Origin of the sequence: Pseudomonas sp. TH07, from assembly GCF_016651285.1 — a bacterium.
Classification (GTDB): Bacteria; Pseudomonadota; Gammaproteobacteria; order Pseudomonadales; family Pseudomonadaceae; genus Aquipseudomonas.
In genome coordinates, this window is the sequence record NZ_JAEKED010000001.1 from 1,140,370 (window position 1) to 1,195,489 (window position 55,120).

Annotated in this window: 57 protein-coding genes (2 of these 57 running past the window's edge); 34 read left to right on the plus strand and 23 right to left on the minus strand. The window is 63.6% G+C overall.

From position 1 onward, the window contains the following. A protein-coding gene (locus JFU57_RS05435; RefSeq protein ID WP_201128399.1) for an NADAR family protein crosses the window boundary here: on the plus strand, position 1 shows a 1-nt sliver of it. 572 nt of this gene lie to the left of the window's left edge; a 1-nt sliver of its 573-nt coding sequence is all that appears in the window; the start codon falls outside the window, past its left edge; its stop codon straddles the left edge of the window (only 1 of its three bases is visible, at position 1). 6 nt (positions 2 to 7) lie between these two features. Here the strand turns inward: JFU57_RS05435 and JFU57_RS05440 are convergent, their stop codons facing one another. The 6 genes from JFU57_RS05440 to pilG form a co-directional block, all read right to left on the minus strand. Further along, entirely contained in the window at positions 8 to 475 is a 468-nt protein-coding gene (locus tag JFU57_RS05440; protein ID WP_078473544.1) for a chemotaxis protein CheW, read from the minus strand. After that, on the minus strand, positions 468 to 6,389 hold the full coding sequence (locus tag JFU57_RS05445; RefSeq protein ID WP_201128401.1) for an Hpt domain-containing protein: 5,922 nt from the start codon (positions 6,387 to 6,389) through the stop codon (positions 468 to 470). The genes JFU57_RS05440 and JFU57_RS05445 overlap by 8 nt, the downstream gene beginning before the upstream one ends. A gap of 29 nt (positions 6,390 to 6,418) precedes the next feature. Then, entirely contained in the window at positions 6,419 to 8,482 is a 2,064-nt protein-coding gene (locus JFU57_RS05450) for a methyl-accepting chemotaxis protein (protein WP_078473542.1), read from the minus strand. Between the two features lie 85 nt (positions 8,483 to 8,567). Continuing rightward, positions 8,568 to 9,107, minus strand: a complete 540-nt coding sequence (locus JFU57_RS05455; RefSeq protein WP_201128402.1) for a chemotaxis protein CheW — start codon at positions 9,105 to 9,107, stop codon at positions 8,568 to 8,570. 11 nt (positions 9,108 to 9,118) lie between these two features. After that, entirely contained in the window at positions 9,119 to 9,484 is a 366-nt protein-coding gene (pilH, locus tag JFU57_RS05460) for a twitching motility response regulator PilH (protein ID WP_020295795.1), read from the minus strand. A gap of 43 nt (positions 9,485 to 9,527) precedes the next feature. After that, positions 9,528 to 9,935 carry a twitching motility response regulator PilG gene (gene pilG / locus JFU57_RS05465; protein WP_020295796.1) on the minus strand — a complete coding sequence of 136 codons (408 nt, stop codon included), beginning with the start codon at positions 9,933 to 9,935 and terminating at the stop codon, positions 9,528 to 9,530. Positions 9,936 to 10,173: 238 nt separating this feature from the next. Between pilG and gshB the strand changes: the two genes are divergently transcribed. From gshB to JFU57_RS05500, 7 genes are all read left to right on the plus strand, one after another. Beyond that, on the plus strand, positions 10,174 to 11,145 hold the full coding sequence (gene gshB / locus JFU57_RS05470; RefSeq protein ID WP_078473540.1) for a glutathione synthase: 972 nt from the start codon (positions 10,174 to 10,176) through the stop codon (positions 11,143 to 11,145). A gap of 127 nt (positions 11,146 to 11,272) precedes the next feature. Continuing rightward, positions 11,273 to 12,184, plus strand: a complete 912-nt coding sequence (locus JFU57_RS05475; RefSeq protein ID WP_078473539.1) for an energy transducer TonB — start codon at positions 11,273 to 11,275, stop codon at positions 12,182 to 12,184. 140 nt (positions 12,185 to 12,324) lie between these two features. Then, positions 12,325 to 12,894, plus strand: coding sequence for a YqgE/AlgH family protein (locus JFU57_RS05480; protein WP_020295799.1), 570 nt, complete (start codon positions 12,325 to 12,327; stop codon positions 12,892 to 12,894). Continuing rightward, on the plus strand, positions 12,894 to 13,331 hold the full coding sequence (ruvX, locus tag JFU57_RS05485) for a Holliday junction resolvase RuvX (RefSeq protein WP_020295800.1): 438 nt from the start codon (positions 12,894 to 12,896) through the stop codon (positions 13,329 to 13,331). The genes JFU57_RS05480 and ruvX overlap by 1 nt, the downstream gene beginning before the upstream one ends. Before the next feature lie 119 nt (positions 13,332 to 13,450). Continuing rightward, entirely contained in the window at positions 13,451 to 13,957 is a 507-nt protein-coding gene (pyrR, locus tag JFU57_RS05490; protein ID WP_201128404.1) for a bifunctional pyr operon transcriptional regulator/uracil phosphoribosyltransferase PyrR, read from the plus strand. Between the two features lie 26 nt (positions 13,958 to 13,983). Continuing rightward, positions 13,984 to 14,988, plus strand: a complete 1,005-nt coding sequence (locus JFU57_RS05495) for an aspartate carbamoyltransferase catalytic subunit (RefSeq protein ID WP_020295802.1) — start codon at positions 13,984 to 13,986, stop codon at positions 14,986 to 14,988. Next, positions 14,985 to 16,256: a dihydroorotase gene (locus tag JFU57_RS05500; RefSeq protein WP_201128406.1), complete on the plus strand. Its 1,272-nt coding sequence runs from the start codon at positions 14,985 to 14,987 to the stop codon at positions 16,254 to 16,256. The genes JFU57_RS05495 and JFU57_RS05500 overlap by 4 nt, the downstream gene beginning before the upstream one ends. Positions 16,257 to 16,363: 107 nt before the next feature. Here the strand turns inward: JFU57_RS05500 and JFU57_RS05505 are convergent, their stop codons facing one another. Continuing rightward, positions 16,364 to 16,783, minus strand: a complete 420-nt coding sequence (locus tag JFU57_RS05505) for an NINE protein (RefSeq protein WP_078473536.1) — start codon at positions 16,781 to 16,783, stop codon at positions 16,364 to 16,366. A gap of 250 nt (positions 16,784 to 17,033) precedes the next feature. Here JFU57_RS05505 and JFU57_RS05510 point away from each other — a divergent pair, with 250 nt between their 5' ends. Beyond that, entirely contained in the window at positions 17,034 to 17,657 is a 624-nt protein-coding gene (locus tag JFU57_RS05510; RefSeq protein ID WP_078473535.1) for a C40 family peptidase, read from the plus strand. Positions 17,658 to 17,774: 117 nt separating this feature from the next. On the opposite strand, the gene JFU57_RS05515 is transcribed toward JFU57_RS05510, so the two are convergent. Continuing rightward, positions 17,775 to 18,809, minus strand: a complete 1,035-nt coding sequence (locus JFU57_RS05515) for a type IV pilus twitching motility protein PilT (protein ID WP_201128408.1) — start codon at positions 18,807 to 18,809, stop codon at positions 17,775 to 17,777. Positions 18,810 to 18,866: 57 nt separating this feature from the next. Between JFU57_RS05515 and JFU57_RS05520 the strand changes: the two genes are divergently transcribed. The 11 genes from JFU57_RS05520 (at position 18,867) to JFU57_RS05570 (ending at position 26,525) form a co-directional block, all read left to right on the plus strand. Further along, positions 18,867 to 19,565: a YggS family pyridoxal phosphate-dependent enzyme gene (locus JFU57_RS05520; RefSeq protein WP_201128410.1), complete on the plus strand. Its 699-nt coding sequence runs from the start codon at positions 18,867 to 18,869 to the stop codon at positions 19,563 to 19,565. A 33-nt stretch (positions 19,566 to 19,598) separates the two neighbouring features. Continuing rightward, positions 19,599 to 20,417: a pyrroline-5-carboxylate reductase gene (gene proC, locus JFU57_RS05525; RefSeq protein WP_201128412.1), complete on the plus strand. Its 819-nt coding sequence runs from the start codon at positions 19,599 to 19,601 to the stop codon at positions 20,415 to 20,417. A gap of 11 nt (positions 20,418 to 20,428) precedes the next feature. Further along, positions 20,429 to 21,019 carry a YggT family protein gene (locus JFU57_RS05530; protein ID WP_078473531.1) on the plus strand — a complete coding sequence of 197 codons (591 nt, stop codon included), beginning with the start codon at positions 20,429 to 20,431 and terminating at the stop codon, positions 21,017 to 21,019. A gap of 4 nt (positions 21,020 to 21,023) precedes the next feature. Beyond that, entirely contained in the window at positions 21,024 to 21,317 is a 294-nt protein-coding gene (locus JFU57_RS05535; protein ID WP_078473530.1) for a DUF167 domain-containing protein, read from the plus strand. Positions 21,318 to 21,576: 259 nt separating this feature from the next. After that, positions 21,577 to 22,719: a homoserine O-succinyltransferase MetX gene (gene metX, locus JFU57_RS05540; protein WP_078473529.1), complete on the plus strand. Its 1,143-nt coding sequence runs from the start codon at positions 21,577 to 21,579 to the stop codon at positions 22,717 to 22,719. Positions 22,720 to 22,744: 25 nt separating this feature from the next. Further along, positions 22,745 to 23,365, plus strand: a complete 621-nt coding sequence (metW, locus tag JFU57_RS05545; protein WP_078473528.1) for a methionine biosynthesis protein MetW — start codon at positions 22,745 to 22,747, stop codon at positions 23,363 to 23,365. 26 nt (positions 23,366 to 23,391) lie between these two features. After that, complete coding sequence (locus JFU57_RS05550) at positions 23,392 to 23,826, plus strand: DUF4426 domain-containing protein (RefSeq protein ID WP_020295813.1); 435 nt, start codon at positions 23,392 to 23,394, stop codon at positions 23,824 to 23,826. Then, positions 23,823 to 24,419 carry an RdgB/HAM1 family non-canonical purine NTP pyrophosphatase gene (gene rdgB, locus JFU57_RS05555; RefSeq protein ID WP_201132081.1) on the plus strand — a complete coding sequence of 199 codons (597 nt, stop codon included), beginning with the start codon at positions 23,823 to 23,825 and terminating at the stop codon, positions 24,417 to 24,419. The genes JFU57_RS05550 and rdgB overlap by 4 nt, the downstream gene beginning before the upstream one ends. Continuing rightward, positions 24,416 to 25,618, plus strand: a complete 1,203-nt coding sequence (gene hemW, locus JFU57_RS05560) for a radical SAM family heme chaperone HemW (RefSeq protein WP_020295815.1) — start codon at positions 24,416 to 24,418, stop codon at positions 25,616 to 25,618. Before rdgB ends, hemW begins: the two co-directional genes overlap by 4 nt. A gap of 9 nt (positions 25,619 to 25,627) precedes the next feature. Then, positions 25,628 to 25,951 (plus strand): DUF3392 domain-containing protein, encoded by a 324-nt coding sequence (locus JFU57_RS05565; protein ID WP_020295816.1) that lies wholly within the window; start codon positions 25,628 to 25,630, stop codon positions 25,949 to 25,951. A gap of 25 nt (positions 25,952 to 25,976) precedes the next feature. Then, a complete protein-coding gene (locus tag JFU57_RS05570) occupies positions 25,977 to 26,525 on the plus strand; it encodes an RNA 2'-phosphotransferase (RefSeq protein WP_201128413.1) in 549 nt (182 codons plus the stop codon). Positions 26,526 to 26,571: 46 nt separating this feature from the next. Here JFU57_RS05570 and trmB read toward each other — a convergent pair whose 3' ends face one another. The 4 genes from trmB to JFU57_RS05590 form a co-directional block, all read right to left on the minus strand. Next, positions 26,572 to 27,297 (minus strand): tRNA (guanosine(46)-N7)-methyltransferase TrmB, encoded by a 726-nt coding sequence (trmB, locus tag JFU57_RS05575; protein WP_201128414.1) that lies wholly within the window; start codon positions 27,295 to 27,297, stop codon positions 26,572 to 26,574. A 9-nt stretch (positions 27,298 to 27,306) separates the two neighbouring features. Further along, positions 27,307 to 28,101, minus strand: coding sequence for a thiazole synthase (locus JFU57_RS05580; RefSeq protein ID WP_078473523.1), 795 nt, complete (start codon positions 28,099 to 28,101; stop codon positions 27,307 to 27,309). Positions 28,102 to 28,166: 65 nt separating this feature from the next. Next, complete coding sequence (gene thiS / locus JFU57_RS05585; RefSeq protein ID WP_020295820.1) at positions 28,167 to 28,367, minus strand: sulfur carrier protein ThiS; 201 nt, start codon at positions 28,365 to 28,367, stop codon at positions 28,167 to 28,169. A 71-nt stretch (positions 28,368 to 28,438) separates the two neighbouring features. Continuing rightward, positions 28,439 to 28,819, minus strand: coding sequence for a DUF423 domain-containing protein (locus tag JFU57_RS05590; protein WP_201128415.1), 381 nt, complete (start codon positions 28,817 to 28,819; stop codon positions 28,439 to 28,441). A gap of 74 nt (positions 28,820 to 28,893) precedes the next feature. On the opposite strand from JFU57_RS05590, the gene mtgA reads away from it, so the two are divergent. Next, positions 28,894 to 29,616, plus strand: coding sequence for a monofunctional biosynthetic peptidoglycan transglycosylase (gene mtgA, locus JFU57_RS05595; RefSeq protein ID WP_201128416.1), 723 nt, complete (start codon positions 28,894 to 28,896; stop codon positions 29,614 to 29,616). Positions 29,617 to 29,697: 81 nt separating this feature from the next. Here mtgA and rpoH read toward each other — a convergent pair whose 3' ends face one another. The 4 genes from rpoH to ftsY form a co-directional block, all read right to left on the minus strand. Beyond that, positions 29,698 to 30,552, minus strand: a complete 855-nt coding sequence (gene rpoH / locus JFU57_RS05600; RefSeq protein ID WP_020295823.1) for an RNA polymerase sigma factor RpoH — start codon at positions 30,550 to 30,552, stop codon at positions 29,698 to 29,700. A 113-nt stretch (positions 30,553 to 30,665) separates the two neighbouring features. Beyond that, positions 30,666 to 31,688: a permease-like cell division protein FtsX gene (ftsX, locus tag JFU57_RS05605; RefSeq protein ID WP_201128417.1), complete on the minus strand. Its 1,023-nt coding sequence runs from the start codon at positions 31,686 to 31,688 to the stop codon at positions 30,666 to 30,668. Continuing rightward, entirely contained in the window at positions 31,685 to 32,356 is a 672-nt protein-coding gene (gene ftsE / locus JFU57_RS05610; protein ID WP_020295825.1) for a cell division ATP-binding protein FtsE, read from the minus strand. Before ftsE ends, ftsX begins: the two co-directional genes overlap by 4 nt. Then, positions 32,353 to 33,894 (minus strand): signal recognition particle-docking protein FtsY, encoded by a 1,542-nt coding sequence (gene ftsY / locus JFU57_RS05615; RefSeq protein WP_201128418.1) that lies wholly within the window; start codon positions 33,892 to 33,894, stop codon positions 32,353 to 32,355. Before ftsY ends, ftsE begins: the two co-directional genes overlap by 4 nt. Here ftsY and JFU57_RS05620 point away from each other — a divergent pair. The 6 genes from JFU57_RS05620 (at position 33,893) to JFU57_RS05645 (ending at position 39,590) form a co-directional block, all read left to right on the plus strand. Next, positions 33,893 to 34,087, plus strand: coding sequence for a hypothetical protein (locus JFU57_RS05620; RefSeq protein ID WP_078473520.1), 195 nt, complete (start codon positions 33,893 to 33,895; stop codon positions 34,085 to 34,087). The genes ftsY and JFU57_RS05620 overlap by 2 nt on opposite strands. A gap of 151 nt (positions 34,088 to 34,238) precedes the next feature. Continuing rightward, positions 34,239 to 35,594 (plus strand): M16 family metallopeptidase, encoded by a 1,356-nt coding sequence (locus JFU57_RS05625; protein ID WP_078473519.1) that lies wholly within the window; start codon positions 34,239 to 34,241, stop codon positions 35,592 to 35,594. Continuing rightward, positions 35,587 to 37,077, plus strand: coding sequence for a M16 family metallopeptidase (locus JFU57_RS05630; protein ID WP_078473518.1), 1,491 nt, complete (start codon positions 35,587 to 35,589; stop codon positions 37,075 to 37,077). Before JFU57_RS05625 ends, JFU57_RS05630 begins: the two co-directional genes overlap by 8 nt. Continuing rightward, entirely contained in the window at positions 37,077 to 37,697 is a 621-nt protein-coding gene (gene rsmD, locus JFU57_RS05635) for a 16S rRNA (guanine(966)-N(2))-methyltransferase RsmD (protein WP_078473517.1), read from the plus strand. Before JFU57_RS05630 ends, rsmD begins: the two co-directional genes overlap by 1 nt. A gap of 58 nt (positions 37,698 to 37,755) precedes the next feature. Then, positions 37,756 to 38,754, plus strand: coding sequence for a hydrolase (locus JFU57_RS05640; RefSeq protein ID WP_201128420.1), 999 nt, complete (start codon positions 37,756 to 37,758; stop codon positions 38,752 to 38,754). Positions 38,755 to 38,756: 2 nt separating this feature from the next. Continuing rightward, positions 38,757 to 39,590: an AraC family transcriptional regulator gene (locus JFU57_RS05645; protein ID WP_201128422.1), complete on the plus strand. Its 834-nt coding sequence runs from the start codon at positions 38,757 to 38,759 to the stop codon at positions 39,588 to 39,590. 41 nt (positions 39,591 to 39,631) lie between these two features. Here the strand turns inward: JFU57_RS05645 and JFU57_RS05650 are convergent, their stop codons facing one another. Further along, the gene (locus tag JFU57_RS05650; protein ID WP_201128424.1) at positions 39,632 to 40,486 is read right to left on the minus strand and encodes a sulfurtransferase; all 855 of its coding nucleotides are present in this window, start codon (positions 40,484 to 40,486) and stop codon (positions 39,632 to 39,634) included. Positions 40,487 to 40,520: 34 nt separating this feature from the next. After that, positions 40,521 to 41,192 carry a TetR/AcrR family transcriptional regulator gene (locus JFU57_RS05655; RefSeq protein WP_020295834.1) on the minus strand — a complete coding sequence of 224 codons (672 nt, stop codon included), beginning with the start codon at positions 41,190 to 41,192 and terminating at the stop codon, positions 40,521 to 40,523. A 146-nt stretch (positions 41,193 to 41,338) separates the two neighbouring features. On the opposite strand from JFU57_RS05655, the gene JFU57_RS05660 reads away from it, so the two are divergent. The 5 genes from JFU57_RS05660 to JFU57_RS05680 all read left to right on the plus strand — a co-directional run bounded on the left by JFU57_RS05660 (position 41,339) and on the right by JFU57_RS05680 (position 45,950). Continuing rightward, positions 41,339 to 42,769 (plus strand): coniferyl aldehyde dehydrogenase, encoded by a 1,431-nt coding sequence (locus JFU57_RS05660; RefSeq protein WP_201128425.1) that lies wholly within the window; start codon positions 41,339 to 41,341, stop codon positions 42,767 to 42,769. Between the two features lie 27 nt (positions 42,770 to 42,796). Further along, entirely contained in the window at positions 42,797 to 43,342 is a 546-nt protein-coding gene (locus tag JFU57_RS05665) for a twin-arginine translocation pathway signal protein (protein ID WP_201128426.1), read from the plus strand. A gap of 58 nt (positions 43,343 to 43,400) precedes the next feature. Continuing rightward, a complete protein-coding gene (locus tag JFU57_RS05670; RefSeq protein WP_078473512.1) occupies positions 43,401 to 44,996 on the plus strand; it encodes a GMC family oxidoreductase in 1,596 nt (531 codons plus the stop codon). Positions 44,997 to 45,111: 115 nt separating this feature from the next. Further along, positions 45,112 to 45,591, plus strand: coding sequence for a pantetheine-phosphate adenylyltransferase (coaD, locus tag JFU57_RS05675; RefSeq protein ID WP_008019993.1), 480 nt, complete (start codon positions 45,112 to 45,114; stop codon positions 45,589 to 45,591). Positions 45,592 to 45,698: 107 nt separating this feature from the next. Continuing rightward, entirely contained in the window at positions 45,699 to 45,950 is a 252-nt protein-coding gene (locus JFU57_RS05680; RefSeq protein ID WP_020295838.1) for a YfhL family 4Fe-4S dicluster ferredoxin, read from the plus strand. 139 nt (positions 45,951 to 46,089) lie between these two features. Here the strand turns inward: JFU57_RS05680 and mutM are convergent, their stop codons facing one another. Next, on the minus strand, positions 46,090 to 46,902 hold the full coding sequence (mutM, locus tag JFU57_RS05685) for a bifunctional DNA-formamidopyrimidine glycosylase/DNA-(apurinic or apyrimidinic site) lyase (RefSeq protein WP_020295839.1): 813 nt from the start codon (positions 46,900 to 46,902) through the stop codon (positions 46,090 to 46,092). A gap of 33 nt (positions 46,903 to 46,935) precedes the next feature. After that, positions 46,936 to 47,748 (minus strand): HDOD domain-containing protein, encoded by an 813-nt coding sequence (locus tag JFU57_RS05690; protein WP_178103000.1) that lies wholly within the window; start codon positions 47,746 to 47,748, stop codon positions 46,936 to 46,938. Between the two features lie 215 nt (positions 47,749 to 47,963). On the opposite strand from JFU57_RS05690, the gene JFU57_RS05695 reads away from it, so the two are divergent. Beyond that, positions 47,964 to 49,160 (plus strand): class I SAM-dependent rRNA methyltransferase, encoded by a 1,197-nt coding sequence (locus JFU57_RS05695; protein ID WP_020295841.1) that lies wholly within the window; start codon positions 47,964 to 47,966, stop codon positions 49,158 to 49,160. Positions 49,161 to 49,394: 234 nt separating this feature from the next. On the opposite strand, the gene JFU57_RS05700 is transcribed toward JFU57_RS05695, so the two are convergent. Together JFU57_RS05700 and JFU57_RS05705 are read right to left on the minus strand one after the other, a co-directional pair. Then, the gene (locus JFU57_RS05700; RefSeq protein WP_201128427.1) at positions 49,395 to 51,074 is read right to left on the minus strand and encodes a DUF4153 domain-containing protein; all 1,680 of its coding nucleotides are present in this window, start codon (positions 51,072 to 51,074) and stop codon (positions 49,395 to 49,397) included. Between the two features lie 29 nt (positions 51,075 to 51,103). Then, complete coding sequence (locus JFU57_RS05705; protein ID WP_201128428.1) at positions 51,104 to 51,682, minus strand: hypothetical protein; 579 nt, start codon at positions 51,680 to 51,682, stop codon at positions 51,104 to 51,106. Between the two features lie 298 nt (positions 51,683 to 51,980). Here JFU57_RS05705 and ilvD point away from each other — a divergent pair, with 298 nt between their 5' ends. Beyond that, the gene (gene ilvD, locus JFU57_RS05710) at positions 51,981 to 53,822 is read left to right on the plus strand and encodes a dihydroxy-acid dehydratase (RefSeq protein WP_020295844.1); all 1,842 of its coding nucleotides are present in this window, start codon (positions 51,981 to 51,983) and stop codon (positions 53,820 to 53,822) included. Positions 53,823 to 53,913: 91 nt separating this feature from the next. Here the strand turns inward: ilvD and JFU57_RS05715 are convergent, their stop codons facing one another. Continuing rightward, on the minus strand, positions 53,914 to 55,120 hold the 3' portion of the coding sequence (locus tag JFU57_RS05715) for an SGNH/GDSL hydrolase family protein (protein WP_078473508.1). Its footprint extends 20 nt past the window's final position; the window shows 1,207 of its 1,227 coding nt (coding positions 21–1,227); its start codon lies beyond the right edge, outside the window; it ends in the stop codon at positions 53,914 to 53,916.

A 55,120-nucleotide genomic window follows, 5' to 3' on the forward strand; every position in this document is an offset into this window, starting at 1 on the left:
AGCAGGCTCAGCCCTCGCCCGGCACCAGCCCCGACGCCACCAGCAAGGCTTCGAGCCCCAGCAGGTCGGGGACCTTGGCCACTTGTTCGGCCACTTGTACCGCGGCTTTTTCCAGGGCGCACAAGGGCACATCGACGTAGCTCAATTGGCTGTCGAGTTTGTGCGAGCGCGGGATGCCCTGGACCAGCAAGGCGATGAACGCCAGGTTCGGCCGCCCGCCCAGGGCGTTGAGCACGACGATCCGCGCCCGGTCGCCAATCACGGTCTTGCCGCCACAGGCCGATTCGAAGCTGAGCAGCGGGATCTGCCGGTCGCGCCAGCTCACCAGGCCCAGGTACCAGGGCGGCGAATCCAGGTCGAACGAGCCGGGCTGGTAATCGATCAGTTCGGCGATCGCGACATTGGGCAGGACCAGGGTCCGGTCGGCCAGGGGCAACAGCAGCCCGGTCAGGTTGCTGGCGCGGTGATCAAGCATGGGGTTTGCTCCACAGGGCGATGCTTTCGAGCAATACCGACTCTTGGTAGGGCTTGCCCAGGTAGTCGTTGACGCCGATGGCCATGGCCCGGTCGCGGTGCTTCTGCCCGGTGCGCGAAGTGATCATGATGATCGGCAGGTGCTGCAGGCGCGGATCGCTGCGCACCTGCATCGCCACTTCAAAGCCGTCCATGCGCGGCATTTCGATGTCCAGCAGCATCAGGTCCGGCAGGTGCTCGTCGAGCAGGAGCATGGCGTCCACCCCATCCTTGGCGGTCAGCACGTTCATGCCGTGACGCTCCAGCAGGCGGCTGGTGACCTTGCGCACCGTGACCGAATCGTCCACCACCATGACCAGCATCGGCCGTTGCGGCTCGGCCTCTACCGGCCCTTCCTCGTTGCCCGCCACCTGCTGGCGCGGCAACCAGCTCTGCTGGACGCGGATATGGGCCAGCAAATCGAGAATCAGCACCACCCGGCCATCGCCGAGGATGGTCGCGCCCGACAGCCCCTGTACCGCCGAGAACTGCGGGCCAAGGCTCTTGACCACGATCTCCCGGCTACCGGCCATGGCATCGACCTGCACCGCGATCCGGTGCTCGTTGTAATGCACCAGCAGCACCGGCAGCGGCAGGCTCTGGCCCAGCAGTTTCGGGCGGCCGACGGTGTGCAGCAGTTCGCCGAGGTAGCACAGGTCGTAGCGCTGACCGGCGTATTCATAACGCGGCGGATCGAGCTGGTAATAGCTGTCGAGCTCCACCGGCAGTACGCGGACGATGCCTTCGATGGTGTTCAGCGGGATCGCGTATTGCTCGTCGGCACACTGCACCATCAGTGCCCGATTGACCGACACGGTAAACGGCAGGCGAATCCGAAAGTGCACGCCCTGCCCCGGGATCGAGTCGATGCTCATGGTGCCGCCCAACTGCCGCACCTCTTCATGCACCACGTCCATGCCCACGCCGCGCCCGGAAATCTGGGTGATTTTTTCCGCCGTGGAGAACCCCGGCTGCATGATGAATTGCAGCACGTCGCGGTCGCTGATTTCGAGGTTCGGGTCCAGCAGCCCGCGCTTGATCGCCTTGCTGCGCACCGCCTCCAGCGGCACCCCGGCCCCGTCGTCACGCATGTCGAAAACGATGTCGCCACCTTCGTGTGCCAGGTCCAGGGTGATCCGGCCCTGGGCCGGCTTGCCCACCGCCAACCGCGCCTCGGCCGATTCCAGGCCATGGTCGACGGCGTTGCGCAGCATGTGTTCCAGGGGCGCCACCATGCGCTCCAGCACGTTGCGGTCCATCTCGCCCTCGGCATTGCCGACGACGAACTCGACCTCCTTGCCCAGTTCGCTGGCGACCTGGCGCACGATGCGCTTGAGGCGCGGCACCATGCGTTCGAACGGCACCATGCGCGTGCGCATCAAGCCTTCCTGCAATTCGGTGTTGATTCGCCCCTGCTGCTGCAGCAGGTTGTGTGCGTCGTGATTGCGGCGGTCGAGGGTTTCCTTGAGGTCGAGCAGGTCGGAGGCCGACTCGAACAAGGCCCGCGACAGCTGCTGCAACTGGGAATGGCGGTCCATTTCCAGCGGGTCGAATTCTTCATAGCCCAGGCGCTCGGCCTCCACCTGCTGGCGGCTGAGGATGCGGCCCTGGGTTTCGGTGTCGAGCCGGCGTAGTTGGTCGCGCATGCGCTCGATGGTGGTTTCCATCTCGCTCAGGGCCACCCGCGCATCGTTGACCTGCTGTTCGATACGCCCGCGAAAGATCGAGGTTTCCCCGGCCAGGTTGACCAGGTCATCCAGCAGCTCAGCCGACACCTTGACCATGTCCCCGGCCGGAGCCTCGACCACCGGCACAGGCGTCTCAGGCTTGCTCGGCGGCGGCAGGCTGAGCAGCGCTGGCGGCGGGCTGGGCTCGACAGAAGGATGGGTAAACGCCCGGATCGCTTCGATCAGGCTGTCGGCGGGCTTGATCGGCTGCCCCGCGCGGGCCGCATCGAGCATCTGCGCCAGCCGGTCGTGGCTGCTTTGCAGCAGGCTGAACAACGCAGGGGTGGCGTGCAGCAGCCCGGAGGACAGGCCTTCGAAGAGAAACTCCAACTCGTGGGCCAGGTCGCCGATCGGGGCGATTTCCACCATCCGCGCCCCACCCTTGAGGGTGTGCAGGTCACGCAGCAGGGTTTCCACCTCCTGCCGCCCCTGGGGCTCGGCCTGCCAGCGGACCAGCGCCGCAGCAGAGCTGTCGATGATGTCGAAACCTTCCTCGAGGAAGATCTCCAGCAGCTCCGGGTCATGGGCGGCCGAATCACTGTCGGCCAATGGCTCCACGACCTCGGGGGCGACACTCGCCCGCTGGCGGAAACGGCTGATGGCCTCGATCAGTTCCTGCGGTTCATCCAACGGCTGTTGTCGCTGCAACTGCTCCAGCAGCACTGCCAGTTGATCGTGGCTGTGCTGCAACAGCTGCGCCAGCTCCGAGCTGTGCTGGTAACGGCGGTCCACCAGGCCCTGGTACAGGTTTTCCAGCTCATGGGCCAGGTCGCCCACCGGCCCGACGGCGGCCATGCGTGCGCCACCCTTGAGGGTGTGCAGGTCGCGCTGCAAGGACAACAGCGGCGCGCCGTTGTCCGGGTCGGACAACCAACGTTGCAGGGCCTGGCCCGCACTTTCCAGGATATCGACTGCCTCTTCGAGGAAGATCGCGACAATTTCATCGTCCTGCTCCGGCAAGTCCGCAGCCTGCCCCAGCTCGGCGGTGGCAGCCCCCAGTTCACTGATGCTCAGGGTGCGGCTGCCGTCGCTGCGGATCAGCCCGGTGGCCGTCGGGTCCAGGCCTTCCTCGAGCAACTCGCGCAAGGCCCTGACCCGCGCCGGTTGCGGGCTGACCACCTGCCCGGCGGCCAGCTCGTCGAGCATATTGATCAGCGCTTCATGGGCGCTTTCGGCCTCGTGGAAGAAGCGCTCGCTGACCGCCAGGCTGCTTTCCTCCACCGCCCCATACAGGTCGAGCAAGGCTTCGCACAACTCATCCATCGGTTGCAGATCGGCCAGGTGCGCGCCCTCGCCCAGGGTCGTCAGCTCATCCAGCAGCGCGCTCAGTTCCTGACGCGCGCCGGGGTGCTGCTGCCAGCGGCGCAACAGGTTTTCGGCGTCCAGCAGGATGTCCATGCCCTGGGCCAGGAAGTTGTTGATCAGTTGCGGGTCGCGCTTGATGCGCAGCCCGCTGGCAGGGGAATTGAGGAGTTTTTCCAGGCGCTCGCCCAGCAGGGCCTGGGTGCGGTCGATCAATGCCCGTGCCCCGTTGATGGGCGCCTGGGGGTCGTTGCCCAACTGCTTCAGGCCACGGCGAAACAGGCCCTCGGCCTCCAGCAGCAGCTCGACTTCATCCAGGTCGAGGGCGATCAGGTGCGCGCGATACTCCCGGGCCAACTGGTCAAGAGGCGCCGCCAGCTCGGCAATCGGCAAGACCCCGGCCATCGAGGCACTGCCCTTCAGGGTGTGCAGGGCCCGTTGCAACTCGTCGCTGGCCTGCAACGGCAGGTGCTCGGCGGCGTGGTCGAGAAAGCGATTGATGCTGTCGAGGTGGGTTTGCGCTTCATTGCGGAAAATCTCCAGCAACTGCGGATCGAGAGCACCGCTCGCCGTGTGCTCCACCGGCTCGGCGTCATCGCCCTTGGCCAGGGCATGGGCACGGGCCGCCAGTTGGTCGACATCGTCACGCTGACGCTGGGCCTGGGCGGCGAATTCGGCGATCAGCTCCGGCAGCAGCTGCACCACCTCGCCCAGCAGTTGCCAGACCTGGGGCCCGGGCTCGACGCTGCGCTCCAGCACCCGGTTGAGCAGGTTCTCGACGGTCCAGGCCAGTTCCCCCAGGACCAGCGCACGCACCATGCGCCCACTGCCCTTGAGGGTATGGAAGGCGCGGCGCAGCTCACTCAGCGCGGCCTTGCTCGCGGGATCGGCCGACCAGCGCGGCAAGTACTCGCGCAGCACCTCCAGCACCTCGTCGGTTTCCTCGAGGAACACTTCCCGCAGCTCATCGTCCACCGGTGCTTCGTCCCGCGGCGGCGGCAGCAGGCTGCCCGGGGTGTTGAGCGCCGGCGGGTTGAGGGCCGACACCGGGCTGGCCAGCACATCAGCCAGGGACTGCACCACCTGCGGGTCGTCGAGTTCCTGCAGGTCCTGCATCACCAGGGCTTCGCCGGGGCTGAGCACATCGTCGAGAAGCGGCACCTGTTCGACCGGCACATAACCCAGCGCGGCCAAGCCCTGCTCGGCCACATCGAGGATTTTCTCTCCGGGGGCCTCGGGGTCTTCGCTCAGGCGCTCAAGGTAATACTCGATGCTGGTGATCACGTCGGCCAGGCTGTCCAGTTGCTGCCACTCGGGGCGGACCGGGTCGGGCAGCAGGTGTTCACGGATAAAGCTGTTGCAGGCTTCGAGCAGGCTCGCGGCGCGGCTCAGGGGAATCATCGCCAGCGCCCCGCGCACCTGGGTCAGCAGCTCGGGCAAGGGCAACAGGTGCTCGCGGTCCCAATCGGCGTCGATGTATTCGACGATCAGGTCCTTGGCCTGTTGCAGACACAGCCGCGCTTCCTTGATCACCAACTGGTGGATCTGGGTCAGGTCGGTGGTGGGCAGGCGGCTTTCTTCGCGGCTTTCAGGCTCCACGGTGCCGACCATGCCGGCCAGGGTCGCCTCGACATACAGCAAGGCGCCGGCCACATCCATCAGCACCGCGTCATTGGGTTCGCGCTGGCCCTGGGCCAGGCTCTGGACCACCGCCAACTGGTCGATGATCACCTTGCGCGGCTGGCCAAAACCCAGCACCGCGAGGGTGTCGGCGATCTGCCGCAACGGCGCCAGCAGGCTGTCCAGGTCATCGGCGTGCTGCCGGTCGCTACGCACGAACAGATCCAGGCGCTCCTTGACCCGTACCAGCTCCTCGCACAGCGCGGCCAGGACCGAGCGCATGGCGTCGCGGTCGGGGCCCGCCATGCGTGCGCGCTCCTCGTCGACCAGAGCGCTGTCGGGCAGCGCGTCGTCCAGGGCGTAGCGTTCTTTCATGATCTGCATCTGCGGGGTGGGATGACGGGCCTTGGCGATGTAAAACAGCAGGCTCTTGAGCAATTCGTCCGGCGCCGGCTGGTTGACCCCGGCGATGCCTTCCTCGAACAGGCGCTTGAGCTGGCGGTCGACATCCTTGAGCAGGCTGCGCACCGCCGGGCTGTTGGCCACCACCTCATGGCGCATGCCGTCCACCAGGGCCAGGGAAATCTGCCACAACGGCCCCAGCGGCGCGTTCTGGCACAAGGCTTCAAGGCGCTCGAACACGCGGGTCATATAGGACAGGCTGTTTTCCACATCCTGTTCCCGCAGCAGGTCCACCAGCGCGGTTTGCAGCATATGCCGCAGTTTGCGCAACAAGACCTGCCATTGCCCCGGATCCAGCTCGGCCAGGGCCGCCGCGTCGAGCGGCGCGAGGCTGGGCAGCAGGGGGCTGAACAGGCTGGTTTCCGAGAGCAGGCTCTCGCCACGGGCACTGCGCAGGTCGTTGAGCAGCGGCAACACCACCAGCGGCAGGTCGCGCCGCGCACTTTGCACCCGGTCCAGGTATTGCGGCAGTTGAGTGATGGCCTGCAACAACAGGCGGATGGCTTCGTCACGCTGGGACACACGGTGCTGCTGCAAGGCCAGGGCCAGTTGCTCCATCTCTTCGGCCAGCAGCGCCGCGCCATAGAACTCGACCATCTGCAGGCTGCCATGGACCTGATGGATGCCCTCCAGGCACTGGCCGATGGCGTCGGCCGCCAACGGCTCATCGAGCAGATGCTCCAGCGCCTGATAGGCCTGCTTCAGGGTCTCGGCAATTTCGCCCTTGACCCATTCGAGGGCCACATAGTCGTGCCGATCAACCATAACCACTCCAGTCAAAGTCTTCGTCTGCCTTAGCGTTTGTCACCCGGGGCGAGTTCCCGAGAGGCCGGCAAGGTGAAGCCGGACACCGAACGCCGCAGTTGGCTGGCCATTTTCGCCAGGTTGCCAATGCTTTCAGCCGTCGCGGTGGAACCGGACGAAGTTTGTGAGGTGATCTGCTGGATCACGTTCATGGTCAGGGAAATCTGCCCGGCCGATGAGGTCTGCTGCTGCGCCGCATTGGAAATGCTCTGGATCAGCGCCGCCAGGGTCTTGGACACGCCTTCGATTTCTTCCAGGGCCACCCCGGCGTCCTGGGCCAGGCGCGCACCGCGCACCACTTCGGAGGTGGTCTGCTCCATGGAGATTACCGCCTCGTTGGTGTCGGTCTGGATCGCCCGCACCAGGGTCTCGATCTGCCGCGTGGCCGCCGAAGAGCGCTCGGCCAGACGCTGCACCTCATCGGCCACCACTGCAAAACCGCGCCCGGCGTCCCCGGCCATGGAGGCCTGGATCGCCGCGTTCAGGGCGAGGATGTTGGTCTGGTCAGCGATGTCGTCGATCAGACTGACAATGTCGCCGATCTCCTGGGAAGACTCACCCAGACGCTTGATGCGCTTGGCGGTGTCCTGGATCTGCTCGCGGATGTTGTCCATGCCGTGGATGGTGTTGTGCACCACCTCATTGCCCTTGTTGGCGATCTCCACCGAACGCTCGGCCACCGCCGACGACTCGGCAGCGTTGGCCGAGACCTGGTCGATGGACTGGGCCATGTCGTTGATCGCGGTGGAGGCTTCGGAAATCTGCTGCGCCTGATGCTCCGAGGCTTCGGCCAGTTGCATGGCGGTGGCCTGGGTTTCCTGCACGGCACCGGCCACCTGGCCGGCGGTGAGGTTGATGGTGGCCACCAGGTCGCGCAGTTGGTCGACGGAATAGTTGATCGAATCGGCGATGGTTCCGGTGAAGTCTTCGGTGACTGAGGCCGTCACCGTCAGGTCGCCGTCGGCCAGGTCTTCGATTTCATCCAGCAGGCGCATGATCGCGTTCTGGTTGCGCTCGTTCTTTTCAGCGGTCTCGCGCAGTTGGCGATTGGTCTCGCGCACCATCACCAGGCCGATCAGGATGATCGACATCAGCGCCAGCAACCCCAGGACATAACCACCAATGGTGTCCAGGGAGCGGCCACCGGCCAGGTTCTCGAAACCGTTGGCCAGGCGCGAGGCTTCATCGAGCAGGGTTTGCGAAAGGCTGAAGATATTGCTCGCGGACTCGCGAACCTGGAACAGCTCGGGAGAGGTTTCGAGGATTTCATCCACCGAGCCCGAGACGAACTCGAACAGCTCGGAGATCTCGGCCAGCCGGGCGCGGGCATCACGGTCTTCGACCTGGCTGATCTTCAGCGCCGGATTGCCCTGCAACATGCCGTTCAGCACCTGGCCAAAGCGTGCCGCATCGCGCCCGAAGGCATCGGCGGCCTGGACCGCATTCTCATCCCCGGCGAGCACGGTGTTCACCGCGCCCAGGATCCGTTCCGCCAGCAGCGACTGACGCTGGGCCACGGCCACCTGGGCCGCCGGCGCGCCACGCTGGAGGAGGATTTCGACCACCTTCTCGTACTCCACCTGCAGTTGCGGCACGGTTTCGGCGAGGGTCGCGGCCACTTGATGCAAGGACAGCACGGTCTGTTCGCTGGCAAGAATGGCGTCGGTGTTCTTCAGCAGTTTTTCCCAGTCCTGCTGCACGGCGTGCATTTCATCGCGCACGGCCAGCGGCGCGCCGGGCAGGCCGGTGGCCGGGTCGCCTTTTTTCAGGTAACCCCAGCGCTGGGCAAAATCGTTGCGCGCATCACTCAGCAGCTTGAACGCGGCAGCCTTGCCGGCGGCGGCTTCGGTGGCGTTCTTGGCAATGCGCTGGGACAGCACCCGCAGCTCGCCGGCGTGGCCGATGTACTGCTTGTCGTAGGTGGCCTGGGTGTTGAGGTAAGCGAAGTTGGCGAACAGCAGCATGATGAAAATGATCAGCGCGATAAACAGCACGATGATCTGCGAGCGGCTGCGCGAACCTTCCACGGGCTTGGCGGTTTTGGCTTTTATCATCGATCAGGCCTGTGGCGAGCGAGCATGCCCGCGTTGTAAGTGCACAGCGCTCATGACGGGCCCCGCGGCGGCGATGCCTGGCGGTTCACAGCGCTACATCCATAAATCCCGAGGAACCGGCCAGGGCAAAGGGGCTGAACACCTGCCACACCTGGTCGCGTTCGAAACGGCCTTGCAGGTAGGGCGCGATCGCCCCCTGGGCCGGCTCGGTCACGCTGGCTTGCAGGCTGTCCTGGGCAAAATGCTGCATGCCGACGACTTCATCCACCATCAGCCCGGCAAACACCTCTTTGTGCTCGACCACCAGCACCCGGCGTTGCTTGCGCAGTGCCGAGAGCTCATGGCCGAGGAAACCGCACAGGTCCATGACCGGCAGCAGCCGCCCCCGCAGATTGGCCACGCCCTTGACCCAGGATTTCACCCCGGGCAGGACGGTGTAGCGCGGTTCATGCAGGACTTCGCTGACTTCGCCCATGGGCGCCACGTACCACTGCTCACCGATGCGAAAGCCGATCCCGCTCCAGCTGTGCTGGCGGGTTTCCTGGGACGGCAGGTCCGCCGCCAGCAGGCGGCAGCGCCGATCGATATCGAGCAGCAGCTCGAACGCGGTTTGCGACTCGGCCATGGCGCTGGCCGTCAGCCGGCCAGAACGTTGTTCAGGGTCTTGATCAGGGTTTCTTCATCCACCGGCTTGGTCAGGTAGTCCTTGGCGCCCTGGCGGGTGCCCCAGACCTTGTCGGTCTCCTGATCCTTGGTGGTGATGATGATCACCGGGATATGGCTGGTTTCGGCGTCCTTGGTCAGCTGGCGGGTCGCCTGGAAGCCATTGAGGCCTGGCATGACGATATCCATCAGCACCGCGTCGGGTTTTTCCTGGCGGGCCAGGGCGACGCCGTCCGCGCCGTTTTCGGCCTTGAGGACTTCATGACCGTGCTTTTCCAGCATGCCGGTCAGTTTGTACATTTCAGTCGGCGAATCATCGACGATCAGAATACGTGCCATGGTCTTCCCCATACGAATAGGCGTTCGGCCCCTTGGCTGAACGTCAATGTGCTTGTTCTACTGCGGCGAAGCCCGGGACATGGGCCTTGATCGCGTTCAGCAGTTCTTCCTTGCTAAAGGGCTTGGTCAAAAATTGGTCGGAACCGACGATGCGGCCCTTGGCCTTGTCGAACAGACCGTCCTTGGAGGACAGCATAATCACCGGCGTGGACTTGAAGGCACTGTTGTTCTTGATCAGGGCGCAGGTCTGATAGCCATCGAGGCGCGGCATCATGATGTCGACAAAAATGATCCCGGGGTGATGATCGGCAATCTTGGCCAGGGCCTCGAAACCGTCAACCGCAGTGATGACTTCACAGCCCACGTTCTTGAGCAGCGTTTCAGCCGTGCGGCGAATCGTCTTCGAGTCATCGATCACCATCACCTTCAAGGCGCTGGAATGCTGTTCCATATTCTGCTCTACCATCGCCACAGCGAATCGATTTAATGCCGGTACCGCCTGGTAAAGCCCCAAACCCTTGATGTTCAAGGCCTGGGCGCGGCATGCGAGCCTTTTTAGCATACTCTCAGAATGCAATCTATCGGCCGACCGGCAAGGCGGTTTTTCCTTGACCGGGAACCGCCCGAGCGCCACTCTGACGCCACTTTTTCAAGCCATTGCGCCCACTAAATTTTCGAGGAAACAGCCCATGAGCGTTCGCGTCGGGATTGTCATGGACCCTATCGCCAGCATCTCCTATAAAAAGGACAGCTCGCTGGCCATGCTGCTGGCCGCCCAGGCCCGCGGCTGGACCCTGTTCTACATGGAACAGCGCGACCTCTACCAGGGCGCGGGCGAGGCACGGGCACGCATGCGTCCGCTGCAAGTCTTTGCCAACCCGGAAAAATGGTTCGAGCTGCAAGACGAAATCGACAGCCCGCTGAGCGATCTGGACGTCATCCTGATGCGCAAGGACCCGCCGTTCGACATGGAGTTCGTCTACTCCACCTACCTGCTGGAGCAGGCCGAGCGCGCCGGAGTGCTGGTGGTCAACAAGCCGCAGAGCCTGCGCGACTGCAACGAGAAGCTGTTCGCCACGCTGTTCCCGCAGTGCACGCCGCCGACCGTGGTCAGCCGCCGCGCGGACGTGCTGCGTGAATTTGCCGCACAACATGGCGACGTGATCCTCAAGCCCCTGGACGGCATGGGCGGCACCTCGATCTTCCGCCACCGCGCCGGCGACCCGAACCTGTCGGTGATCCTGGAAACCCTGACCGCCCTGGGCGCCCAGCAGATCATGGGCCAGGCCTACCTGCCGGCGATCAAGGATGGCGACAAGCGCATCCTGATGATCGACGGCGAGCCGGTGCCTTATTGCCTGGCGCGAATCCCGGCCGCCGGTGAAACCCGGGGCAACCTTGCCGCCGGCGGACGTGGCGAAGCCCGCCCGCTGACCGACAAGGACCGCTGGATCGCCGCTCAGGTCGGCCCGACCCTGCGGGAGAAAGGCCTGCTGTTCGTCGGCCTGGATGTGATCGGCGAGCACCTGACGGAAATCAACGTCACCAGCCCGACCTGCATCCGCGAAATCGACAATGCGTTTGGCACCAACATCGGTGCGCTGCTGATGGATGCCATCGAGGCCAAGCTGCAAGTGGCAAGCCGCAAGCCACAAGCTTGATGTGGATCATGTACAGCCTGTCGCTTGTCGCTTGAAGCTCGCAGCTTGAAACCAACATTGCGTTATCATGCGCCGCCTGTGAAACGCGCGATGTTGGTTTTGTGATGCCTCCTGTGATGTTGAACCGATGACACTCCCGTCCGACCTGCCCCTCGACCTCCCTCCCGAGCTCGCGCATAGCGGTGTGCGTGCGGCTGATCGTCTCGGTTTCACACTGTTTCTCGCCGCCCTCCTGCACCTGGCACTGATTCTCGGCCTGGGCTTCTCCTTCGCCGAACCCAAGCAGATCACCAAGACCCTGGAAATCACCCTCGCCACCTTCAAAAGCGAGACCAAGCCGAAGAAGGCCGATTTCCTGGCCCAGGACAACCAGCAGGGCAGCGGCACACTGGACAAGAAGGCGATCCCCAAGACCACCGAGGTTGCGCCGTTCCAGGACAACCAGGTGAACAAGGTCACGCCGCCGCCCGCCGCCAAGCCCGAGGTCAAGGAAGCCGCGCCCAAGGCCGCCGTCGCCACCACCGCGCCAAAACCGAAAAAGACCGTCACCAAGCGCGAAGAGGTCAAGACCGAAGCCGCGCCCAAGCCTGCGGCGCCGACCTTCGACAGCTCGCAGCTGTCCAGCGAGATCTCCAGCCTCGAAGCCGAACTGGCCAATGAGCAGCAGCTGTATGCCAAGCGCCCGCGCATCCATCGCCTGAGCGCGGCCTCGACCATGCGCGACAAGGGCGCCTGGTATAAGGACGAATGGCGCAAGAAGGTCGAGCGCATCGGCAACCTCAATTACCCCGAGGAAGCCCGGCGCAAGCAGATTTACGGCAACCTGCGACTGATGGTCTCGATCAACCGCGACGGCTCGCTGTATGAAGTGCTGGTGCTGGAGTCGTCCGGCCAGCCGCTGCTGGACCAGGCGGCGCAACGCATCGTGCGCCTGGCCGCGCCTTTTGCCCCTTTTACCGGTGACCTGTCGGATATCGACCGCCTGGAAATCATTCGCACCTGGAAGTTTGCCCGGGGCGACAAGCTTTCCAGCAACTGACGCCCTGTCCGTGGCCAGGGAGCCTGCTCGCCCTCGACCCGGCACTTCGGACCGAAGCCAGCAGCTGGCCCCACGCCACCGGGCCAACCGCAATGATCACCAGCTTGTCAGTTTGCCCCTCCAACGCCACACTAGCGCACATGAAAAACGTCAGCCCCAGTTACCTCAAGCATCACTTCCTGATCGCCATGCCCCATATGGCCGACCCGAACTTTGCGCACACCTTGACTTACATCGTCGAGCACAACGCCAATGGCGCCATGGGGCTGGTAGTCAATCGCCCGCAGGAACTGAGCCTTGCCGACATCCTCGAGCAACTGCGCCCCGATGTTGAAACGCCACTGCTGTGCGAGCACGTGCCGATTTTCAGCGGCGGCCCGGTGCAGACCGATCGCGGTTTTGTCCTGCACCCCAGCGGCCTGACCTTCCAGGCCACGGTCGAGCTCGAAGGCCTGGCGCTGTCCACCTCCCAGGACGTGCTGTTCGCCATCGCCGACGGTGAAGGCCCGCAGAAAAGCCTGATCGCCCTGGGCTACGCCGGCTGGGAAGCCGGGCAACTGGAGGCCGAACTGGCCGACAACGCCTGGCTGACCTGCCCGTTCGATGCCGACATCCTGTTCAACACCAGCAGCGAACTGCGCCTGGAAGCGGCCGCGCGGCACCTGGGGATCAACCTCAACCTGCTCACCAGCCAGGCGGGGCACGCCTGATGGCCTTGCGACTGATCCTCGGTTTCGACTACGGCACCAAACAGATCGGCGTCGCCGTCGGCCAGGCGATCACCGCCCAGGCCCGCGAGCTGTGCACGTTGAAGGCGCAAAACGGCATTCCCGACTGGAACCAGGTCGAAGCCCTGATCAAGGAATGGAAGCCCGACGCCGTAGTCGTCGGCCTGCCGCTGAATATGGACGGCAGCCCCAGCGACATGTGCGTGCGCGCCGAAAAGTTCGCCCGGCGCCTCAACGGCCGCTACAACCTGCCCTTCTATACCCACGATGAACGCCTGACCACCTTCGAGGCCAAGGGCGAACGCCTGACCCGGGGTGGGCAAAAGGGCAGCTACCGCGACAACCCGGTCGACGCCATCGCCGCCGCCCTGCTGCTGCAAGGCTGGCTCGACGAAAACGCAGCCTTGCTCGAACACTGAACCGCCCGATCCTGAAGATGCGTGGCTGCCCCAGCCACACGCCTCCTGGCCACAACACCAGCCGTAAGACTCCGCACCCGGCTCCACGCAGCCGGGCGCGGGCCCACGAAGGAGCAACCATGAGCCTGCCCAATCCCGTCGAACTGATCAGCCAGATGGCCGCTGATCTCAACGCCCACCTGGCCAAGCGCAAGATCAGCGAGCCGCGCTATATCGGTATTCGCACCGGTGGTGTCTGGGTCGCCCAGGCCCTGCTGGAAGCGCTGGGCAGCGACGCACCGTTGGGCACGCTGGATGTGTCGTTCTATCGCGATGACTTCAGCCAGAACGGCCTGCACCCGCAAGTGCGGCCTTCGGAGCTGCCGTTCGAGATTGAAGGCCAGCACCTGGTGCTGATCGATGACGTGTTGATGAGCGGCCGGACCATCCGCGCCGCCCTCAACGAACTGTTCGATTACGGCCGCCCGGCCAGCGTGACCCTGGTCTGCCTGCTGGACCTGGACGCCGGCGAACTGCCGATCCGCCCGAATGTGGTGGGTGCGACCTTGTCGCTGGCCGCCCACGAACGGGTAAAATTGTCCGGCCCCGCGCCACTGCAACTCGAACTGCAAGACCTCGCCCTTTGACACGCCCCTTTAAAGAGTCCATTGCGATGACGCCTCCAGACGCCAAGCGCCCGCTGCAGCTCAATGATCAGGGCCAGCTGCGCCACTTCCTGTCGCTCGACGGCCTGCGCCGCGAGCTGCTGACAGAAATCCTCGACACCGCCGACTCGTTCCTTGAAGTCGGCGCCCGGGCGGTGAAAAAAGTCCCGCTGCTGCGCGGCAAAACCGTGTGCAACGTGTTCTTCGAAAACTCCACCCGCACCCGCACCACCTTCGAACTGGCGGCCCAGCGCCTGTCGGCGGACGTGATCACCCTGAATGTCTCCACCTCCTCGGCGAGCAAGGGTGAAACCCTGCTCGACACCCTGCGCAACCTGGAAGCCATGGCCGCCGACATGTTCGTGGTGCGCCACGGCGACTCCGGCGCCGCGCACTTCATCGCCGAACACGTGTGCCCGCAAGTGGCGATCATCAACGGCGGCGACGGCCGGCACGCGCACCCGACCCAGGGCATGCTCGACATGCTGACCATCCGCCGGCACAAGGGCGGCTTCGAGAACCTGTCGGTGGCCATCGTCGGCGACATCCTGCACTCGCGGGTAGCCCGTTCGAACATGCTGGCCCTCAAGACCCTCGGTTGCCCGGACATCCGCGTGATCGCGCCCAAGACCCTGCTGCCGATCGGCATCGAGCAGTACGGGGTCAAGGTCTACACCGACATGACCGAAGGCCTGAAGGATGTCGACGTGGTGATCATGCTGCGCCTGCAACGCGAGCGCATGCAGGGCGGCCTGCTGCCCAGCGAAGGCGAGTTCTACCGCCTGTTCGGCCTGACCACCGCGCGCCTGGCCGGAGCCAAGCCGGACGCCATCGTCATGCACCCGGGCCCGATCAACCGCGGCGTGGAGATCGAATCGGCGGTGGCCGACGGCCCGCATTCGGTGATTCTCAACCAGGTGACCTACGGCATCGCGGTACGCATGGCCGTACTGTCCATGGCCATGAGCGGGCAGACCGCCCAGCGACAATTCGAGCAGGAGAACGCCCAGTGAAGCTCAGCATTCTCGGCGCCCGCGTCATCGATCCAAGCAGCGGGCTGGATCAAGTCACTGATTTGCACCTGGAAGCCGGCAAGATCGTCGCCATTGGCGCTGCCCCGGCCGATTTCAACGCCACCCAACGCATCGACGCCAAAGGCCTGGTGGCCGCCCCCGGGCTGGTGGACCTGAGTGTCGCCCTGCGCGAACCGGGCTACAGCCGCAAAGGCAGCATCGCCAGCGAAACCCGGGCTGCCGCTGCCGGTGGCGTCACCAGCCTGTGCTGCCCACCGCACACCAAACCGGTGCTGGACACCTCGGCGGTGACCGAGCTGATCCTCGACCGTGCTCGCGAAGCCGGCAATACCAAGGTGTTCCCCATCGGCGCCCTGAGCAAAGGCCTGGAAGGCGAGCAGCTTGCAGAACTCATCGCGTTGCGCGACGCCGGCTGCGTGGCGTTCGGCAATGGCCTGGAGAGCTTTCGCAGCACCCGCACCCTGTGCCGTGCCCTGGAATACGCTGCAACCTTCGACCTGACCGTGATTTTCCACTCCCAGGACCGCGACCTGGCCGAAGGCGGCCTGGCCCACGAAGGCGCCACCGCCAGCTTCCTCGGCTTGCCGGGGATTCCAGAGACCGCAGAAACCGTGGCCCTGGCCCGGGACCTGCTGCTGGTGGAGCAAAGCGGCGTACGCGCGCACTTCAGCCAGCTGACCAGCGCCCGGGGTGTGGCGCTGATCGCCCAGGCCCAGGCTCGCGGCCTGCCGGTGACTGCCGATGTGGCGCTGTATCAGCTGATCCTGACGGATGAAGCCTTGATCGACTTCTCCAGCCTGTATCACGTGCAGCCGCCCCTGCGTTCGCGGGCGGACCGCGACGGGCTGCGTGAGGCGGTGAAATCCGGGGTGGTCCAGGCCATTTCCAGCCACCACCAACCCCACGAGCGCGACGCCAAGCTGGCGCCGTTCGGCGCCACCGAGCCGGGCATCAGCAGCGTCGAGCTATTGCTGCCACTGGCTCTGACCCTGGTGGAAGATGGCTTGCTGGACCTGCCGACCCTGCTCGCCCGCCTCAGTGCCGGCCCGGCCGATGCCCTGCGCCTGCCTGCCGGCAAGCTCGCGGTAGGCGCCCCGGCCGACCTGGTGCTGTTCGACCCGGCCAGCTCCACCGTGGCCGGTGAACACTGGCTGTCCAAAGGCGAAAACTGCCCGTTCATCGGCCACAGCCTGCCCGGCATGGTGCGCTACACCCTGGTGGATGGGCGCATCAGCTACCAGGCGTGACTGTAGGCGCGGTGATGTGGCAGGTGGGTGCTGGTTGATGCAAAGGGCCAGCGCAGCCTCGCACGACTCGGCAGCGGCTACAGGTTGTAGCCGCTGTTTGAGTCAGGTTAACGCCGCTTGGCGTTTTCCAGGGAGACCTGATCGTTCAGGGTCCAGAAGTCGTAGAGCACACCCAGGAAGAACAGCCCGCCTGTCAGCAGGTACAACAGGCCACTGATCCATTTGCCCTGGTACATGCGATGCACGCCAAACACCCCGAGAAAGGTCAGCAGCACCCAGGCCACGCTGTATTCGACCGGGCCGGCGGTAAACCGCAGGTCCGCTTCACGGTCCATGGCCGGAATCAGGAACAGGTCGATCAGCCAGCCAATCCCCAATAAGCCTAAGGTGAAAAACCAGATCGTACCGGTCACCGGCTTGCCGTAATAAAAGCGGTGCGCACCGGTAAAACCGAAAATCCACAACAGATAACCGATCACCTTGCTGTGGGTGTCCTGCGGTGAAACATCCTGACGATAGGTGTTCATTGATGACCTCATTCCACGCAATAGATAAATATTCTTTAATTCTTTGTGACTTTTTTACAGGCTGCCGACGTATGGGAAATATTAAAGTCCCTCCCGCCAAAGCCCCGTACCGCCTGAGTTCTGGCGGACGATTGCGTCAATTTGCCGCTACTTTGCAGAAGTTGACCTCCAGGTTGAATCGACAAACGGCCTCGGAACAGACAAAAAAGCTGTTATAAAGTTGCGCGCTAACCCATAAGAGCCTTGCCTAATGCGTCCATTTTTCAAGACATGGCTAACCATTTGCCTATTAATGCCACTGGCCGCCCACGCCACCAACCGTGAGCAACGTCTTCCCAACATTAACGGTTACACCCCGAAATCCCATGTTTCGCCGGTAACCGCCAAGAACAAGCAAAGCATCAAGGGCCCGACTCACCTGAGCAAGGCCGACAGCAAGCTGGTCCCGCAAATGGCGACCAAGCAGAGCAGCAACGTACTGAGTCGCGCCGTCAACGTCCTGGGTACTCCCTATCGTTGGGGCGGCAGCAGCCCAAGTAAAGGCTTCGATTGCAGCGGGCTGGTGAAATACGCGTTTAATGATGTGGCAGCGGTGGATCTGCCGCGCACGTCCAATGCCATGGCCAGCGGCCATGGGCAGAAGGTCGAGCGCAAGGACCTCAAGCCGGGCGACCTGCTGTTTTTCAACATCAAGAGCCGCAAGGTCAACCACGTTGCCATCTACCTGGGCAATGACCGCTTTATCCACGCCCCGCGCCGTGGCAAGGCCGTGTCGATCGACACCCTGAAAAAGCCGTACTGGGATAACCACTACGTGGTTGCCAAGCGCGTCCTGCCTAAAGAGCAGAATGCACTGCGTGTGGTTCAGCGCTGACCGCCAGCCCGAACGCAACACCTCTATCGCCGGCAAGCCGGCCTCTACAGGTCTCATGGCCTTGTCGGGGTCGCCTTGCCGGCGATGGCGTTTCTGGCGCCGCACAAAATCCCTCGCTCACAGCCCCTGCGGCGTCCGGGCCTTCTCCCGAGCATGTTCCGGGCTGATCAGCCCCGCACTCAGCAGCGCCTTCAAGCTCATGTCCAGGGTGCGCATGCCCACCGCGCCGCCGGTCTGGATCGCCGAATACATCTGCGCCACCTTGTCTTCGCGGATCAGGTTACGGATCGCCGGGCTGCCGAGCATGATTTCGTGCGCCGCCACCCGCCCACCGCCGATGCGCTTGACCAGCACCTGGGCGATCACCGCCTGCAGCGACTCGGCCAACATCGAACGCACCAGGGCCTTCTCCTGGGCCGGAAACACGTCCACCAGCCGATCGATGCTTTTCGCCGCCGAGGTGGTGTGCAGGGTGCCGAACACCAGGTGCCCGGTCTCTGCGGCGGTCAATGCCAGGCGAATGGTTTCCAGGTCCCGCAGCTCGCCCACCAGGATCACATCCGGGTCTTCGCGCAGGGCCGCGCGCAACGCCGCGGCAAAACTTCGGGTATCACGCAGGACTTCGCGCTGGTTGATCAGGCACTGCCTGGGCGAATGGATGAACTCGATGGGGTCTTCGATGGTGAGAATGTGTTGTTGGCGGTGTTGATTGAGGTGGTCGATCATCGCTGCCAGGGTGGTGGACTTGCCGGACCCGGTCGGCCCCGTTACCAGCACCAGGCCATGGGGTACGGCGGTAATCTGGCGAAACACTTCGCCCATCCCCAACTGCTCCATACTCGGCACCTGCGCAGGAATGGCGCGCAAGACCCCAGCAGCGCCGCGGCTTTGATGGAAGGCATTCACCCGAAAACGCCCGATTCCCGGCAGTTCGTAGGAAAAATCCAGGTCAAGGGTTGCCGCGAATTCCGCCCGCTGCGCCTCGCTCATCAGGCCCTGGAGCATGGCCTGCACCTGCTGCGGCTCAAGCGCCGCCATCTCGCTGCGGACAATCTCGCCATCAACCCGCAGCATCGGCGGCAAACCTGCGCTAAGGTGCAAGTCCGACGCGCCCTGTGCAATGCACAAGGCCAGCAACTCAGGGATGTCCATAGTGCTTCCCAATTCCAGTAGAATGCCGCAACCCCAAGACCCGCTGGCGCACATTGAATGTCCACGATAGCAGACAACATCGCACTGGTCGGCGCGCGGATCCGCGCTGCGGCGCAGGCTTCGCAACGAGATGTAAACAGCATTCACCTGCTCGCCGTGAGCAAGACCAAACCCGCCGCCGCCCTGCGTGAAGCCCACGCTGCCGGCTTGCGCGACTTCGGCGAGAACTACCTGCAGGAAGCCCTGGGCAAACAGCTCGAACTGGCCGACCTGCCCTTGTGTTGGCACTTCATCGGCCCCATTCAATCGAACAAGACGCGACCTATCGCTGAACATTTCGACTGGGTGCACTCCGTGGATCGCCTGAAAATCGCACAACGCCTGTCCGAGCAACGCCCTGAACACCTGCCGCCGTTGAATATCTGCATTCAGGTCAACGTCAGCGGCGAGGCCAGCAAGTCCGGTTGCACCCCAGCCGATCTGCCGGCCCTGGCCAGCGCCATCAGCGCCCTGCCGCGCCTGCAACTGCGCGGGCTGATGGCGATACCCGAGCCGACCGAAGATCGTGCCGCCCAGGATGCTGCCTTTGCTGCCGTGCAGGCACTGAACAACAACCTGCAACAGCGTTTGAATCTGCCGCTCGACACACTTTCCATGGGCATGAGCCACGACCTCGAAGCGGCCATCGCCCAAGGCGCCACCTGGGTGCGGATCGGTACCGCGCTGTTTGGTGCCCGCGACTATGGCCAGCCCTGACGTGGCTGACTTACCTCTCTATAAGGACCTGACATGAGCAAGACTCGTATCGCCTTTATCGGCGCCGGCAACATGGCTGCCAGCTTGATTGGGGGCCTGCGCGCCAAGGGCCTGGACGCCGCGCAGATCCGCGCCAGCGACCCGGGGGCCGAAACCCGGGCCCGGGTCCAGGCTGAACACGGCATTGAGGTGTTCGCCGACAACGCCGAGGCCATCCAGGGCGCCGACGTCATCGTCCTGGCGGTCAAGCCCCAGGCCATGAAGGCCGTATGCGAGGCCTTGCGCCCAAGCCTTCACGCTTCGCAACTGGTGGTTTCAATCGCCGCCGGCATCACCTGCGCCAGCATGAACAACTGGCTCGGCGCCCAGCCCATCGTGCGCTGCATGCCCAACACGCCGGCGCTGCTGCGCCAGGGCGTCAGCGGCCTGTTCGCCACCGCCCAGGTGAGCGCCGAACAGCGCCAGCAGGCCCAAGAGTTGCTGTCGGCCGTCGGCATTGCCCTGTGGCTTGATGAAGAACAGCAACTGGACGCGGTGACTGCGGTGTCCGGCAGTGGGCCGGCGTACTTCTTCCTGCTGATCGAAGCCATGACCGCCGCCGGCGAGAAGCTCGGCCTGCCTCGGGAAATTGCCGCCAAGCTGACCCTGCAAACCGCCCTGGGCGCCGCGCACATGGCCGTCTCCAGCGAGGTCGATGCCGCCGAGCTGCGCCGCCGTGTCACCTCGCCGGCCGGCACCACTGAAGCCGCCATCAAATCGTTCCAGGCCGGGGGCTTCGAAGCCCTGGTGGAAAAAGCACTGGGTGCCGCCGCGCACCGCTCGGCCGAAATGGCCGAACAACTGGGCCAATAAAGGAGCCACTGATGATTGGATTGAATACTGCAGCGGTGTATGTGCTGCAAACCCTTGGCAGCCTGTACCTGCTGGTCGTGCTGCTGCGTTTTGTGCTGCAACTGGTCCGCGCCAACTTCTACAACCCGTTGTGCCAGTTCATCGTGCGCGCCACCCAGCCGTTGCTCAAGCCGCTGCGCCGGATCATCCCGAGCCTGTTTGGGCTGGACATGTCGTCGCTGGTACTGGCGATCATCGTGCAACTGGCACTGATGGCGCTGACCCTGCTGCTGACCTACGGCACCACCGGCAACCCGCTGCAACTGCTGATCTGGTCGATCATTGGCGTGACCGCGCTGTTTTTGAAGATCTTCTTCTTCGCCCTGATCATCAGCGTGATCCTGTCGTGGGTCGCTCCGGGCAGCCATAACCCGGGCGCTGAACTGGTGAACCAGATCTGCGAGCCGGCCCTGGCGCCGTTCCGCAAGATCCTGCCGAGCATGGGCGGCCTGGATATCTCGCCGATCCTGGCGTTCATGGTGCTCAAGCTGCTGGACATGCTGGTGATCAACAACCTGGCGGCAATGACCATGATGCCGGACATCCTGCGCCTGCTGATCTGACCCGATGAGCTACTTTCGCTGGGACGGTGACGACCTGATTCTGGAGTGCCACCTGCAACCTGCGGCCCGCAGCGATGACTTCGCCGGGCTGCATGGTGACCGGCTGAAAATCCGCCTGACCGCGCCGCCCGTCGAGGGCAAGGCCAACGCCTACCTGATGGCGTTCCTGGCCAAGGCGTTCGGCGTTTCGAAAAGCCAGGTCAGCCTGATCAGCGGCGAGCTGAACCGGCAAAAGCGGGTCCGGATCAACGCCCCCAAAAAGCTCCCGGACCTGCCCGACCTGACCCGCCCGACCTGATCTGTACGGTTTCTGCGCAGCACCCTCGATTCCGGCGTCCACACCTGTAGCCGCTGCCAAGCCCGCGAGGCTGCGCTGGCCCGCACCCACACCCTCAATTTGCCAGACACACCCGCGACACCAGTTACAGCCAGCGCCCGAACCCGGCCCGAGCCTTCGGCAGCGGCTACAGCGCACGAAATAATCAGGCCCGGCCTTTGCTTGCCGCTGGGGGCAGCGGTCTTTAGACTTACGCCTCATTTAAATGAGAGCAGGGTCGATGCCAACTGCCTTTCCCCCCGATTCCGTTGGTCTGATCACGCCGCAACTGGCGCACTTCAGCGATCCCCTGGCCCTGGCCTGCGGTCGCTCGCTGCCGGCTTATGACCTGATCTTCGAAACCTATGGCGAACTGAACGCCACGGCCAGCAATGCCGTGCTGATCTGCCATGCCCTGTCCGGCCATCATCACGCTGCTGGCTTTCACAGCGCCGAAGACCGCAAGCCGGGCTGGTGGGACAGCTGCATCGGCCCCGGCAAGCCCATCGACACCAACAAGTTCTTCGTGGTCAGCCTGAACAACCTCGGCGGCTGCAACGGCTCCACCGGCCCCAGCAGCATCAACCCGGAAACCGGCAAGCCCTTCGGTGCCGACTTTCCGGTACTGACCGTGGAAGACTGGGTACACAGCCAGGCCCGGCTGGCCGACCGTCTCGGCATCCAGCAATGGGCCGCCGTGATCGGCGGCAGCCTGGGCGGCATGCAGGCCCTGCAATGGACCATCACCTACCCGGATCGGGTACGCCACTGCCTGGCGATCGCCTCGGCGCCCAAGTTGTCGGCGCAGAATATTGCCTTCAACGAAGTGGCGCGCCAGGCGATCCTCACCGACCCCGAATTCCACGGCGGATCGTTCCAGGAACACGGGGTGATCCCCAAGCGCGGCCTGATGCTGGCGCGCATGGTCGGGCACATCACTTACCTGTCCGACGACTCCATGGGCGAAAAATTCGGCCGTGGCCTGAAGAGCGAAAAGCTCAACTACGACTTCCACAGTGTCGAGTTCCAGGTCGAAAGCTACCTGCGCTACCAGGGCGAGGAGTTCTCCGGACGCTTCGACGCCAACACCTATCTGTTGATGACCAAGGCGCTGGACTACTTCGATCCTGCGGCGAACTTCGACGATAACCTGGCGAAAACCTTCGCCAACGCCACCGCCAAGTTCTGCGTGATGTCCTTCACCACCGACTGGCGCTTCTCCCCGGCCCGCTCCCGGGAATTGGTGGACGCGCTGATGGCGGCGAAAAAAGACGTCTGCTACCTGGAAATCGATGCGCCCCAGGGCCACGACGCCTTCTTGATCCCGATCCCGCGTTACTTGCAGGCCTTCAGCAACTACATGAATCGGATTGCGCTTATATGAGCCGCTATCACTTGGGGAGGACGGCATGAGAGCCGATCTGGAAATCATCCAGGAATGGATCCCCGCCGGCAGCCGCGTGCTCGACCTCGGCTGCGGCGACGGCGAACTGCTGACCTGGCTGCGCGACCACAAGCAAGTCACCGGCTACGGCCTGGAAAACGACCCGGACAACATTGCCCAGTGCGTGGCCAAGGGCATCAACGTCATCGAGCAGGACCTGGACAAGGGCCTGGGCAACTTCGCCAGCAACAGCTTCGACGTAGTGGTCATGACCCAGGCCCTGCAGGCCGTGCACTACCCGGACCGGATCCTCGACGAAATGCTCAGGGTCGGCCGCCAGTGCATCATCACCTTCCCCAACTTCGGCCACTGGCGCTGCCGCTGGTACCTGGCGAGCAAAGGCCGGATGCCGGTGTCCGAGTTCCTGCCCTACACCTGGTACAACACGCCGAACATTCACTTCTGCACCTTCGAGGATTTCGAAGAGCTGTGCCGTGAACGCGAAGCCCGGGTCATCGATCGGCTTGCCGTCGATCAACAACACCGCCATGGGTGGGCCAGTAAGCTATGGCCTAATCTCTTAGGAGAGATCGGCATCTACCGCGTCAGCAGTCCGGGGCTTGCGGACCACAAGGTCGCGGTTTAATCCACGTCACAGCAAGGAGAACGATCATGGGTCGCTTGGTTACTTTTCTATTGGCCGCCTGCCTGAGCTTCACGGCCGTGGGCGCCGAGGCCATCAAGGGCGAGCGCAAGGAAGTCTTCGGTGACGTCACCGTGCACTACAACACGTTCAACTCGACCTACCTGCAACCGGACATCGCCAAAAGCGCGGAGCTGATCCGCAGCAAGAACCAGGGCGTGATCAACGTTTCCGTGATCAAGGCCGGCAAACCGCTGGTCGCCCAGGTCAGTGGCACGGTCAAGGACCTGACCAGCAAGAGCATCCCGCTGAGCTTCAAGCAAATCACCGAACAAGGCGCGATCTACTACATCGCCCAGTTCCCGGTCGAGCAGCAGGAAACCCGAACCTTCACCATCAACGTTCAAACTGGCGGCGACAGCAACAGCTTCAGTTTTAACCAAGAGCTTTTCCCGGGCGAATAATGAACCTCACGCAACTCGTACTGGCCAGCCATAACGCCGGCAAACTCAAGGAACTGCAGGCCATGCTCGGCGCATCGGTGCAATTGCGCTCGATCGGCGAGTTCAGCAGCATCGAGCCGGAAGAAACCGGTTTGTCGTTCGTCGAGAACGCCATTCTCAAGGCACGCAATGCCGCGCGTATTTCCGGCCTGCCGGCCCTGGCCGACGATTCGGGCCTGGCGGTGGACTTCCTCGGCGGCGCACCGGGCATCTACTCGGCGCGCTATGCCGATGGCCAAGGCGACGCGGCGAACAACGCCAAGCTGCTCGAGGCCCTCAAGGATGTCCCCGAGGAACAGCGCGGCGCGCAGTTCGTCTGCGTCCTGGCGCTGGTGCGGCATGCCGACGACCCGCTGCCGATCCTCTGCGAAGGCCTGTGGCACGGGAGCATCCTCCATGCGGCCAGCGGCGAGCACGGTTTTGGCTACGATCCGCTGTTCTGGGTCCCGGAGCGCAAGTGCTCCAGCGCCGAACTGAGCCCGGGCGACAAGAACCAGATCAGCCACCGCGCCCGTGCAATGGATCTGCTGCGCCAGCGTCTGGGCCTGAAATGACCCCACAGACACCCGCGCAGCCGCTGATTCTCGGCACTGCGCCCACGCCCCGGGCGGCCCTTCCCCTGTTGCCGCCCCTGGCGCTGTACATCCACATCCCGTGGTGTGTACGCAAATGCCCGTATTGCGACTTCAACTCCCACACCGCCAGCCCCGTGCTGCCGGAAGAAGAGTACGTCGACGCCCTGCTGGCCGACCTCGACCAGGACCTGCACGCCGTCTACGGCCGCGAGCTGAGTTCGATCTTCTTCGGCGGCGGCACGCCGAGCCTGTTCAGCGCCGCAGCCCTGGGCCGCTTGCTCAAGGGGGTGGAGCAGCGCATCCGCTTTGCCGCCGATATCGAAATCACCCTGGAAGCCAACCCCGGGACCTTCGAGCAGGACAAGTTCATCGCCTACCGCGCCCTGGGCATCAATCGGCTGTCGATCGGCATCCAGAGCTTCCAGGAGGCCAAGCTCAAGGCCCTGGGACGGATCCACAACGGTGCCGAAGCGATCCGCGCCGCCGATATGGCACGCCTGGCCGGCTTCGACAACTTCAACCTGGACCTGATGCACGGCTTGCCCGATCAGTCCCTGGACGATGCCCTGGGCGACCTGCGCCAGGCCATCGCCATGCAGCCGACCCACCTGTCCTGGTACCAGCTGACCCTGGAACCCAACACCGTATTCTGGAACCAGCCACCCGTGCTGCCGGAAGACGACACCCTGTGGGATATCCAGGAAGCCGGCCAGGCCTTGCTCGCCGAGCATGGCTACGCCCAGTACGAAGTCTCGGCCTACGCCCAGCCGGGCCGCGCAGCGCGGCATAACCTGAACTACTGGAGCTTCGGCGACTTCATCGGCATCGGCGCCGGCGCCCACGGCAAGCTCAGCCACCCGGACGGGCGCATCGTGCGCACCTGGAAAACCCGTCTGCCCAAGGACTACCTGAACCCGGCCAAACAGTTCAAGGCCGGCGACAAACTCCTGGCCAACGAGGAGCTGCCGTTCGAGTTCCTGATGAATGCCCTGCGCCTGACCCAGGGCGTCGATGCCGCGCTCTATGCGCAGCGCACCGGGCTCAGCCTGGAAAGCCTCGCCGACGCCCGGCGCCAGGCAGAACAAAGTGGCTTGTTGCAGGTCGAACCGTCACGCCTGGCGGCAACCGCCCGCGGACAACTCTTCCTCAATGACTTGCTGCAATACTTTCTGACTTAAGGAAACCCCATGGATCTGGTACTCGATCTGCTCGCCACGGTGTCCCGCTGGAGTCGCAGCAACCTCTCGGAAATCGCCCTGGCACTGGTGGGCTGCCTGCTGGTGCTGTTTGGCGCCGACATCAAGGGCTGGGTCGAGCAACGCCTGGGCGGCCTGGCCGGCGCCCTGCGTGTGCCATTGATGGCCCTGCTGTGCATGATCGGCAGCGGCCTGGCGCTGATCTACGCCACGCCCTGGATCATTCGCGGCCTGAGTCAATTCAATAATTACAGCCTGGCGCCGGTGCTGCTGGTGGTGCTGGTGCTGATCGGGGTGGTGGCGGATCGCCGCTGAGCCGGGTTCGCAAACAAGGATGAACATGAGCAAGAAAGTCATCGATGAAACCAGCAAGTTTCTCAGCTACGTGCTGCGCCATGAGCCCCAGGCCATAGGACTTGAACTGGACACTGAGGGCTGGGGCGATATCGACGCACTGATCAGCGGCGCGGCCCGGGACGGGCGGCAACTGAGCCGGGAACTGATCGCGCAGGTGGTCGACAGCAACGACAAGAAGCGCTTTTCCCTGTCGGCCGATGGCCAGCGCATCCGCGCCGTCCAAGGCCACTCCAACAAAGACGTGCAGCTGCAGCTCGAAGCCAGACAGCCACCCGCGATCCTCTACCACGGCACTGCCACGCGGTTCATGGAGTCGATCAATGAGAAGGGGCTGATCCCGGGTTCACGTCATCACGTGCACCTGTCTCAGGATCTGGAAACCGCCAGCGCCGTGGGCCAGCGTTACGGCAAGGTGGCGATTTTGCAAATTGCCGCGCAAGACATGCAGGCCCAGGGCTTCACGTTCTATCAGGCGGAGAATGGGGTGTGGCTGACCGAGCAGGTGCCGGTGAGCTTTATCAAACCCCTGTAGGAAAGCGGCTCCCTTGTGGCAAGGGAGCCTGATCCACTCAAGCTGTTCAGTTCAGCTTTTCAAACTTCAGATCCCACACCCCATGCCCCAGGCGCTCGCCGCGGCGTTCGAACTTGGTGATCGGGCGTTCGGCCGGGCGCGGCACGCATTTACCGTCTTCGGCCAGATTGCGATAGCCCGGTGCGACGTCCATCACTTCCAGCATGTACTCGGCGTAGGGTTCCCAGTCGGTGGCCATGTGCAGGATGCCGCCTACCTTAAGTTTGCTGCGCACCAGCTCCGCGAACGAGGCCTGGACGATGCGCCGCTTGTGATGGCGGCTCTTGTGCCACGGATCGGGGAAAAACAGCATCAGGCGATCGAGGCTGTTGTCGGCGATGCAGCGGTTGAGCACTTCGATCGCGTCGCAATCGTAGACCCGCAGGTTGGTCAAGCCTTGAGTCAGCACGCCATTGAGCAACGCACCGACACCCGGACGGTGTACCTCGACGCCAATGAAGTCCTGCTCTGGCGAGGCGGCAGCCATTTCCAGCAGCGAGTGGCCCATGCCGAAACCGATTTCCAGGGAGCGCGGCGCGGCGCGGCCGAACACCTGGTCGAAGTCCACCGGCGCATCGGCCAGGGGCAGCACAAACAGCGGCGTGCCCTGTTCCAGGCCTTTCTGCTGGCCTTCGGTCATGCGCCCGGCGCGCATCACGAAGCTCTTGATGCGGCGGTGTTGGCGTTCTTCGCCTTCTTGCGGCTGGATAGGCGTGTCGTTTGATTCAGTCATCAATGGCTCTTACTTGATCAGACCATCCAGCGGCGAGGAGGCGCTGGCATAGAGTTTCTTCGGCATGCGACCGGCGAGGTACGCCAGGCGGCCCGCGACAATCGCGTGTTTCATGGCTTCGGCCATCAGGATCGGCTGTTGCGCGTGGGCGATGGCCGAGTTCATCAGCACTGCCTCGCAGCCCAGTTCCATGGCGATGGTGGCGTCGGAAGCGGTGCCGACGCCGGCATCCACCAGCACCGGAACCTTGGCTTCTTCGAGGATGATCTGCAGGTTGTACGGGTTGCAGATCCCCAGGCCGGTGCCGATCAGGCCCGCCAGCGGCATGACCGCGATGCAGCCCATTTCCGCCAGCTGGCGGGCGATGATCGGGTCATCGCTGGTGTAGACCATCACGTCGAACCCTTCCTTGACTAGCACTTCGGCGGCCTTGAGGGTTTCCAGGACGTTGGGGAACAGGGTCTTCTGGTCGGCCAGGACTTCGAGCTTCACCAGGTTGTGGCCGTCGAGCAGCTCACGGGCCAGGCGACAGGTGCGCACCGCTTCAACCGCGTCATAGCAACCAGCGGTATTGGGCAGGATGGTGTAGCGATCCGGCGGCAGGATATCCAGCAGGTTCGGCTCACCCGGGTTTTGCCCGATGTTGGTACGACGCACGGCAACGGTGACGATCTCGGCGCCCGAGGCCTCGATGGCCAGGCGGGTTTCTTCCATGTCACGGTACTTGCCGGTGCCTACCAGCAGTCGCGACTGGTAGGTACGACCGGCCAGGACGAAGGGCTTGTCACTGCGAACATTGCTCATCGGAAATCCTCTGTTGGGGTGAGGTTCTTGCAGAATTCTGGGGTGCGCGGGTCGGACCTTAACGGCTAGCCGCCGCCAATGGCGTGCACCACTTCGACCTGATCGCCTTCATTGAGGGAGGTCTCGGCGTGCTGGCTGCGCGGAACGATGTCCTGGTTGAGTTCGACCGCAATCCGGCGTCCGGTCAGGTCCAGACGGGTCAGCAGGGCCGCGACGGTTGCACCGTCGGGCAATTCAAAGGGCTCACCGTTCAACTGAATGCGCATGCTCAAGGCCGCCATCATTTTTAGGGGCCAGCATTCTAGCCCGATCGAGCCCCAAAGGTCAGCTACAAGCGTCAGACGGCAAGCTGCATGCGCCAGGCGGCAAGGCCGAGGAAAAACCAGCCCAGCAGGAAGGCCAGGCCGCCAAACGGGGTGACGATTCCCAGCTTGCTGACGCCGGTCAGGGTCAGCAGATACAGGCTGCCGGAGAACAGCAAAATGCCGACCACGAACGAGATTCCGGCCCAGCTCACCAGACGCCCGGGAATATGCGCGGCCAGCAGGGCCACGCCGAACAGGGCCAGGGTATGCACCAGTTGGTAAGTGACGCCGGTGTGGAAAATCGCCAGGTATTCGGCACTCAGGCGGTTTTTCAGGCCGTGGGCGGCAAAGGCGCCGAGGGCGACCCCGGTAAAGCCGAAAAAGGCAGCCAGCATCAGGAAGCCACGCAGCATGAGGAACTCCAGTCAGAATCATCGGGCAGGGTCTGTATAATGGCCCGCTCAACGGGTTCGGCCAAGCCATCTCTATGCTGCGTTTACTTTTCCGTCGCGTCACAAAAGCCCTGCTCTGGTTCGCAGGCGGCAGCGTTCTGCTGGTGCTGGTATTTCGCGTGGTGCCGCCCCCCGGCACGGCGCTGATGATCGAGCGCAAGATCGAATCCTGGGTCGACGGCGAGCCCATCGACCTGCAACGCACCTGGAAACCCTGGGCCGAGATCTCCGACGACCTCAAGGTGGCGGTCATTGCCGGTGAGGACCAGAAGTTCTCCGAGCACTGGGGTTTCGATATCGGCGCCATTCAGGCGGCGTTCGCCCATAACGAACGGGGCGGCTCGATTCGCGGTGCCAGCACCTTGAGCCAGCAGGTGTCGAAGAACCTGTTTCTGTGGTCCGGGCGCAGCTGGCTGCGCAAGGGGCTGGAAGCCTGGTTTACCGGGCTGATCGAGATTTTGTGGCCCAAGCAGCGCATTCTCGAGGTGTACCTCAATAGCGTGGAGTGGGATGAAGGTGTGTTTGGCGCTGAAGCCGCGGCGCGTCATCACTTCGGCATCGGCGCAGGTTCGCTGTCACGCCAGCAGGCCAGCCTGCTGGCCGCTGTGCTGCCCAACCCGCGAGTCTGGAGCGCCAGTCACCCGACCACTTATGTGTCGCAGCGCGCAGGCTGGATTCGCCGACAGATGAGCCAACTGGGCGGCGTCGATTACCTCAACGGCCTCAACACCACGCGCAAGGCGCCCTGGGAGCAGTAACCCAAGGCCATGAGGATGACCCTGGCCCACAAACAAAAACGCCCCGATCAATGACCGGGGCGTTTTTTATTGCGCCAGGGCTTACGCCGCAATCGACAGCTTCAGCTTGTTCATCGCGCTTTTCTCAAGCTGACGAATCCGCTCGGCCGACACGTTGTACTTCTGCGCCAGGTCGTGCAGCGTGGCTTTCTCTTCTGCCAGCCAGCGCTGGTAGAGGATGTCGCGGCTGCGGTCGTCCAGCACTTCCAGGGCTTCGTGCAGGTTGTGGTTGGAGTTGTCGCTCCAATCCGCATCCTCCAGTTGCCGCGCCGGGTCGTAGCGGTGGTCTTCCAGGTAGTTGGCTGGCGACTGGAACGCGCTGTCGTCATCCGCTTCGGCGGCTGGGTCGAACGCCATGTCCTGGCCAGTCAGGCGACTTTCCATCTCGCGCACTTCCCGCGGCTCGACGCCGAGGCTTTCCGCCACACGATGCACTTCTTCATTGTTCAGCCAGGCCAGACGTTTCTTCTGGCTGCGCAGATTGAAGAACAGCTTGCGCTGGGCCTTGGTGGTCGCGACTTTCACGATGCGCCAGTTGCGCAGGATGAACTCGTGAATTTCCGCCTTGATCCAATGCACGGCAAAGGACACCAGGCGCACACCCATTTCCGGGTTGAAGCGTTTGACCGCTTTCATCAGGCCCACATTGCCTTCCTGAATCAGGTCAGCCTGGGCCAGACCGTAGCCGGAATAGCTACGGGCGATATGTACAACAAAACGCAGGTGGGCGAGCACCATCTGCCGAGCCGCCCCAAGATCCTGCTCATAGTAGAGACTCTCGGCCAGTTCACGCTCCTGCTCCGGTGTCAGCAATGGAATGCTGTTCACGGTGTGCACATAGGCTTCCAGGTTTGCGCCTGGAACTAGGGCATAAGCAGGTTGCAAAGAAGTGGTCATACGAAAAAACCTCCGACTTACATAACTCGTGCAGTTCAGCACTGCGAAAATTGACCAGAAACCGAAGAACAAGTTCCCATAAATGCTGAAAGGTCAATACAAGCAAAAAGACACTACTTCGGCGCCAGTTCCCTGAGGTGTCGAGCGACCGCAATCCATGCACCGATATACCCTAACAGCACCGCGCCAAGCAAGAGAGACAGACCGTCGGCGGGCGGTACACCCGCCAGGGCAAAATCACTGCCGTACAAACCGGCAAGCCCGACTACTGCATCGTTCAGCCAATCAAGGCCAAACGCCAGCACCCCCCAGGACAGAAGCCCCGCACCGAAGCCATACAACGCGCCCATATAAAGGAAGGGACGCCGTACATAGCTGTCAGTGCCGCCGACGAGTTTAATCACTTCTATCTCTGTGCGGCGGTTTTCAATATGAAGACGAATGGTATTGCCTATCACCAAAAGTAATGCGGAAACCAGCAGAACCGTCAGGCCGAAGACAAACCGGTCGCCCAGCTTGAGGATCGCCGCCAGACGCTCGACCCACACCAGATCCAGTTGCGCCAATTGCACCTTGGGCATATCCGCCAGGCGCTGACGCAGGGCTTCCAGGGTGGCCTTGTCGACTTCATTCGGCGTCACCAGGACCACGCCCGGCAACGGGTTCTGCGGCAACTCCTTGAGCGCATCGCCCAGCCCGGACTGCTGCTGGAACTCTTCCAGGGCGCGGTCCTTGCTGATGAACTCGGCTTCCGCCACGCCCGGCAAGCCCTTGATCTGCTCGCTGAGCTTCTCGCCTTCGGTGGCGCTGGCGTCGAGTTGCAGGTACAGGGAAATCTGCGCCGCCCGCTGCCACGAGCCACCGAGGCGCTCGACGTTGTTCAGCAGCAGCGACAGGCCCATTGGCAAGCTCAGGGCCACCGCCATCACCAGGCAGGTAAAAAAGCTGCCGATTGGCTGCTTGCCCAGGCGTCGCAGGCTATCGAGCAAGCTGGCGCGGTGGTTTTCGATCCAGGCATGCAGCTGAGTGCCGAAATCCGGGCCGTCGTCTTCATCGCGCTTTTTCTTCGAGGGTTGCGGATCGGAGGCTTTAGGCGCCACACGCTCGGCAACTTTCGGACTGCGAGTGGCACTCATACCCCGGCCTCCCCGTCGCCGATCAATCGGCCACGTTGCAGGGTCAACATGCGATGGCGCATGCGGGCGATCAGCGCCAGGTCGTGACTGGCGATCAGCACGCTGGTGCCCAAGCGGTTGATGTCTTCGAACACACCCATGATTTCAGCGGCCAGGCGCGGGTCGAGGTTACCAGTGGGTTCGTCCGCCAGCAGCAAAGCCGGGCGGTGGACGATGGCGCGGGCAATACCGACGCGTTGCTGCTGACCGGTGGAGAGGTCGCCGGGGTACAGATCGGTCTTGTCCGACAGCGCCACGCGCTCCAGGGCAGAATCCACACGCTTGGCGATCTCGGCCTTGGACAGCCCGAGGATCTGCAGCGGCAGGGCCACGTTGTTGAACACCGTGCGATCGAACAATAACTGGTGATTCTGGAACACCACGCCGATCTGCCGGCGCAGGTAAGGAATCTGTGCATTGCTGATGGTGCCCAGGTCCTGTCCGGCCAGCAGCAATTTGCCGGTGGTCGGGCGCTCCATAGCCAGCAGCAGGCGCAGCAAGGTACTTTTACCGGCGCCGGAGTGGCCAGTGACAAACAGAAACTCGCCACGTCGCACTCGAAAGCTCAGCTCATGCAAGCCGACGTGACCGTTCGGGTAACGTTTACCGACCTGTTCGAAACGAATCATGAACGCTCCCGCTCGGCAAACAGTGCCTGGACAAAGGGTTCTGCTTCAAAGGTACGCAAATCATCGATGCCTTCACCGACCCCGATATAACGGATCGGCAGGTTGAACTGCTTGGCCAGGGCGAAGATCACCCCGCCTTTGGCAGTGCCATCGAGCTTGGTCAGGGCCAGGCCGGTCAATTCCACGGTCTGGTGGAACTGCTTGGCCTGGCTGATGGCGTTCTGCCCGGTGCCGGCGTCAAGCACCAGCAGCACTTCATGGGGCGCGTCTGCGTCCAGCTTGCCGATGACCCGGCGCACTTTCTTCAGCTCTTCCATCAGGTTGTCTTTGGTGTGCAGGCGGCCGGCGGTGTCGGCGATCAGCACGTCGATGCCCCGGGCCTTGGCGGCCTGGACGGCGTCGAAGATCACCGAAGCCGAATCGGCGCCGGTGTGCTGGGCAATCACCGGGATCTTGTTGCGCTCGCCCCAGACCTGCAATTGCTCGACGGCAGCGGCGCGGAAGGTATCGCCGGCGGCCAGCATGACTTTCTTGCCTTCCAGCTGCAGCTTCTTCGCCAGCTTGCCAATGGTGGTGGTCTTGCCGGCGCCGTTGACGCCAACCACCAGGATCACGAACGGCTTGTTCTGCGAGGTGATCTGCAACGGCTGCTCGACCGGCTTGAGCATCGCGGTCAGCTCGGCCTGCAAGGATGTGTACAGCGCATCGACGTCGGTCAACTGCTTGCGCGCGACCTTTTGGGTCAGGTTCTGGATGATCACCGAAGTGGCTTCAACGCCCACGTCGGCCGTCAGCAGGCGGGTCTCGATGTCTTCGAGCAGCTCGTCATCGATGGTTTTCTTGCCCAGGAACAGGCTGGCCATGCCTTCGCCGATACTGGCGCTGGTCTTGGACAGGCCCTGCTTAAGGCGGGCGAAGAAACCGACTTTGGTTTCTGCCGGGCTGGCTGCGGGCTCGACCGCAACCGCAACCTCCACAGGCGTGGCCACGACTTCAACGACAGGTGCAGGTGCAGGTGCAGGTGCAGGTGCAGGTGCAGGTGCAGGTGCAGGTGCAGGTGCAACAGGCTGCGGGGCAACGGAGACCGGTGCAACCGGCTCCGGCAGCGCCGCTTCAGGCGCCGACCGCACCGGCTCTGGTTCAAATGCAGGGGCAACATTGGACGCCGGGGCCGGGATCGGCGGGCTGACATCAATGGCCTGCTCGTCTTCCACCAGGGCCACCGGCTCTTCCGCCACCGGCAGGGTCAGCCAGGGTTGGTGCTCGGAGGCGGGTGTCAGCGGCAATTCGGCAGCGGGGGCAGGCTCAGGGGCAGGTTCGGCCACCGGCTGCAGAATCGGCTCGGCCAGCGGCAGGATCACGGCCGCCGGCGCTTCAACCTCTGCTGCGGGCTGGGCAAGCGGCTCGGAAGCGGCTTCAGGAAGGGCTTGCGGCTGTTCGACGACGGTTTCCTGCGGTTTTTTGCGCAGCCATCCGAACAGGCTTTTTTTCTCGCCAGCCGGGGCTGGGGTCTTCTTGTCGTCGTTGGAACCAAACATGGAGGACGGCTATCTCAAGGTAGCGACGCGCCAAGGTGGCGCCTCGGTAAATAAATATTCGATGCAGAACAGACTGCGTTTCACCCAGCTTGTTCACGCGCAACATTTTGTTGAAGTGCCCACACGCACATCAAAGAACGATTTCACTCAGGACTGGAACGGTAAAATCGGCGAAAAAGCGAAGTTTAGCTGATAAAAACCGACCTTCCGCAGCAAACCCATACAACCTGATCCAGCACAAAGGCCCGATAGGCGTGGCCGCCGCTAAAACGGATCAGTATCCTAGCACCTCCTCGCCCGTACAGGCTAAGACCAAGCGGGCAGTCCAACAGGTTTAAAAACGAATGAATGCTCTAGCCCGCCGCGCTGCAGGCCTGCTGCTCAGCACAGTTTGTCTGCCCCTTTCAGCCCTGGCTGCCGATCCACAACCGACCCATGAATTCACCCTCGACAACGGCCTCAAGGTCGTCGTGCGCGAAGACCATCGTGCGCCTGTCGTGGTGTCCCAGGTCTGGTACAAGGTCGGCTCCAGCTACGAGACCCCGGGCCAGACCGGTTTGTCCCACGCCCTGGAACACATGATGTTCAAGGGCAGCGAAAAGGTCGGCCCCGGCGAAGCCTCGCTGATCCTGCGGGACCTCGGCGCCGAGGAAAACGCCTTTACCAGCGATGACTTCACCGCCTATTACCAGGTCCTGGCCCGCGACCGTCTGGGCGTGGCCTTCGAGCTGGAAGCCGACCGCATGGCCAGCCTGCGCCTGCCGCCCGACGAGTTCAGCCGCGAGATCGAAGTGATCAAGGAAGAACGCCGTCTGCGCACCGACGACAAGCCGATGTCCAAGGCTTACGAGCGGTTCAAGGCCATGGCCTACCCCGCCAGCGGTTATCACACGCCGACCATCGGCTGGATGGCCGACCTCAACCGGATGAAGGTCGAGGAGCTGCGCCACTGGTACCAGTCCTGGTATGTGCCGAACAACGCCACCCTGGTGGTGGTCGGCGATGTGACTCCGGACGAGGTGAAAGCCCTGGCCCAGCGTTACTTCGGCCCGATCGCCAAGCGTGACGTACCACCGTCGAAGATCCCCCTGGAACTGGCCGAGCCAGGCGAGCGGCAGATCACCCTGCACGTGAAGACCCAGTTGCCGAGCCTGATGCTGGCCTTCAACGTGCCGAGCATCGCCACCGCTGAAGACAAACGCTCGGTGCATGCCCTGCGCCTGATCTCCGCCCTGCTCGACGGCGGCTACAGCGGTCGCATTCCGACCCAGCTGGAGCGCGGCGAAGAGCTGGTCTCCGGCGGCTCGTCGAACTACGACGCCTACACCCGCGGCGACAGCCTGTTCATGCTCTCCGCGACCCCCAACAGCCAGAAGAAAAAGACCATCGCCCAGGCTGAAGCCGGGTTGTGGCGCCTGCTGGACCAGTTGAAGACCACCCCGCCGAGCGCCGAGGAGCTGGAGCGCGTGCGGGCCCAGGTCATTGCCGGCCTGGTCTTCGAGCGCGACTCGATCACCAGCCAGGCCACCGCCATTGGCCAGCTGGAAACCGTCGGCCTGTCCTGGAAGCTGATGGACACCGAACTGGCCGAATTGCAGGGCGTGACCCCGGAAGATATCCAGAAAGCCGCCCGTACCTACTTCACCCGCGAACGTCTGAGCGTTGCGCACGTACTGCCTGAGGAGTCCGCTCATGAGTAAGCGCAAGAACTCACGCCCGGCCCTGATCGGCCTGGTGCTCGTTGCCCTGGTCGGCGCCGCCGGCGTCTACCTGTACCCGCAAGGCGATTCCAAGGCCAGCGAGGCCCTGGACCAGGCCAAGTCGAGCCAGAAGCTGCAATCCCTGGCCGAACTGGACGGCAAGGCCCCCAGCCACCGCAGCCTCAACGTGCAGACCTGGAACACCGCCGAAGGCGCCAAGGTGCTGTTCGTCGAAGCCCGTGAACTGCCGATGTTTGACATGCGCCTGATCTTCTCCGCCGGCAGCAGCCAGGATGGCAAGGCCCAGGGCCTGGCCCTGCTGACCAATGCCATGCTCAACGAAGGCGTGGCCGGCAAGGATGTGGGGGCGATTGCCCAGGGCTTTGAAAGCCTGGGGGCCGATTTCGGCAATGGCGCTTACAAGGACATGGCCGTGGCCTCGCTGCGCAGCCTGAGCGCCGTGGATAAACGCGAACCGGCGCTGAAGCTGTTCGCCGAAGTGGTGGGCAAGCCGACCTTCCCTGCCGACTCCCTGGCACGGATCAAGAACCAGATGCTCGCGGGCTTCGAATACCAGAAACAGAACCCCGGCAAGCTGGCGAGCCTGGAACTGATGAAGCGCCTTTACGGCGAGCACCCTTACGCCCACTCCAGCGACGGCAACGCCCAGAGCATCCCGCCGATCACCCTGGAACAACTGCGTGCTTTCCACGCCAAGGCCTATGCCGCCGGCAACGTGGTGATCGCCCTGGTCGGCGACCTTTCGCGCAGCGACGCCGAGGCAATTGCCGCGCAAGTCTCCAGCGCCCTGCCCAAAGGCCCGGCCCTGGCGAAGATCGCACAACCGAGCGAGCCCAAGGCGAGCACCGGCCATATCGAGTTTCCGTCGAGCCAGACCAACCTGATGCTGGCCCAACTGGGCATCGACCGCGCCGACCCGGATTACGCCGCGCTGTCCATGGGTAACCAGATCCTCGGTGGCGGCGGCTTCGGCACCCGGCTGATGAGCGAAGTCCGCGAAAAACGCGGCCTGACTTACGGCGTCTACTCGGGCTTTACCCCGATGCAGGCCCGCGGTCCGTTCATGATCAACCTGCAAACCCGCGCCGAAATGAGCGAGGGCACCCTGAAACTGGTGCAGGACGTGCTGGCCGACTACCTGAAGACCGGCCCGACCGAGAAAGAGCTCGAAGACGCCAAGCGTGAACTGGCCGGCAGCTTCCCGCTGTCCACCGCCAGCAACGCCGACATCGTCGGGCAACTGGGGGCCATGGGCTTCTATGACCTGCCGCTGAGCTACCTCGAAGACTTTATGCAGCAGTCCCAGAGCCTGACCGTGGAACAGGTCAAGACCGCCCTGAACAAACACCTGAGCGCCGACAAGATGGTAATCGTCAGCGCTGGCCCGACCGTCCCGCAAAAGCCGTTGCCGGCCCCCACTGACAAACCCGCCGAGCAACCGCTCGGGGTTCCGGAGCACTAATGGCCAGCCCATCGCGTCCCAGCAAAAAACCCGTGCACAACCAGCACAACGGCGTCGGCCACCTGCGCATCATTGGCGGTGAATGGCGCAGCCGGCGCCTGAGCTTCCCCGATGTGCCAGGCCTGCGCCCGACCCCGGACCGTGTGCGCGAAACCCTGTTCAACTGGCTCGCGCCCTATGTTGCCGGGGCCAAGGTGCTCGACCTGTTCGCCGGCAGCGGCGCGCTGTTCCTTGAGGCCCTGTCCCGTGGCGCCGCCATGGGCCAGGCCCTGGACAGCAGCAATGTCGCGGTGTCCAGCCTGCGCGAACACCTGGGCACTCTGCGTTGCAGCGTCGGCCAGGTGCAGACCGCCGACGCCCTGCGCTACCTCGAAAGCCAGCCGGCCAGCGCCTTTGACCTGGTGTTCCTCGACCCACCGTTCCACCAGAACCTGCTGCCGACCGCCTGCGCCCTGCTTGAAGAGCGCAACTGGCTGGCCGCCGAGGCCTGGATCTACACCGAAAGCGAAAGCGCACCCTCGACCCTGGGCCTGCCGGCCAGCTGGCGCCTGCACCGTGAACAAAAATCCGGGCAAGTGCATTACGCGTTGTGGCACCGTATGGCAGAGATCGCCGGTTAAAGCACCGGCCTGAACACGCTGCGCAGCCCGTCTGCGCAGCGCTGCATCGAGAATCAGCGTGCCTACATCGTCAGATCGCTTCACCCCCGCCTTCGGCCTCGGCAACCCGCACCTGCAAACGTTGTGGGGCCCGCTGTGGCGCAAAACCACACACCTGGAACGCGAACGCGAGCGCCTCTGGCTCGACGATGGCGACTTCCTCGACCTCGACTGGCATGGCCCCCATAACGCCCAGGCCCCACTGGTGCTGGTGCTGCATGGGCTGACCGGTTCTTCCAATTCGCCTTACGTGGCCGGGCTGCAGAAAGTGCTGGCCGAACAGGGCTGGGCCAGCGCCGCGCTGAACTGGCGCGGCTGCTCGGGCGAACCGAACCTGCTGCCGCGCAGCTACCACTCCGGCGCCAGCGAAGACCTGGCCGCCGCCATCGCTCATTTGCGTGCCAAGCGTCCACTGGCGCCGCTGTATGCGGTGGGCTATTCCCTGGGCGGCAATGTGCTGCTCAAGTACCTGGGGGAAAGCGGCAGCGCCAGCCAGTTGCAGGGCGCGGTGGCGGTGTCGGTGCCGTTTCGCCTGGACCAGTGCGCCGACCGTATCGGCCAGGGATTCTCCAAGGTCTACCAGGCGCACTTCATGCGCGAGATGCTGGCCTACATCAAGCACAAACAGCGTCAGTTCCGGCTCGACGAGCGCCATGAAGGCTTGGCCACCCTGGAGGGCCTGGGCTCCCTGGAGAACATGCGCACCTTCTGGGAGTTCGACGGCCGGGTCACCGCGCCGCTGCATGGTTTTGCAGATGCCGAGGACTATTACCGCCGCGCCTCCAGTCGCTACTTTCTCGGCGAGATCCGTACCCCGACCCTGATTATCCAGGCCGCCGACGACCCCTTCGTGTTCACCCACAGCCTGCCGCAGGCCGCCGAGCTGTCGGCTTGCACCCATTTCGAGCTGCAAGCCAAAGGCGGGCACGTGGGGTTTGTCGAGGGCTCGCTGAAGCGCCCCGGCTATTACCTCGAACGCCGCATTCCGCGCTGGCTGACCGCCCTGGATCGCCCATAGCCATGGCAGCCTCCGGCGGCGAATCAATCCGTTTCTGGCAGACCGCGCCACTGGCCGGGGTCGAACTGCTGGCCGCGCGCTACATCGAGCAGCGTTTCGTGCCCCATGTGCACGATGGCTATGTGATCGGCATGATCATGGCCGGCGCCCAGCGCTACCGCTATCGCGGCGCCGAACACCTGGCGGCCAGCGGCACCCTGGTGCTGATCAACCCCGACGAGCTGCACACCGGGGCCAAGGGCGCCGAGGACGGCTGGCTGTACCGGGCGTTTTATCCGGATAACCGCCAGATCCTGACCCTGCTCGACGAACTGGAGCTGCCCAGCGGCAGCCTGCCGGCGTTCGGCGCGACCCTGTACCGCGACAGTGACCTGGTCAGCGGCTTCGCCCGCCTGCACCACTTGCTGGAAAGCCCGGCCACCGCCCTGCAGCAGCAGACCCAGTGGCGGGAAATGATGCTCCTGCTGTTGCAGCGCCACGCCGGGGTCAAGGCGCCCGGCGCACCGGGGCAGGAACACCGGGCCATCGTCCAGGCCAAGGAACTGCTGCGTTCACAGCTGGCGGCACCACCGTCACTGGAAGAACTGGCGACGGCGGTGAATCTGTCACCGTTCCACTTTGCTCGGGTATTCCGCCGGGCCACCGGCATTCCACCCCATACCTGGCTGATGCAGCAGCGTATCGCCAAGGCCCGGGCGCTGTTGCGCGAGGGCTGCCTGCCGCTGGAGGTGGCGACTCAGTTGGGGTTTGCCGACCAGAGTCATCTCAGCCGGCAATTCAAGCAGGTGTATGGAGTGGCGCCGGCGGCGTACCGCAGTGCACTGCTGGAGGGCTGAAGCAGCGCACACCGCAAGCGGATTCGCGGTCCGGCTGAGGCTTAGTCGCCTTTGGCAACGGCCCGCGTCGGATCGGTGATCCATTCGCTCCACGAGCCGGCGTACAGCTTGCCCAGGGGATAACCGGCCAGGCTCAGGGCAAACAGGTTGTGGCAGGCGGTGACACCGCTGCCGCAATACGCCACCAGATCGGTCGGAGAACGGCTGCCCAATTGCGCGGCGAAACGCTGTTTGAGTTGCTCGGCCGGCAGGAAGCGCCCGTCGCTGCCCAGGTTTTCGCTGAAGGCCGCGCATTGCGCACCGGGAATATGCCCGGCCACCGGATCGATGGGTTCGACCTCACCGCGAAAGCGCGGCTGGGCCCGGGCATCGAGCAGGGTCAGGCTGGGCTGGCCCAGGCGCTGCTGCAACTGCTCGGCACTGAGCAGCAACGAGTGGTCGGGGCTGCCGACAAAGCTTCCCGGGGTGCTCGGCGGCGCATCCAGGCTCAGGGGCAGGCCAGCGGCGTGCCAGGCTTTGAGGCCACCATCCAGAATGAACACGCCCTCGCGCTTGCCGAGCCAGGCCAGCAACCACCAGGCCCGAGCGGCATAAGAACCAGGGCCGTCGTCGTAGAGCACGATGTCGCTGTCGGCATCGATGCCCCAGGCTTGCAACCGCGCCTGCAACGCCGCAGGTTCCGGCAAGGGGTGACGCCCGGTTACGCCCTTGACCACCGGCCCGCTCAGGTCACGCTCAAGGTCGGCAAAATGCGCGCCGGCAATATGCCCCTCGGCATAGCTGCGCTGCCCGTAATCCGGGTCTTCGAGGGCAAAACGGCAATCCACTATCACCAGGCCGGGCTGCTCTTTTCGCAGGTCCAGGGCAAGCGGGCTGATCAGTTGCGCGAGGGGCATAGCGGGCTCCTGTGATTCAAGTCGGTGGTAGATCCTACTGCACTTCTTCCAAGGCCTGGGCCAGTGGCACATAAAACTCGTCGAACAGGCCATCGACCGCCTCCCGCGCCTGATCGGTGACAAACCCGGCCTCCAGCACCAGCACCTGATACACCCCGCGCTTGACGGCTTCCTCACTCAAATGCGCGGAGTTTTCCCGGGTGGTGCAGAGAAAACGCACCCAGGACGTGAGGATGATCCAGGCGTTGAGGGTCAGGGACTCGATCTGCACCCGGTCCATGCGCAGGATCCCGGCTTCGACAAAGCGCTGATAGATGGCAATGCCCTGAATCAGACAGCGCTGAGAGAAGCGCCGATAGCGCGCAGCCAGGTCGCTGTCGCTGTCGAGCAGGTGTTCAAGGTCGCGGTGCAGGAAGCGGTAGCGCCACATGGCGGCCAGCAGTGCCTGCAAGTAATAGCGCTTGTCCTGAACGGTCATCGGGCGCCCCTGGGGCGGACGCAGGAAACTGTCGACCAGGGTTTCGTATTCGGCGAAGAGCACGGCGATGATCGCCTGCTTGTTCGGGAAGTGGTAGTACAGGTTCCCCGGCGAAATCTCCATGTGCGCCGCGATATGGTTGGTGCTGACGTTACGCTCGCCACTCTGGTTAAACAGGTCGAGGCTGTGCTGAACAATCCGTTCGCGGGTTTTTATACGTGGGGCCATGGGCTTGGGCTTTAATCATTGAAAAGGCTGGCCGGCATCTTACGACCTATCCGAAGCGGGATAAATCAAAGCCGGCCGGGATGGCATTTGACAATTTAGAGTATAAGCTCTAAAAACTAGCCACCCCATAATAATCGGAGCCGTTCATGTCCGCCGAGATCGCCTACCTGCAGGAATCCCACTCGCAACTGGACGAGCTTCAACAGCTGTTTTGCGCCCAGCGCCAGGCTTATGCCGCCAACCCGATGCCGCCCGCTGCCCAGCGCCAGCAATGGCTCAAGAGCCTGCTGGACCTGCTGAGCAACGAGCGCCAGGCACTGATCGAGGCCATCAGCCAGGACTTCAGCCACCGCAGCGCCGATGAAACCCTGCTCGCCGAGCTGATGCCGAGCCTGCACGGCATTCATTACGCGCGCAAACACCTCAAGGGCTGGATGAAACCCTCCAGGCGCAAAGTCGGCCTGGCCTTCCAGCCGGCTTCGGCCAAGGTGGTTTACCAACCGCTGGGGGTGATCGGGGTGATCGTGCCCTGGAACTACCCGCTGTACCTGGCCATGGGCCCCTTGGTCGGCGCCCTGGCCGCCGGCAACCGGGTGATGCTCAAGCTCAGCGAATCGACGCCGGCCACCGGCCGGTTGCTCAAGCAATTGCTGGCCCGGGTTTTCCCTGAAGACCTGGTGTGCGTGGTGCTCGGCGAGGCTGAAGTGGGCATGGCCTTCTCCACGTTGCGTTTCGATCACCTGCTGTTCACCGGTGCCACCAGCATCGGCAAGCATGTGATGCGCGCCGCGGCGGAAAACCTCACGCCGGTGACCCTGGAGCTGGGCGGCAAGTCCCCGGCCATTGTTTCCAGCGACGTGCCGCTCAAGGACGCCGCCGAACGCATCGCCTTCGGCAAGACCCTGAACGCCGGGCAAACCTGTGTCGCCCCCGATTACGTGCTGGTGCCGGAGGAGCGCATCGGCGCCTTTGTCGAGGCTTACCGCCAGGCCGTGCGCGGGTTCTTCCCGACCCTGGCGGACAACCCCGACTACACCGCGATCATCAATCAACGCCAGGTGGCGCGGCTCAACAGCTACCTGAGCGATGCCACCAGCAAGGGCGCGCTGCTGATCCCGCTGTTCGACCAGGGCCAGGAACGGCGCATGGGCCACAGCCTGCTGCTCAATGTCAGCGATGACATGACCGTGATGCAGGATGAAATCTTCGGCCCGATCCTGCCCATCGTCCCGTATCAGACCCTCGACCAGGCCTTTGCCTACATCAACCAGCGGCCGCGTCCGTTGGCGCTGTACTACTTCGGCTACAACAAGGCCGAACAGAACCGCGTGCTCGAACACACCCATTCCGGTGGCGTGTGCCTCAACGACACCCTGCTGCATGTGGCCCAGGACGACCTGCCCTTCGGCGGCATCGGCCCGTCCGGCATGGGTCACTACCACGGGCATGAAGGCTTCCTGACCTTCAGCAAGGCCAAGGGCGTGCTGATCAAGCAGCGGCTGAACGCGGCCCGGCTGATTTATCCACCCTACGGAAAATCGATCCAGAAACTGATTCAGAAGATGTTCGTCCGCTAACCAGTCGATCGCCGGATAACAATAACAATGACCCCTAGCCTGTCTGAATCACCCGCGCTGTCACGGCGCGGCTTGCTGAAAATCGGCCTCTGCGCCAGTGCCTTCCTCGCCACCGCCGGTCTGGGCGCCAGCCTCAGCGGCTGTTCTGCCAGTACCCCGGCCAGCGGCTTTGCGATGTTGCGCAGCAACGACCTGCCATTCCTGCGGGCGCTGATCCCGGTGATGCTCGAAGGCGCCGTGGCCGCCGACAAGATGCCTGCCGCCATCGATGGCACCCTGGCCAGCCTGGACAACGCCCTCAATCACCTGTCGCCGGAGATGTTCAAGCTCACCCAGCAATTGTTCGACGTACTGGGCTTGGCCGTTACCCGTGGCCCGCTGACAGGGGTCTGGGGCAGTTGGGAAAACGCCAGCGCCGACGATATCCGCCACTTCCTCGGGCGCTGGGAAAACAGCCTGCTGTCCCTGTTGCGCATGGGCCATGCCTCATTGCTGCAATTGGTGATGATGGCCTGGTACACCCGCGCCGAGTCCTGGGCCCACTGCGGTTACCCCGGCCCGCCCAAGGTCTGATCGCCCCCCGTAGCTGCCGCCGCGCCCTTCCATAATAAGAAACGACAGAGAGCCTGATATGCCCGTACCCGATCTGTTCCGCGAAGGCCTAGCCCGCGGCTGGAAAACCTACAACGGCGCACAGCTGGAGCAGGACCTGACCCTGGAGGCCGACGTCGCCATCATCGGCAGCGGCGCAGGCGGCGGCACCACTGCAGAGATCCTCAGCGCCGCCGGCTACAAGGTCTTGCTGATCGAGGAAGGGCCGCTGAAAACCAGCAGCGATTTCAAGATGCTCGAAGACCAGGCCTACACCAGCCTCTATCAGGAAGGTATCGGGCGCATGAGCAAGGACGGCGCCATCACCATTCTTCAAGGCCGTGCCGTGGGCGGCACCACCCTGATCAACTGGACCTCGAGCTTTCGCACCCCGGACCCGACCCTGGAACACTGGGCCCGCGAGCACGAAGTCAAAGGCCACAGCGCCAGCGACATGGCGCCCTGGTTCGAAAAGATGGAGCAGCGCCTGGGGGTCGCGCCCTGGGCCATGCCGCCCAACGCCAACAATGACGTGATCCGCAACGGTTGCGAGAAGCTCGGCTATAGCTGGCATGTGATCCCGCGCAACGTGCGAGGCTGCTGGAACCTCGGCTACTGCGGCCTGGGCTGCCCGACCAACGCCAAGCAATCGATGCTGGTGACCACCATCCCATCCACCCTGGAGCACGGCGGCGAACTGTTGTACCTGGCCCGCGCCGAGCGCTTGCAGATCAAGGGCGACCAGGTCACGGGCCTGCAATGCGTGGCCATGGACGAGCGCTGCGTGGCCCCTACCGGCCGCATCATCACGGTCAAGGCCCGGCATTACGTGCTCGCCGGCGGCGGCATCAACAGCCCGGCCTTGCTGCTGCGCTCCGATGCACCCGACCCCCATTCGCGCCTGGGCAAGCGTACCTTCCTGCACCTGGTGAATTTTTCCGCGGGGCTGTTCGATGAGGTGATCAACCCGTTCTACGGGGCGCCGCAGTCGATCTACTCCGACCATTTCCAGTGGCTGGACGGCACCACCGGCAAAATGTCCTACAAACTCGAAGTGCCGCCACTGCAACCGGCGCTGGCCAGCACCCTGCTGGGCGGTTTCGGCCCGCAAAGCGCGCTGAACATGGAACAACTGCCCCACACCCACGCCATGCTCGCGCTGCTGCGTGACGGTTTTCACCCGGACAGCACGGGCGGTAACGTCGAATTGCGCGGCGACGGCACCCCGGTGCTCGACTATCAGGTCTCGCCCTATGCCTGGGACGGCCTGCGCCGGGCCTTCCACAGCATGGCCGAGATCCAGTTCGCCGGCGGCGCCAAGGCGGTGATGCCGCTGCACAGCGACGCGCGCTATGCGAAGAGCCTGGCCGAGACCAAGGCCCAGATCGACGGCCTGGACCTGGCGCTGTACCGCACGCGCCTGGGCAGCGCCCACGTGATGGGTGGTTGCGCCATGGGCGAAAACCCGAAAATTGCCGTCACCGACAGCCTCGGGCGCCATCATCAATTGGCCAATCTGTCGATCCACGATGGCTCGCTGTTCCCCACCAGCATTGGCGCCAACCCCCAGTTGTCGGTCTATGGGCTGACCGCGCAACTGGCCACGGCCCTGGCCGAACGCTTGAAAACCGGTTGAAAAAGCTGATTATTCGCCACGTCTATAGTGCTTTCTTCCGTGACAGGCGACTTGGCCGACCGGAAAGGCTGCGATACCATCCGACTCCCCAACGGATTCCCGCCAGGACGACGCGATGAACCGAGTGTTGTACCCAGGTACCTTCGACCCTATTACCAAGGGCCATGGCGATCTGGTCGAACGCGCCTCGCGCCTGTTCGACCATGTGATCATTGCCGTCGCCGCCAGCCCCAAGAAGAACCCGCTATTCCCCCTGGAACAGCGTGTGGAGCTGGCCCGCGAGGTCACCAAACATCTGCCGAACGTTGAAGTCGTCGGTTTTTCGACGCTGCTTGCGCACTTCGCCAAGGAGCAGAACGCCAACGTATTCCTGCGTGGCCTGCGGGCGGTCTCGGACTTCGAATACGAGTTCCAGCTGGCCAACATGAATCGCCAACTGGCGCCGGATGTGGAGAGCCTGTTCCTCACGCCGTCGGAGCGTTATTCGTTCATTTCCTCGACGCTGGTCCGTGAAATCGCAGCCCTGGGCGGTGATATCACCAAGTTCGTCCATCCTGTCGTCGCCGACGCGCTGACCCTGCGCTTCAAGAAGTAACCCGGCGCCCCCCATCGCGCCCGCGTGCACTGCGGGCGCCAATGCGACACAATTGCGCCCATTGGTTTTTCAAATGCCTGGGCCAGCCGCCCCGGCCGGAGTGCCCCATGTCCCTGATCATCACCGACGATTGCATCAATTGCGACGTCTGCGAACCCGAGTGCCCGAACGCCGCCATCTCCCAGGGCGAAGAGATCTACGTGATCGACCCCAACCTGTGCACCCAATGCGTTGGCCACTATGACGAGCCTCAGTGCCAGCAAGTGTGCCCGGTGGACTGCATCCCGCTGGACGAGGCACACCCCGAGACTGAAGAACAGTTGATGGCAAAGTACCGGCAGATTACCGGCAAGGCGTGAGCTGAGCCCGCCATTACCGCCCGCCTTTTTCTTCAGGCGGATTGCAGGTTAAGGGTTTACGGCCGCTGCGCGCCCGAGCGGGAGCAAGCTCCCTCGCCACAGCCAGCGCCACAGCAAAAAACCTCAGCTGCCGAATGGCTCAGCTCTGGCAACGCGGGCAATAGACGCTGGCCCGCTGGCCGAGCTTGATCTCGCGCAGGCCCGTGCCGCAGACCTTGCAGTTTTCCCCACCGCGCCCGTAGACGAACAGCTCCTGCTGGAAATACCCCGGCTGGCCGTCACCGCCGATAAAGTCGCGCAAGGTGGTGCCGCCACGCTCGATGGCGGCGGCCAGGATGCGTTTGATCTCGATTGCCAGCTTCAGGTAGCGCGCCCGGGAAATGCTCTTGGCTTCGCGACGCGGGTCGATGCCGGCGGCGAACAGCGCTTCGGTCGCGTAGATGTTGCCGACGCCGACCACCACCGCGTTGTCCATGATGAACGGCTTGACCGCCATCGAGCGCGAGCGCGACAGCTGGAACAGGCGTTCGCCATCGAACAGGTCGGTCAGGGGCTCGGGCCCCAGGCGCAGCAGCAGTTCGTGATTGAGCGGGTCCTGGCTCCAGAGCATCGCGCCAAAGCGCCGCGGGTCGGTGTAGCGCAGGGCCAGTCCGGACTCCAGTTCGATGTCCACGTGCTCATGCTTGGCCGCCGGCAAGCCGACTTCCACCAGCCGCAAATTGCCCGACATGCCCAGGTGGCTGATCAGGGTGCCGACTTCGGCATTGATCAGCAGGTACTTGGCGCGCCGCTCCACCAGCACGATGCGCTGGCCCGAGAGGCGCACATCGAGGTCTTCCGGGATCGGCCAGCGCAGGCGCCGGTCGCGCACGATCACCCGGCTGACACGCTGCCCTTCGAGGTGCGGCGCGATACCGCGCCGGGTGGTTTCGACTTCGGGTAATTCGGGCATGGTCGCCTCAGGTGCTCGATACGGGATGAAAAATCAGTGCGCGCCCATTTCGCGAACGGTGGCCTTGAGGCTCTCGAAGTCGTAGTCGGACAGGCCGACATAATCGAGCACCAGATGGCCGACGCTGTTCCATTCGTGGTCTTCGACCTGATTGCCCAGGACCCGATAGGAGGAACAGATGTGCTCGGCCATCTTCAGGATCGCCAGCAGGTTCTTCAGTTGGCTGTTGCGCGAAGACTCGTCGCTGAAGATCGCCAGGGCGTTGTGGTGATTGGCGATGGCGTTGGTCACGTGTTCCGGCAGGCGCCAGGACTTGGCGGTGTAATAGCCGACCACCGCGTGGTTGGTGTTGAACGCGGTGTTTTCGGTATCGACCACCCGGCTCTCGGGGCCGGCGTGGGCATAAGCCTGTTCGAGCACCGCCATATAGTTGGGGAAGCGCTTGAGCATCAGCGGCACCCCGCAATCGTGGAACAGGCCCAGGGCGTAGGCTTCGTCGATCGCTTGCGAGCCGGTGCGCTTGGCCAGGGTCAGGCAGGTCATCGCCACGTCCTGGGCGGTGTCCCAGAAGCGATTGAGGGTGACGATGGTTTCATCGCTCATCTCGCCCTTGATCGACTGCGCGTTGATCAGGTTGATGATCGAGCGGCTGCCCAGCAGGTTCACCGCGCGCTGGATCGAGGCGATCTTGTTGCTCAGGCCGTAATACGGCGAGTTGACGATTTTCAGCAGTGCGCCAGACAAACCCGGGTCCTGGGAAATCAGCTTGGCGATCACCTCCAGGTCCGGATCGGGCATGTACTGCTCCATCTGCAGATCCACCATGATCTGCGGTTGAGGCGGCACGCTGATGCCTTGCAGGGCCTGCTGAATCTGTTCTTCGGAGAGTTCTGGAGACATGAGTGCACACTCTGGACTAGGCGGCGATTCTAACCTCTAAAAAGACGAATTTGGCCACTTGGGCAGGATCTTTACATAGGTGTGACACGCCGCAGGTCCAGCCAAACCCGCGCAAGCACGCTGACGGGTTATACTCGCGCCCTTTTTTCCGGAGCGACGTCATGTCCCTGCCAAGCCTGCGCCTCAAAGCCAACGCCGATCGCCGCCTGCGCGCCGGCCACCTGTGGGTCTACAGCAACGAAATCGATGTAGCCGCCACCCCGCTCCACGGGTTCAAGGCCGGTGACCAGGCGGTGCTGGAAGCCGCTGGCGGCAAGGCCCTGGGCATCGTCGCCATGAGCCCGAACAACCTGATCTGCGCGCGCCTGCTGTCCCGTGACGTCAAGCTGCCCCTGGACAAGTCGCTGCTGGTGCACCGCCTGAACGTCGCCCTGTCGCTGCGCGAGCGCCTGTTCGACAAGCCGTTCTACCGCCTGGTGTACGGCGACTCCGACCTGATGCCAGGCCTGGTGGTCGACCGTTTCGGCGACATCCTGGTGGTGCAGATCGCTTCGGCCACCATGGAAGCCCACAAGGACGACGTGATCGCCGCCCTGACCCAGGTGCTCAAGCCCAGCGGCATTCTGTTCAAGAACGACTCTGCGGCCCGTGACGCCGAAGGCCTGGAGCGCTACGTCGAAACCGTATTCGGCCTGGTCCCGGAATGGGTCGCCCTCGAAGAGAACGGCGTGAAGTTCGAAGCCCCGGTCATCCAGGGTCAGAAAACCGGCTGGTTCTACGACCACCGCATGAACCGCGCCCGCCTGGCCCCTTATGCCAAGGGCAAGCGCGTGCTCGACCTGTACAGCTACATCGGTGGCTGGGGCGTGCAGGCGGCAGCCTTTGGCGCCAGCGAAGTGTTCTGCGTCGATGCGTCGGCCTTCGCCCTCGACGGCGTCGAGCGCAACGCCGCGCTGAACGGCTTTGCCGAGAAAATGACCTGCATCGAAGGCGACGTCTTTGAAGCCCTGAAAGAACTGAAAGCCAGCGAAGAACGTTTCGACGTGATCGTGGCCGACCCACCTGCCTTCATCAAACGCAAGAAAGACATGAAGAACGGCGAAGGCGCCTACCGCCGTCTGAACGAGCAAGCCATGCGCCTGCTGAGCAAGGACGGGATTCTGATCAGCGCCTCGTGCTCGATGCACCTGCCCGAGGACGACCTGCAGAACATCCTCCTGACCAGCGCCCGCCACCTGGACCGCAATATCCAGCTGCTGGAGCGCGGCGGCCAGGGCCCGGACCACCCGGTGCACCCAGCCATCGCCGAAACCCGCTACATCAAGAGCATCACCTGCCGCCTGCTGCCTAACAGCTGAGTGCAGTGAAGACAAAAATCCCGGCCATGTGCCGGGATTTTTTATTCAGGGCTGAAACCGCCCTGTGGCGAGGGAGCTTGCTCCCGCTGGGCCGCGAAGCGGCCCCAGAATCCGCCACCGCGAACGCTCAGACAGATCGCGGAATCAGGCTTTATAGCCGGAGCCCCGGGACGCCGGACGCCCCCTTCGGGAGCAAGCTCCCTCGCCACAGATAGAGCGTTCACCGTCGGCCCATCAACGGCCGGGAATCTGCCGCCAGTCCAGTTCCACGCCGTCGATCCGCAGGGTCTTGTAGCGCTGGCGCACCGGTTTGACCTTGCCCTCGCGAATCTGCCGGATCAGCTGCGGCGCATCGGTGATGCCAGAGAGCACTCCCGCATGCCGCCATTCGCCCTTGCCCTGATCCTCACGGGTGTACATCGCCGCCGACGACGCCCAACTCTGCTTTTGGATCAGCAGCACTTCGTCGACGCCATCGTCATCCAGATCCACCGCCCAGGCTGCGCAGCCGGGTGGATTGCAGTCGTTATGGGTGGTCAGCAGCTCGATCAGTTGCTGGCTGCCTTCGGGCACCGGGCCCAACCAATAGAGTTTCGGCGTCAGGTAATCGTGCGGCTGGTCCTTGATCGAGACCGACTCCAGCATCTCCAGCAACTGCGCCCTGCCCGGCTCATCCAGGATCTGCCCCTGGCGCACCTGCGCCAGCAACCCGTCGAACTGCTCGCGACCCGGTGCGCCCAGCTTCTGGCGCAGGCTCCTGGCATCGAACTCGGCCACCGGCGTACGCCCATCCAATAGACGCTGCACCTGGTTACGGGCACTGAAGGCCTGCGGGTCGAGCAGCGGGGTGAACATCAACAACAGCACCACAAAGCTCAACAGGGCGATCCAGGGGTTGCTGCGGCTCAGGCTGCCGAGCCACACCGAGTTCCGGGCAAACACTGCCCACAACGCCGCGAGGCTGTGGACCAGGGCCACGGCCACCAGCAGCATCGCCAGAAAACGCCATGGGGTCAGGCCGTATTGGTCGATCCGCAACCAGCTCGAGTAGCCCCCCATCGCCACCAGCAACGGCAGACAGCACAGGCTGGCGTTGATCAGGATTTTCAGCGCCTTGGCGTAGCCGGCATCCTGCTGCCCGTCCTGGAACACGCCATTGAGCAAAAACAGAGTGCACGCCACCAGGCTCAGCAAAATGTGCGTCGAGTAGCCGGTGCTCCAGATCGGCTGCAGACCGGTGAACACAAGGGCCAGGGTGAAGACCACGGTGATCAGCGCACACAAGGGCAGCAGGTAGCGACACACGGTCAGCAAGATGCCGCGCAGCAGGCCGATGACCTTTTCGTTTTCCCGGCCCATGCGCATGCCCAGGGAGAAAAACAGCGGCAGGCTGAAACACAGGAAATACGACGAGGTAAACAGGTCGCCGAGCTGGGGCATGCCGAGAATGCTGAACAGACGACCGCACAGCCACAGCAACAGGCTGAAGGCCAGGGTCACCAGCAAGGCCAGGAGCACAATGAACCCGTTATTCCAGGCGTGGCGGAACAGGTCTTGATAACGCGGGCGACTGCCTTCGCGAGTCGGCCAACTGAGGACGAACGCGGTGCCGATATAGGCCAGCACCAGGCCCGTGAACGGCCACAGACTCCACATCCAGCCGTAGGCATCGCGCATCAGTACCCAGCTGGACATCCCGGCCAGCAACAGGCTCAAGCCAACCACCAGTACCCAGGTGCCACGCTCGCGCACGTCACGGCCAAGCAGTTGCAGGTTGATCCCGGCCACCACCGCCAGGGTGCGGGCGAAGGTGTAGAGCTCAGCCTGGTGATAGAACAGGCTGGCGCTGAGCAGCAGTCCCTGGACCAGAGCGATGGCGACATAGAACAACAACGAGCGATTCAACACGGGCATTGCACATCCTTTTGGGGAGACAGGCAGCACTAGCAGGCCGCCGCGATGGTGGTGCGGCGTAGCAGAGCCTTTATGCACAGGCCAATCAGGAACAGGCCCAGGGAGAACGCCAGGGTCGGCCCGGCAAAGAACACCAGCGCCTCCCAACCGCCCTTGAACGGGTCGCGGTAATGGCTGCTGGTCCAGGCTTTGAACAGGGCCTGGGCGATCCAGGGCAACGGCAAGGCCAGCGCCACTCCTAGCCCATGACCGAAGAAGCGCCGCCAGAAGTGCGCCAGCCCCGGCAACACGGCAGCACTGATCAGGGTCAGCAGGACCAGCACCGCCGCCACGCTGTTGAGCACCAGTGAGGTCAACGGCAGCTCGCGACACGCCAGGACCAGGCCCGTCACCACCAGACCCAGGACCGCCGCCGCCAGCCAGGTCAGCCCTTGCCCGCGACGTTCCGGCAGCAGTTGCAACAGGCTGCCGCCCATCAACAGCCCCGCGCTGCTGGCGATCATGACCTCGCCGGATACGGTGTTGGAGAGCCAGATACCCATCAACAGCAGGCCCTGGACCAGCCCCACCGCCAGGTAAAATCTCAAGGTTCGAAGGGTCGCAGACATTCCAGTTCCATTGGAGAGTGATCGAAGGGCGCGCAGTCTAACCCAGCGCCCTATCGCCCGGCAGCAGGCAATCGCACGCCGCAGAGCGGCCACAACGTTCCTTCCTGACGCCAGCGGTGTAGAATCGCCAGATTCATCGCCAGTCATCCCCCGGCGGGTTTATGAGCTCAGGCTGAGGCGCGCGGCGATCCCGCAGTGTCATCGGCAGCTTTAGGACACACGGCCATTTCTGAGTGTTCCCAAGGTCAATAGAAGCTCACTCCCCTTTTGATACCTGATTAGCCGCCCGGAGTGCTCCATGCCTGATTACCGCTCGAAAACATCCACCCACGGCCGCAACATGGCCGGCGCCCGCGCACTGTGGCGCGCCACGGGGATGAAAGATGACGACTTCAAGAAGCCGATCATCGCCATTGCCAACTCCTTCACCCAGTTCGTCCCGGGCCATGTGCACCTCAAGGACCTGGGCCAGCTGGTTGCCCGCGAGATCGAACGTGCCGGCGGCGTGGCCAAGGAATTCAACACCATCGCCGTGGACGACGGCATCGCCATGGGCCATGACGGCATGCTGTATTCCCTGCCGAGCCGCGAGATCATCGCCGACTCCGTGGAATACATGGTCAACGCCCACTGCGCCGACGCCATCGTCTGCATCTCCAACTGCGACAAGATCACCCCCGGCATGCTGATGGCCGCCTTGCGCCTGAACATTCCGGTGATCTTCGTCTCCGGCGGCCCGATGGAAGCCGGCAAGACCAAGCTTGCCAGCCACGGCCTCGACCTGGTCGACGCCATGGTGATCGCCGCCGATTCCAGCGCTTCTGACGAGAAGGTCGCGGAATACGAGCGCAGCGCCTGCCCGACCTGCGGTTCGTGCTCCGGCATGTTCACCGCCAACTCGATGAACTGCCTGGTGGAAGCCTTGGGTCTTGCCTTGCCGGGCAACGGCTCGACACTGGCCACCCACAGTGACCGCGAGCAGCTGTTCCTGCAGGCCGGCCGTACCATCGTCGAGCTGTGCAAGCGCTACTACGGCGACAACGATGTGTCGGTGCTGCCGCGCAACATCGCCAACTTCAAGGCGTTTGAAAACGCCATGACCCTGGACATCGCCATGGGCGGTTCCACCAACACCATCCTGCACTTGCTGGCCGCGGCCCAGGAAGCCGAGATCGATTTCGACCTGCGCGACATCGACCGCCTTTCGCGCCACGTGCCGCAACTGTGCAAAGTCGCGCCGAACATCCAGAAGTACCACATGGAAGACGTGCACCGCGCCGGCGGGATCTTCTCGATCCTCGGCTCCCTGGCCCGTGGCGGCCTGCTGCACACCGACCTGCCGACCGTGCACAGCGCCTCCATGGCCGAAGGCATCGCCAAGTGGGACATCACCCAGACCACCGACGAAGCCGTGCATCACTTCTTCAAGGCCGGCCCCGCAGGCATCCCGACCCAGACCGCGTTCAGCCAGTCGACCCGTTGGGAAACCCTGGACGACGACCGTGAAAACGGCTGCATCCGCAGTGTCGAACACGCCTACTCGCAAGAAGGCGGCCTGGCCGTGCTCTACGGCAACATCGCCCTGGACGGCTGCGTGGTGAAAACCGCCGGCGTCGACGAGTCGATCCACGTGTTCGAAGGCAATGCCAAGATCTTCGAAAGCCAGGACAGCGCCGTGCGCGGCATCCTCGCCGACGAAGTAAAAGCCGGCGACATCGTGATCATCCGTTACGAAGGCCCGAAAGGCGGCCCGGGCATGCAGGAAATGCTCTACCCGACGTCGTACCTGAAGTCCAAGGGCCTGGGCAAAGCCTGCGCCCTGCTGACCGACGGCCGCTTCTCCGGCGGCACCTCGGGCCTGTCCATCGGCCACGCTTCGCCCGAAGCAGCGGCCGGCGGTGCCATTGGCCTGGTGCAGGACGGCGACAAAGTGCTGATCGACATCCCCAACCGCTCGATCAACCTGTTGGTCAGCGACGAGGAACTGGCAGCACGCCGCGCCGAACAGGACAAGAAAGGCTGGAAACCGGTCGAAGTGCGGCCACGTAAAGTGACCACCGCCCTGAAAGCCTACGCCCTGCTTGCCACCAGTGCCGACAAGGGCGCGGTACGCAACAAGGCCATGCTCGACGGGCTGTGATACTGACCGTTGAATAAAAATGCCCCGCCAAGTGCGGGGCATTTTTTTGTCCGTTACTCAGGCCGCCGAGCGATTCGGGGCCAGGTCACGCCTAGGGTACAGGCTGGCCCAATTGCTCACGCAGGAAACGGTACAGGCCATCGGCGCTCTTGCGGTAGCCATCGGCCGTCAGGTGCACCAGGTCGTTGCGCGCCAGTTCGTTGGATTGCCATTGGCTGATGGAGCACGGACCGCCCATAAAGGCCTGCCAGTCCCAGAACAGGGTGCGGTTACGCTGCGCCAGGTCCTTCTGGATCCGCACCAGTTGGCGCAGGGGCTGCGGCTGCGCGGCGGCGCAGGAACCAGCACCACGGCGCTTGATCGAGTCCGGTGGACCGACCAGCAGAATCACCGCCTTGGGCAGGGTTTTGCGCAACAGAGTGATTTTGTCCTGCAACTGGGCGCGGTACTTGTCCAGCTCCAGGTCATCATCGAACGCCTCGTTGGTGCCGTAGGCCAGGATCACCATGTCCGGACGCAGGGCCTTGAGCGCATCGGCCCAACCCGGCTGCCATTTATCCACCACATCCAGGCGCGCGCCGTTGATGCCCAGCGACGAATAGATCACTCCGGCGCTCTTCTGCCCGAGGATATTCCAGCCGCCCAGGGCCAGGCCCGAGTTGTTGGCGACGCTCAGCTCCATGGGCATGCTCAGGTTGTTGAACGGCGGGCTGAAGCGCCATTGCCCACCCGTGGCGGCCAGCATGCGGGTGGCCTGGGTCAGGTTGGACTGGGCCTTGAGGGTGCTGTTGGTAGTGGCCTGGTACAGCGCCGACACCCGGTACTGCTGGCGGCTGGGCTCGCGCTCGCGGATCTGTACCTTGGCCCCCGGGGTCTGGGGCAACGACAGATAACCGCCCAGGGGAAACTGAGTGCTCTGCTGATTACGCGCCGAAACCAGCGACCACTGACGCTTGGCCACGTTGAGGATCACCCGCTCATAGCGGGTCCCCGGCACCGGCGTGGCGGCGATAAAGCCGATACCGCCGTCACCGTACTGAGCCTGTAACAAACGGCGCATTTCACCGCTGAACAGGTCGGCCGCAGTGTGCGAGTCGCCCAGTTGCACGATGCTGATCGGGGTGCGATCCGAGGTGCTGAACTTGCGCGCCAGCAAGGCAAGGTTCGGGTCGCTGCCCGGCACCGGGAGGATTTTCTTAGAGGCCACACCCGGTTTACCGGCGCCCGCCGCGGGAGTGGCTTGGACCTGGGAGGTAGGGCTACAACTGCTCAGCAGGGTAATGCTCAACAACAGCGCA

What these genes read in the sequence shown, in the direction of transcription:
- JFU57_RS05440 (WP_078473544.1), bottom strand. Translation starts at nt 475, where the DNA reads ATGCTTGATCACCGCGCCAGCAACCTGACCGGGCTGCTGTTGCCCCTG.
- JFU57_RS05445 (WP_201128401.1), bottom strand. Translation starts at nt 6,389, where the DNA reads ATGGTTGATCGGCACGACTATGTGGCCCTCGAATGGGTCAAGGGCGAA.
- JFU57_RS05450 (WP_078473542.1), bottom strand. Translation starts at nt 8,482, where the DNA reads ATGATAAAAGCCAAAACCGCCAAGCCCGTGGAAGGTTCGCGCAGCCGC.
- JFU57_RS05455 (WP_201128402.1), bottom strand. Translation starts at nt 9,107, where the DNA reads ATGGCCGAGTCGCAAACCGCGTTCGAGCTGCTGCTCGATATCGATCGG.
- pilH (WP_020295795.1), bottom strand. Translation starts at nt 9,484, where the DNA reads ATGGCACGTATTCTGATCGTCGATGATTCGCCGACTGAAATGTACAAA.
- pilG (WP_020295796.1), bottom strand. Translation starts at nt 9,935, where the DNA reads ATGGAACAGCATTCCAGCGCCTTGAAGGTGATGGTGATCGATGACTCG.
- gshB (WP_078473540.1), top strand. Translation starts at nt 10,174, where the DNA reads ATGAGCGTTCGCGTCGGGATTGTCATGGACCCTATCGCCAGCATCTCC.
- JFU57_RS05475 (WP_078473539.1), top strand. Translation starts at nt 11,273, where the DNA reads ATGACACTCCCGTCCGACCTGCCCCTCGACCTCCCTCCCGAGCTCGCG.
- JFU57_RS05480 (WP_020295799.1), top strand. Translation starts at nt 12,325, where the DNA reads ATGAAAAACGTCAGCCCCAGTTACCTCAAGCATCACTTCCTGATCGCC.
- ruvX (WP_020295800.1), top strand. Translation starts at nt 12,894, where the DNA reads ATGGCCTTGCGACTGATCCTCGGTTTCGACTACGGCACCAAACAGATC.
- pyrR (WP_201128404.1), top strand. Translation starts at nt 13,451, where the DNA reads ATGAGCCTGCCCAATCCCGTCGAACTGATCAGCCAGATGGCCGCTGAT.
- JFU57_RS05495 (WP_020295802.1), top strand. Translation starts at nt 13,984, where the DNA reads ATGACGCCTCCAGACGCCAAGCGCCCGCTGCAGCTCAATGATCAGGGC.
- JFU57_RS05505 (WP_078473536.1), bottom strand. Translation starts at nt 16,783, where the DNA reads ATGAACACCTATCGTCAGGATGTTTCACCGCAGGACACCCACAGCAAG.
- JFU57_RS05510 (WP_078473535.1), top strand. Translation starts at nt 17,034, where the DNA reads ATGCGTCCATTTTTCAAGACATGGCTAACCATTTGCCTATTAATGCCA.
- JFU57_RS05515 (WP_201128408.1), bottom strand. Translation starts at nt 18,809, where the DNA reads ATGGACATCCCTGAGTTGCTGGCCTTGTGCATTGCACAGGGCGCGTCG.
- JFU57_RS05520 (WP_201128410.1), top strand. Translation starts at nt 18,867, where the DNA reads ATGTCCACGATAGCAGACAACATCGCACTGGTCGGCGCGCGGATCCGC.
- proC (WP_201128412.1), top strand. Translation starts at nt 19,599, where the DNA reads ATGAGCAAGACTCGTATCGCCTTTATCGGCGCCGGCAACATGGCTGCC.
- JFU57_RS05530 (WP_078473531.1), top strand. Translation starts at nt 20,429, where the DNA reads ATGATTGGATTGAATACTGCAGCGGTGTATGTGCTGCAAACCCTTGGC.
- JFU57_RS05535 (WP_078473530.1), top strand. Translation starts at nt 21,024, where the DNA reads ATGAGCTACTTTCGCTGGGACGGTGACGACCTGATTCTGGAGTGCCAC.
- metX (WP_078473529.1), top strand. Translation starts at nt 21,577, where the DNA reads ATGCCAACTGCCTTTCCCCCCGATTCCGTTGGTCTGATCACGCCGCAA.
- metW (WP_078473528.1), top strand. Translation starts at nt 22,745, where the DNA reads ATGAGAGCCGATCTGGAAATCATCCAGGAATGGATCCCCGCCGGCAGC.
- JFU57_RS05550 (WP_020295813.1), top strand. Translation starts at nt 23,392, where the DNA reads ATGGGTCGCTTGGTTACTTTTCTATTGGCCGCCTGCCTGAGCTTCACG.
- hemW (WP_020295815.1), top strand. Translation starts at nt 24,416, where the DNA reads ATGACCCCACAGACACCCGCGCAGCCGCTGATTCTCGGCACTGCGCCC.
- JFU57_RS05565 (WP_020295816.1), top strand. Translation starts at nt 25,628, where the DNA reads ATGGATCTGGTACTCGATCTGCTCGCCACGGTGTCCCGCTGGAGTCGC.
- JFU57_RS05570 (WP_201128413.1), top strand. Translation starts at nt 25,977, where the DNA reads ATGAGCAAGAAAGTCATCGATGAAACCAGCAAGTTTCTCAGCTACGTG.
- trmB (WP_201128414.1), bottom strand. Translation starts at nt 27,297, where the DNA reads ATGACTGAATCAAACGACACGCCTATCCAGCCGCAAGAAGGCGAAGAA.
- JFU57_RS05580 (WP_078473523.1), bottom strand. Translation starts at nt 28,101, where the DNA reads ATGAGCAATGTTCGCAGTGACAAGCCCTTCGTCCTGGCCGGTCGTACC.
- thiS (WP_020295820.1), bottom strand. Translation starts at nt 28,367, where the DNA reads ATGCGCATTCAGTTGAACGGTGAGCCCTTTGAATTGCCCGACGGTGCA.
- JFU57_RS05590 (WP_201128415.1), bottom strand. Translation starts at nt 28,819, where the DNA reads ATGCTGCGTGGCTTCCTGATGCTGGCTGCCTTTTTCGGCTTTACCGGG.
- mtgA (WP_201128416.1), top strand. Translation starts at nt 28,894, where the DNA reads ATGCTGCGTTTACTTTTCCGTCGCGTCACAAAAGCCCTGCTCTGGTTC.
- rpoH (WP_020295823.1), bottom strand. Translation starts at nt 30,552, where the DNA reads ATGACCACTTCTTTGCAACCTGCTTATGCCCTAGTTCCAGGCGCAAAC.
- ftsX (WP_201128417.1), bottom strand. Translation starts at nt 31,688, where the DNA reads ATGAGTGCCACTCGCAGTCCGAAAGTTGCCGAGCGTGTGGCGCCTAAA.
- ftsE (WP_020295825.1), bottom strand. Translation starts at nt 32,356, where the DNA reads ATGATTCGTTTCGAACAGGTCGGTAAACGTTACCCGAACGGTCACGTC.
- JFU57_RS05620 (WP_078473520.1), top strand. Translation starts at nt 33,893, where the DNA reads ATGGAGGACGGCTATCTCAAGGTAGCGACGCGCCAAGGTGGCGCCTCG.
- ftsY (WP_201128418.1), bottom strand. Translation starts at nt 33,894, where the DNA reads ATGTTTGGTTCCAACGACGACAAGAAGACCCCAGCCCCGGCTGGCGAG.
- JFU57_RS05625 (WP_078473519.1), top strand. Translation starts at nt 34,239, where the DNA reads ATGAATGCTCTAGCCCGCCGCGCTGCAGGCCTGCTGCTCAGCACAGTT.
- JFU57_RS05630 (WP_078473518.1), top strand. Translation starts at nt 35,587, where the DNA reads ATGAGTAAGCGCAAGAACTCACGCCCGGCCCTGATCGGCCTGGTGCTC.
- rsmD (WP_078473517.1), top strand. Translation starts at nt 37,077, where the DNA reads ATGGCCAGCCCATCGCGTCCCAGCAAAAAACCCGTGCACAACCAGCAC.
- JFU57_RS05645 (WP_201128422.1), top strand. Translation starts at nt 38,757, where the DNA reads ATGGCAGCCTCCGGCGGCGAATCAATCCGTTTCTGGCAGACCGCGCCA.
- JFU57_RS05650 (WP_201128424.1), bottom strand. Translation starts at nt 40,486, where the DNA reads ATGCCCCTCGCGCAACTGATCAGCCCGCTTGCCCTGGACCTGCGAAAA.
- JFU57_RS05655 (WP_020295834.1), bottom strand. Translation starts at nt 41,192, where the DNA reads ATGGCCCCACGTATAAAAACCCGCGAACGGATTGTTCAGCACAGCCTC.
- JFU57_RS05660 (WP_201128425.1), top strand. Translation starts at nt 41,339, where the DNA reads ATGTCCGCCGAGATCGCCTACCTGCAGGAATCCCACTCGCAACTGGAC.
- JFU57_RS05665 (WP_201128426.1), top strand. Translation starts at nt 42,797, where the DNA reads ATGACCCCTAGCCTGTCTGAATCACCCGCGCTGTCACGGCGCGGCTTG.
- JFU57_RS05670 (WP_078473512.1), top strand. Translation starts at nt 43,401, where the DNA reads ATGCCCGTACCCGATCTGTTCCGCGAAGGCCTAGCCCGCGGCTGGAAA.
- coaD (WP_008019993.1), top strand. Translation starts at nt 45,112, where the DNA reads ATGAACCGAGTGTTGTACCCAGGTACCTTCGACCCTATTACCAAGGGC.
- JFU57_RS05680 (WP_020295838.1), top strand. Translation starts at nt 45,699, where the DNA reads ATGTCCCTGATCATCACCGACGATTGCATCAATTGCGACGTCTGCGAA.
- mutM (WP_020295839.1), bottom strand. Translation starts at nt 46,902, where the DNA reads ATGCCCGAATTACCCGAAGTCGAAACCACCCGGCGCGGTATCGCGCCG.
- JFU57_RS05695 (WP_020295841.1), top strand. Translation starts at nt 47,964, where the DNA reads ATGTCCCTGCCAAGCCTGCGCCTCAAAGCCAACGCCGATCGCCGCCTG.
- JFU57_RS05700 (WP_201128427.1), bottom strand. Translation starts at nt 51,074, where the DNA reads ATGCCCGTGTTGAATCGCTCGTTGTTGTTCTATGTCGCCATCGCTCTG.
- JFU57_RS05705 (WP_201128428.1), bottom strand. Translation starts at nt 51,682, where the DNA reads ATGTCTGCGACCCTTCGAACCTTGAGATTTTACCTGGCGGTGGGGCTG.
- ilvD (WP_020295844.1), top strand. Translation starts at nt 51,981, where the DNA reads ATGCCTGATTACCGCTCGAAAACATCCACCCACGGCCGCAACATGGCC.